Origin of the sequence: Olivibacter sp. XZL3, assembly GCF_004368405.1 — a bacterium.
In the GTDB taxonomy this organism is placed as follows: Bacteria; Bacteroidota; Bacteroidia; order Sphingobacteriales; family Sphingobacteriaceae; genus Olivibacter.
The window spans coordinates 57,672-114,208 of the sequence record NZ_SBJH01000008.1; the positions used below are offsets into that span (position 1 = coordinate 57,672).

Annotated in this window: 56 protein-coding genes, 1 other RNA gene and 1 pseudogene (2 of these 58 cut by a window edge); 25 read left to right on the plus strand and 33 right to left on the minus strand. The window is 42.8% G+C overall.

Annotation, left to right across the window (positions count from 1 at the left end):
* The 3 genes from EPX21_RS02645 to trxB all read left to right on the plus strand — a co-directional run.
* Positions 1–412: the 3' portion of an HAD family hydrolase gene (locus tag EPX21_RS02645; protein WP_134088137.1), read on the plus strand. The gene continues 209 nt to the left of window position 1, outside the view; the window shows 412 of its 621 coding nt (coding positions 210–621); its start codon lies beyond the left edge, outside the window; the stop codon is at positions 410–412.
* Between the two features lie 92 nt (positions 413–504).
* Positions 505–1,542 carry a LacI family DNA-binding transcriptional regulator gene (locus tag EPX21_RS02650; RefSeq protein WP_134088138.1) on the plus strand — a complete coding sequence of 346 codons (1,038 nt, stop codon included), beginning with the start codon at positions 505–507 and terminating at the stop codon, positions 1,540–1,542.
* Positions 1,543–1,668: 126 nt separating this feature from the next.
* A complete protein-coding gene (gene trxB / locus EPX21_RS02655; protein ID WP_134088139.1) occupies positions 1,669–2,634 on the plus strand; it encodes a thioredoxin-disulfide reductase in 966 nt (321 codons plus the stop codon).
* A 105-nt stretch (positions 2,635–2,739) separates the two neighbouring features.
* Here trxB and EPX21_RS02660 read toward each other — a convergent pair whose 3' ends face one another.
* Both EPX21_RS02660 and EPX21_RS02665 read right to left on the minus strand, forming a co-directional pair.
* Positions 2,740–3,372 (minus strand): carbohydrate-binding family 9-like protein, encoded by a 633-nt coding sequence (locus EPX21_RS02660; protein WP_134088140.1) that lies wholly within the window; start codon positions 3,370–3,372, stop codon positions 2,740–2,742.
* A gap of 14 nt (positions 3,373–3,386) precedes the next feature.
* A complete protein-coding gene (locus tag EPX21_RS02665; RefSeq protein WP_134088141.1) occupies positions 3,387–4,517 on the minus strand; it encodes a phosphotransferase enzyme family protein in 1,131 nt (376 codons plus the stop codon).
* A gap of 227 nt (positions 4,518–4,744) precedes the next feature.
* Between EPX21_RS02665 and EPX21_RS02670 the strand changes: the two genes are divergently transcribed.
* From EPX21_RS02670 to EPX21_RS02680, 3 genes are all read left to right on the plus strand, one after another.
* Complete coding sequence (locus tag EPX21_RS02670; RefSeq protein WP_134088142.1) at positions 4,745–6,094, plus strand: Gfo/Idh/MocA family protein; 1,350 nt, start codon at positions 4,745–4,747, stop codon at positions 6,092–6,094.
* A 125-nt stretch (positions 6,095–6,219) separates the two neighbouring features.
* Complete coding sequence (locus tag EPX21_RS02675; RefSeq protein WP_134088143.1) at positions 6,220–6,843, plus strand: 7-carboxy-7-deazaguanine synthase QueE; 624 nt, start codon at positions 6,220–6,222, stop codon at positions 6,841–6,843.
* An 89-nt stretch (positions 6,844–6,932) separates the two neighbouring features.
* Complete coding sequence (locus tag EPX21_RS02680; protein WP_134088144.1) at positions 6,933–7,250, plus strand: multidrug efflux SMR transporter; 318 nt, start codon at positions 6,933–6,935, stop codon at positions 7,248–7,250.
* Positions 7,251–7,342: 92 nt separating this feature from the next.
* Here EPX21_RS02680 and rnhA read toward each other — a convergent pair whose 3' ends face one another.
* The 3 genes from rnhA to EPX21_RS02695 form a co-directional block, all read right to left on the minus strand.
* A complete protein-coding gene (gene rnhA, locus EPX21_RS02685) occupies positions 7,343–7,807 on the minus strand; it encodes a ribonuclease HI (protein ID WP_134088145.1) in 465 nt (154 codons plus the stop codon).
* A 292-nt stretch (positions 7,808–8,099) separates the two neighbouring features.
* Positions 8,100–8,696, minus strand: coding sequence for a hypothetical protein (locus EPX21_RS02690; RefSeq protein WP_134088146.1), 597 nt, complete (start codon positions 8,694–8,696; stop codon positions 8,100–8,102).
* Positions 8,683–9,180, minus strand: a complete 498-nt coding sequence (locus EPX21_RS02695) for an RNA polymerase sigma factor (protein ID WP_134088147.1) — start codon at positions 9,178–9,180, stop codon at positions 8,683–8,685. The genes EPX21_RS02690 and EPX21_RS02695 overlap by 14 nt, the downstream gene beginning before the upstream one ends.
* A gap of 175 nt (positions 9,181–9,355) precedes the next feature.
* Between EPX21_RS02695 and EPX21_RS02700 the strand changes: the two genes are divergently transcribed.
* The 5 genes from EPX21_RS02700 (at position 9,356) to asnB (ending at position 14,301) form a co-directional block, all read left to right on the plus strand.
* Positions 9,356–10,777 carry a dicarboxylate/amino acid:cation symporter gene (locus tag EPX21_RS02700; protein ID WP_134088148.1) on the plus strand — a complete coding sequence of 474 codons (1,422 nt, stop codon included), beginning with the start codon at positions 9,356–9,358 and terminating at the stop codon, positions 10,775–10,777.
* Between the two features lie 41 nt (positions 10,778–10,818).
* The gene (locus tag EPX21_RS02705; RefSeq protein WP_206105986.1) at positions 10,819–11,322 is read left to right on the plus strand and encodes a hypothetical protein; all 504 of its coding nucleotides are present in this window, start codon (positions 10,819–10,821) and stop codon (positions 11,320–11,322) included.
* A gap of 148 nt (positions 11,323–11,470) precedes the next feature.
* Positions 11,471–11,782, plus strand: coding sequence for a 50S ribosomal protein L21 (rplU, locus tag EPX21_RS02710; protein WP_134088149.1), 312 nt, complete (start codon positions 11,471–11,473; stop codon positions 11,780–11,782).
* A gap of 46 nt (positions 11,783–11,828) precedes the next feature.
* Entirely contained in the window at positions 11,829–12,101 is a 273-nt protein-coding gene (rpmA, locus tag EPX21_RS02715) for a 50S ribosomal protein L27 (RefSeq protein ID WP_134088150.1), read from the plus strand.
* Positions 12,102–12,615: 514 nt separating this feature from the next.
* The gene (gene asnB / locus EPX21_RS02720; protein ID WP_134088151.1) at positions 12,616–14,301 is read left to right on the plus strand and encodes an asparagine synthase B; all 1,686 of its coding nucleotides are present in this window, start codon (positions 12,616–12,618) and stop codon (positions 14,299–14,301) included.
* A gap of 135 nt (positions 14,302–14,436) precedes the next feature.
* Here asnB and EPX21_RS02725 read toward each other — a convergent pair whose 3' ends face one another.
* Positions 14,437–16,347: a long-chain fatty acid--CoA ligase gene (locus EPX21_RS02725; protein ID WP_134088152.1), complete on the minus strand. Its 1,911-nt coding sequence runs from the start codon at positions 16,345–16,347 to the stop codon at positions 14,437–14,439.
* A gap of 152 nt (positions 16,348–16,499) precedes the next feature.
* Positions 16,500–17,018: a hypothetical protein gene (locus EPX21_RS02730; RefSeq protein ID WP_134088153.1), complete on the minus strand. Its 519-nt coding sequence runs from the start codon at positions 17,016–17,018 to the stop codon at positions 16,500–16,502.
* Between the two features lie 105 nt (positions 17,019–17,123).
* Between EPX21_RS02730 and EPX21_RS02735 the strand changes: the two genes are divergently transcribed.
* Positions 17,124–17,987, plus strand: a complete 864-nt coding sequence (locus EPX21_RS02735) for an alpha/beta fold hydrolase (RefSeq protein ID WP_134088154.1) — start codon at positions 17,124–17,126, stop codon at positions 17,985–17,987.
* Here EPX21_RS02735 and EPX21_RS02740 read toward each other — a convergent pair.
* Positions 17,982–19,469: a PLP-dependent aminotransferase family protein gene (locus tag EPX21_RS02740; RefSeq protein ID WP_134088155.1), complete on the minus strand. Its 1,488-nt coding sequence runs from the start codon at positions 19,467–19,469 to the stop codon at positions 17,982–17,984. The genes EPX21_RS02735 and EPX21_RS02740 overlap by 6 nt on opposite strands.
* Positions 19,470–19,606: 137 nt before the next feature.
* Between EPX21_RS02740 and bioB the strand changes: the two genes are divergently transcribed.
* From bioB to EPX21_RS23015, 4 genes and pseudogenes are all read left to right on the plus strand, one after another.
* Positions 19,607–20,602 (plus strand): biotin synthase BioB, encoded by a 996-nt coding sequence (bioB, locus tag EPX21_RS02745; RefSeq protein ID WP_134088156.1) that lies wholly within the window; start codon positions 19,607–19,609, stop codon positions 20,600–20,602.
* A gap of 164 nt (positions 20,603–20,766) precedes the next feature.
* Positions 20,767–21,330, plus strand: coding sequence for an AraC family transcriptional regulator (locus tag EPX21_RS02750; protein ID WP_134088157.1), 564 nt, complete (start codon positions 20,767–20,769; stop codon positions 21,328–21,330).
* Between the two features lie 88 nt (positions 21,331–21,418).
* On the plus strand, positions 21,419–23,677 hold the full coding sequence (locus tag EPX21_RS02755) for a cation-translocating P-type ATPase (RefSeq protein WP_134088158.1): 2,259 nt from the start codon (positions 21,419–21,421) through the stop codon (positions 23,675–23,677).
* A 34-nt stretch (positions 23,678–23,711) separates the two neighbouring features.
* Positions 23,712–23,849, plus strand: a pseudogene (locus tag EPX21_RS23015) (heavy-metal-associated domain-containing protein); the annotation flags it as partial.
* A 56-nt stretch (positions 23,850–23,905) separates the two neighbouring features.
* Here EPX21_RS23015 and EPX21_RS23020 read toward each other — a convergent pair.
* Positions 23,906–24,169: a hypothetical protein gene (locus EPX21_RS23020; RefSeq protein WP_240768501.1), complete on the minus strand. Its 264-nt coding sequence runs from the start codon at positions 24,167–24,169 to the stop codon at positions 23,906–23,908.
* A 119-nt stretch (positions 24,170–24,288) separates the two neighbouring features.
* Between EPX21_RS23020 and EPX21_RS02765 the strand changes: the two genes are divergently transcribed.
* A complete protein-coding gene (locus tag EPX21_RS02765) occupies positions 24,289–25,050 on the plus strand; it encodes an EcsC family protein (RefSeq protein WP_240768490.1) in 762 nt (253 codons plus the stop codon).
* Here EPX21_RS02765 and EPX21_RS02770 read toward each other — a convergent pair.
* Both EPX21_RS02770 and surE read right to left on the minus strand, forming a co-directional pair.
* Entirely contained in the window at positions 25,047–25,253 is a 207-nt protein-coding gene (locus tag EPX21_RS02770) for a hypothetical protein (protein WP_134088160.1), read from the minus strand. The genes EPX21_RS02765 and EPX21_RS02770 overlap by 4 nt on opposite strands.
* A gap of 56 nt (positions 25,254–25,309) precedes the next feature.
* Complete coding sequence (surE, locus tag EPX21_RS02775; RefSeq protein ID WP_134088161.1) at positions 25,310–26,062, minus strand: 5'/3'-nucleotidase SurE; 753 nt, start codon at positions 26,060–26,062, stop codon at positions 25,310–25,312.
* 85 nt (positions 26,063–26,147) lie between these two features.
* Here surE and EPX21_RS02780 point away from each other — a divergent pair, with 85 nt between their 5' ends.
* Positions 26,148–27,041, plus strand: coding sequence for a diacylglycerol kinase family protein (locus tag EPX21_RS02780; RefSeq protein ID WP_134088162.1), 894 nt, complete (start codon positions 26,148–26,150; stop codon positions 27,039–27,041).
* Positions 27,042–27,080: 39 nt separating this feature from the next.
* Here the strand turns inward: EPX21_RS02780 and EPX21_RS02785 are convergent, their stop codons facing one another.
* The 4 genes from EPX21_RS02785 to EPX21_RS02800 form a co-directional block, all read right to left on the minus strand.
* The gene (locus EPX21_RS02785) at positions 27,081–28,208 is read right to left on the minus strand and encodes a peptidoglycan bridge formation glycyltransferase FemA/FemB family protein (protein ID WP_134088163.1); all 1,128 of its coding nucleotides are present in this window, start codon (positions 28,206–28,208) and stop codon (positions 27,081–27,083) included.
* Complete coding sequence (locus tag EPX21_RS02790) at positions 28,208–29,047, minus strand: S1 RNA-binding domain-containing protein (protein ID WP_134088164.1); 840 nt, start codon at positions 29,045–29,047, stop codon at positions 28,208–28,210. Before EPX21_RS02790 ends, EPX21_RS02785 begins: the two co-directional genes overlap by 1 nt.
* A gap of 125 nt (positions 29,048–29,172) precedes the next feature.
* Positions 29,173–29,997 (minus strand): SMP-30/gluconolactonase/LRE family protein, encoded by an 825-nt coding sequence (locus EPX21_RS02795; RefSeq protein WP_134088165.1) that lies wholly within the window; start codon positions 29,995–29,997, stop codon positions 29,173–29,175.
* Positions 29,998–30,102: 105 nt separating this feature from the next.
* Complete coding sequence (locus tag EPX21_RS02800) at positions 30,103–30,378, minus strand: SelT/SelW/SelH family protein (protein WP_134088166.1); 276 nt, start codon at positions 30,376–30,378, stop codon at positions 30,103–30,105.
* A gap of 341 nt (positions 30,379–30,719) precedes the next feature.
* On the opposite strand from EPX21_RS02800, the gene EPX21_RS02805 reads away from it, so the two are divergent.
* From EPX21_RS02805 to EPX21_RS02815, 3 genes are read left to right on the plus strand one after another with little or no spacing between them, the layout of a single operon-like run.
* Positions 30,720–31,211, plus strand: coding sequence for a glucosaminidase domain-containing protein (locus EPX21_RS02805; protein ID WP_134088167.1), 492 nt, complete (start codon positions 30,720–30,722; stop codon positions 31,209–31,211).
* 16 nt (positions 31,212–31,227) lie between these two features.
* Positions 31,228–32,691 carry a hypothetical protein gene (locus tag EPX21_RS02810; protein ID WP_134088168.1) on the plus strand — a complete coding sequence of 488 codons (1,464 nt, stop codon included), beginning with the start codon at positions 31,228–31,230 and terminating at the stop codon, positions 32,689–32,691.
* A 1-nt stretch (position 32,692) separates the two neighbouring features.
* Positions 32,693–34,351 carry an MBOAT family protein gene (locus tag EPX21_RS02815; protein WP_134088169.1) on the plus strand — a complete coding sequence of 553 codons (1,659 nt, stop codon included), beginning with the start codon at positions 32,693–32,695 and terminating at the stop codon, positions 34,349–34,351.
* On the opposite strand, the gene EPX21_RS02820 is transcribed toward EPX21_RS02815, so the two are convergent.
* Complete coding sequence (locus EPX21_RS02820; protein ID WP_134088170.1) at positions 34,332–35,639, minus strand: GDSL-type esterase/lipase family protein; 1,308 nt, start codon at positions 35,637–35,639, stop codon at positions 34,332–34,334. The genes EPX21_RS02815 and EPX21_RS02820 overlap by 20 nt on opposite strands.
* A 234-nt stretch (positions 35,640–35,873) precedes the next feature.
* Between EPX21_RS02820 and EPX21_RS02825 the strand changes: the two genes are divergently transcribed.
* Together EPX21_RS02825 and EPX21_RS02830 are read left to right on the plus strand one after the other, a co-directional pair.
* Positions 35,874–36,704, plus strand: a complete 831-nt coding sequence (locus EPX21_RS02825) for an energy transducer TonB (protein WP_134088171.1) — start codon at positions 35,874–35,876, stop codon at positions 36,702–36,704.
* Positions 36,705–36,880: 176 nt separating this feature from the next.
* Positions 36,881–37,897, plus strand: coding sequence for an alpha/beta fold hydrolase (locus EPX21_RS02830; protein ID WP_206105987.1), 1,017 nt, complete (start codon positions 36,881–36,883; stop codon positions 37,895–37,897).
* Between the two features lie 21 nt (positions 37,898–37,918).
* On the opposite strand, the gene EPX21_RS02835 is transcribed toward EPX21_RS02830, so the two are convergent.
* From EPX21_RS02835 to pdxH, 6 genes are all read right to left on the minus strand, one after another.
* Positions 37,919–38,539 (minus strand): L-threonylcarbamoyladenylate synthase, encoded by a 621-nt coding sequence (locus tag EPX21_RS02835; protein WP_134088172.1) that lies wholly within the window; start codon positions 38,537–38,539, stop codon positions 37,919–37,921.
* Between the two features lie 285 nt (positions 38,540–38,824).
* Positions 38,825–40,270, minus strand: coding sequence for an asparagine--tRNA ligase (gene asnS, locus EPX21_RS02840; RefSeq protein ID WP_134088173.1), 1,446 nt, complete (start codon positions 40,268–40,270; stop codon positions 38,825–38,827).
* A 101-nt stretch (positions 40,271–40,371) separates the two neighbouring features.
* Entirely contained in the window at positions 40,372–41,562 is a 1,191-nt protein-coding gene (sucC, locus tag EPX21_RS02845) for an ADP-forming succinate--CoA ligase subunit beta (protein ID WP_134088174.1), read from the minus strand.
* Positions 41,563–41,641: 79 nt separating this feature from the next.
* On the minus strand, positions 41,642–42,790 hold the full coding sequence (locus EPX21_RS02850; protein WP_134088175.1) for an NADH-quinone oxidoreductase subunit D: 1,149 nt from the start codon (positions 42,788–42,790) through the stop codon (positions 41,642–41,644).
* Between the two features lie 81 nt (positions 42,791–42,871).
* Positions 42,872–43,366, minus strand: a complete 495-nt coding sequence (locus tag EPX21_RS02855; protein ID WP_134088176.1) for an NADH-quinone oxidoreductase subunit C — start codon at positions 43,364–43,366, stop codon at positions 42,872–42,874.
* Between the two features lie 2 nt (positions 43,367–43,368).
* Entirely contained in the window at positions 43,369–44,022 is a 654-nt protein-coding gene (gene pdxH, locus EPX21_RS02860; protein ID WP_134088177.1) for a pyridoxamine 5'-phosphate oxidase, read from the minus strand.
* 149 nt (positions 44,023–44,171) lie between these two features.
* Between pdxH and EPX21_RS02865 the strand changes: the two genes are divergently transcribed.
* Positions 44,172–44,738 (plus strand): YqgE/AlgH family protein, encoded by a 567-nt coding sequence (locus tag EPX21_RS02865; protein WP_134088178.1) that lies wholly within the window; start codon positions 44,172–44,174, stop codon positions 44,736–44,738.
* A 120-nt stretch (positions 44,739–44,858) separates the two neighbouring features.
* Here the strand turns inward: EPX21_RS02865 and EPX21_RS02870 are convergent, their stop codons facing one another.
* From EPX21_RS02870 to EPX21_RS02900, 7 genes are all read right to left on the minus strand, one after another.
* Positions 44,859–46,304, minus strand: a complete 1,446-nt coding sequence (locus tag EPX21_RS02870) for a sigma-54 dependent transcriptional regulator (RefSeq protein WP_134088179.1) — start codon at positions 46,302–46,304, stop codon at positions 44,859–44,861.
* Positions 46,305–46,349: 45 nt separating this feature from the next.
* An RNA gene (gene rnpB, locus EPX21_RS02875) (RNase P RNA component class A) lies at positions 46,350–46,725 on the minus strand.
* 104 nt (positions 46,726–46,829) lie between these two features.
* The gene (locus tag EPX21_RS02880; RefSeq protein ID WP_134088180.1) at positions 46,830–47,288 is read right to left on the minus strand and encodes a cytochrome c; all 459 of its coding nucleotides are present in this window, start codon (positions 47,286–47,288) and stop codon (positions 46,830–46,832) included.
* Positions 47,275–47,919 (minus strand): SCO family protein, encoded by a 645-nt coding sequence (locus tag EPX21_RS02885; RefSeq protein WP_134088181.1) that lies wholly within the window; start codon positions 47,917–47,919, stop codon positions 47,275–47,277. Before EPX21_RS02885 ends, EPX21_RS02880 begins: the two co-directional genes overlap by 14 nt.
* 22 nt (positions 47,920–47,941) lie before the next feature.
* Complete coding sequence (locus EPX21_RS02890; RefSeq protein ID WP_134088182.1) at positions 47,942–48,379, minus strand: hypothetical protein; 438 nt, start codon at positions 48,377–48,379, stop codon at positions 47,942–47,944.
* A 68-nt stretch (positions 48,380–48,447) separates the two neighbouring features.
* A complete protein-coding gene (locus EPX21_RS02895) occupies positions 48,448–49,077 on the minus strand; it encodes a helix-turn-helix domain-containing protein (protein ID WP_134088183.1) in 630 nt (209 codons plus the stop codon).
* A gap of 76 nt (positions 49,078–49,153) precedes the next feature.
* Positions 49,154–49,645 (minus strand): DUF4442 domain-containing protein, encoded by a 492-nt coding sequence (locus EPX21_RS02900; RefSeq protein ID WP_134088184.1) that lies wholly within the window; start codon positions 49,643–49,645, stop codon positions 49,154–49,156.
* A gap of 224 nt (positions 49,646–49,869) precedes the next feature.
* Here EPX21_RS02900 and EPX21_RS02905 point away from each other — a divergent pair, with 224 nt between their 5' ends.
* Entirely contained in the window at positions 49,870–51,102 is a 1,233-nt protein-coding gene (locus tag EPX21_RS02905) for an MFS transporter (RefSeq protein WP_134088185.1), read from the plus strand.
* 71 nt (positions 51,103–51,173) lie between these two features.
* Here EPX21_RS02905 and EPX21_RS02910 read toward each other — a convergent pair whose 3' ends face one another.
* The 4 genes from EPX21_RS02910 to EPX21_RS02925 all read right to left on the minus strand — a co-directional run.
* Entirely contained in the window at positions 51,174–54,341 is a 3,168-nt protein-coding gene (locus EPX21_RS02910; protein ID WP_134088186.1) for an efflux RND transporter permease subunit, read from the minus strand.
* Positions 54,334–54,657, minus strand: a complete 324-nt coding sequence (locus EPX21_RS02915; protein WP_134088187.1) for a DUF190 domain-containing protein — start codon at positions 54,655–54,657, stop codon at positions 54,334–54,336. The genes EPX21_RS02910 and EPX21_RS02915 overlap by 8 nt, the downstream gene beginning before the upstream one ends.
* Before the next feature lie 147 nt (positions 54,658–54,804).
* Positions 54,805–55,812, minus strand: coding sequence for an efflux RND transporter periplasmic adaptor subunit (locus EPX21_RS02920; protein ID WP_134088188.1), 1,008 nt, complete (start codon positions 55,810–55,812; stop codon positions 54,805–54,807).
* Positions 55,813–55,854: 42 nt separating this feature from the next.
* Positions 55,855–56,537 carry the 3' portion of a TolC family protein gene (locus EPX21_RS02925; protein ID WP_134088189.1) on the minus strand. Its footprint extends 568 nt past the window's final position, so the window shows 683 of its 1,251 coding nt (coding positions 569–1,251); its start codon lies off the right edge, out of view; it ends in the stop codon at positions 55,855–55,857.

Here is a 56,537-nt window from a genome sequence, read left to right on the forward strand (position 1 = left end):
GCGAGCGGCCGCCGTTTTTGGGATCGACGGTAAGTATCTGGAGAATTTCAAAAGAATGCACGTGAATGCTCAGCTACCATTAAAATTGTTGCTGTTCGAAGAAATAAAGGAAATGCTGCAGGATATCGTTGCCGACGGAAAGCAAATTTTAGTGCTTACGAAGGGGAATCCCTTAATGCAGTTGAATAAATTGAAGCAGATTGAGTGGGGTGCTTTACGCGAACACGTGAAAATGTATTTTTATGATGAACTCGTATTGCAAGGGGAAGTCAATCCGCTTGGCTATCTGTTAGCAGACAATCAACTCAGCCAAGGGGAGGTGCTTCTCGTCGGTCGACAGACGGTATGGAGCGAAGGGACGTTAGAAAACGATGTCGATTACCTTCCGGTCGAATTGCTGTTGAAAGGGTGAAGAATATGAATCATCAAAACATTTTGTATCTTGCAACTAGTTACTTCTCATTATTAATCTGCCTGCAAGAAAGGCTTTAATTCTAGCGTTTTATGAATAAAAGCAAACAACCAACGATTAAAGAAATCGCTAAGCGGCTAAAGATATCTACGTCAACCGTTTCCCGTGCGCTTAACGATCATCCGAGTATTGGTTTAGTGACGACGATGCGGGTTAAGAAACTGGCGGACGAATTAAACTATGAACCAAACCGGACTGCCATTTTTTTTAAACAGAGGAAAACATTTACCATAGGTGTCATCTTGCCTAGTTTGTCGGAAGCCTTCTTTTCTGCGGCGATAAGTGAAATTGAGAATTTTGCAAACAGTAAGAACTATACAGTTATTCTCGGCCAGTCCTTAGATGATCCGGAACGTGAATTGCGGATCATCAATACCATGAAAGGGCATCGGGTAGACGGAATTATCCTTTCTTCTGCGAAAAACACTCGCGAATTTGAGTATATCGAAATACTGAGGAAGGCCGGCATTCCGATTGTTTTCTTCGATTGTGTACCTGACCTTCCCGAGATTAATGCCATTGTGAGTAATCTAAAGACCGGAATGAAAGAGGCTATTGATACATTTGTTTCCTGCGGTCACCGGAACATAGCTTTTATTAACGGCCCGGCGCACCTGCCCGCAAGTAAGGAAAGAGAGGAAGCTTTTACAGAAGCATTAGTAAGCAACAAGGTTCCTTTGAATCGTGATTTCGTCGTATATACCGACTTATCTGAAAAAGGAAACGCCGATGCTATTTTACAGCTGATTAATTTAAGTCAAAGACCATCTGCCGTTGTTTCATTCAACGACTATGTTACCTTAGACGCCATGAATGCCGTCCGTAGCAAAGGGTTAACGGTGAACCAGGATATTTTTTTTATCAGTTATGCGAATTATCCGATATGGAAATATATGGAGAATCCACCCATGGCTTCCATTGAACAATTGCCCGGAAAACAGGGCGCCCTAGCTGCCGAAATGTTATTTGATCTGATCGATCGGAATGTGGATTTGAATACGGACGATCCCATTGCTACAGAGGGGCAAAAAATCGTTTTGGAATCCAAATTGGTCAATCAACACGTATAGCAGGAGCGAAGGCGGCATAAGGTCGCACGAACCGGTCCAGCGGGCGATTGCCCTTAAGAAATTTACAAAACGTAAACGTAATGCTTTACAGGAATCAGTATCTTTGTTTTTAAAAATAGAATTTACATGACTGAAGAAATAGAACACGTTAAGTGCTTAATAATAGGTTCCGGACCGGCAGGATATACCGCTGCTATTTATGCGGCGCGTGCCGATTTGAAACCTGTTATGTATACAGGTATTGTACCTGGTGGACAATTAACACAGACAACCGATGTCGAAAACTTTCCGGGTTATCCAACGGGCGTCATGGGGCCTGAGATGATGGAGGATTTCCGGAAGCAGGCGGAGCGATTCGGTACTGATATCCGTTTCGGATATGCCACAGGAGTTGACTTTTCCGGTCCCGTCCATAAGGTCATTATTGATGAAGTCAAAACCATAACGGCTGATACAGTGATTATCGCGACCGGCGCTACGGCGAAGTGGTTGGGATTGGATAGCGAGCAAAAGTATAACGGGTTTGGCGTCTCAGCCTGCGCAGTATGTGACGGATTTTTCTTTAAGGGGCAGGACGTGGCTATTGTTGGAGCGGGGGATACCGCGGCAGAAGAGGCAACTTATCTGGCTAAATTGTGTAACAAGGTGCATATGTTGGTGAGGAGAGAAGAGTTCAGAGCCTCTAAAGCCATGCAACATCGGGTATTTAATACGCCGAATATTGAAATACATTATAATACGGAAGCCGAAGAAATCTTAGGCGACGGCAAAACGGTCAACGGTTTGCGGGTGGTAAATAATCAAACTAAAGAACACCAGGTATTGGATATTACCGGCTTTTTTGTCGCTATAGGTCATAAACCAAACACCGATATTTTTAAAGGATGGCTGGATATGGACGCGTCAGGGTACTTGCTGACCAAAGCCGACAGTACGCAAACGAATGTTGAAGGAGTTTTTGCTGCCGGTGATGTACAAGACCATATTTATAGGCAAGCGGTAACGGCTGCGGGTAGCGGCTGTATGGCTGCACTAGAGGCCGAGCGGTATTTGGCTGCAAAGGAACACACCGTTATTGAGACTGCGAATTAAAAATTTGCTTAGATACTAACAACAGAAGGCGCCTTAGCGCCTTTTGTTGTTTAAAATATCTTCCGCTTAAGTATGTCCAGACAGGGCAGCGTTTCGTTTCCAAAATTATAGAAAGCGAAGCGTGCCAAAAAAAGCAGGCAAATGGAAATTTGGCTTCGGGTGGTTAATGGCGGTCCACGATAAAAAGTGCGGGATGGGCAGGTCATCTCCACATTTATAGAAGTTTGCGCTGCATTCCTTTCCTTTAAGTGATTGGACATCATCCTCTTTAAAGATTTTGAAAGGAATGTTTGCCGTTAAGTTCCATGTCACCCCATCAGGTGCCGAACAAATGTTCGTGTCTCTATAAATATTGCTTATTTCGTCGGGAGATGCGAGTTTTCTTTGGTCGACCTGCTCATTTCCGTATGCCAACAACATCGTTCCTATGCAATTGAACTCAAAGTTATAATAGTTGCTGCCATCAAAAGAGATAAAAAATTCGACACAGCTGTCCCGGTACACCGGCTCATTGCTATGAAGATAGGCAGCACGTATATGCTTTTCAGACACTTCATAGTATAGCAAAATGCTCTCGTCGGTATAAGCGATTTTAAAGCCCACCTTAGGTACATAATAATACTCCTTCCAATTAACCATTGCAAGCGGTTGCAAGGATATGGTCGAAAGGGCGGAGCGTATTTCACTTCCGGTACTCGCACTAGTCAGCGATGGCAAATAAGGAACTTTTAAACCCATTTTTAAATAGAAAACTAGCTAAGGTACAGGTTCGCGGCCTTCTTTACAATATCGCGAAGCAATTGTTCATGTTTTTCTATCTCGATAACCAACCTCATTTGGGCCTTGGTACGTTGCAAATTATGTGTTGGATGACTTACCTTATAATAGGTATCCCCGTTTAGATAATCCGTTAGAAAGCGGATCATTTGCATGTATGGAAGTAGCAATACGCCGTCTACAAGCGAATTAATCTCCATCGGATACAAAAATTGGTGCGCTGTCTCCAAATAGCCAACGGTATAAGCTTCAAACAAAGGGATGTTCAGTTTGATTTTATCTAAATCTGCCTCGTCTTCAGCGGCCGAATTAATGATCGTCCGGATTGCGTCGCCAAAATCGTAGGCAACGTAACCCGGCATCACCGTATCCAGGTCCACTACACATTGCGCTCTGTCTTCTTTATTCAAAAGCACATTATTGAATTTCGTATCGTTATGAGTGATGCGAAGTGGGATCTGAGATTTTGAGGCCATATTCAAAATCGTGTTCATCTTATTCTCCCGATGCTGTATGAAATCGATCTCGTGCACAACTTCAGCCATTCTTTTCGCCGCATTTTTATTGGCTGCATCTTTAAAATCTCTCAGCCTGCTGGCTATGTTCAGAAAATTTGGTATGACCTCGTATACGTCATGAGGATTCAGATCCGCGAGCATAGCCTGAAACTTACCGAATGCCCTTCCACCTTCTCCAGCCTGTTGTGCTGTTTCCACAATATCATAGGTCTTCGTATTTTCTATGAGAATAAAAATACGCCAGTAATTATTCTTTGCATCGTTAAAAAAGAGTTTTCCTTCTTTGGTTGGGATCGGGGTAAGCGTTTTTTCCTGGATATTTGTTTCGCCTGAAACAATCAACTTCTTTTTGATATGATTGCATACCAGTTCAATATTATGCATCAAGTGTTCGACATTTTTAAACACATGATTGTTGATGCGCTGCAACATATAATTAGGGCCGCCTTTCGATTCCGTGCGGACCTTATAAGTGTCATTGATATGGCCCGAGCCGAAGGGCGCTATATCGACGGCTTTACCCTTAATCGCGAAAAAATCTACAATGGACAAGAGCTCCGTCGCCTTACTATTAGGTGTCTCAATCATTAAATGTACTTAATTAGTATCGCCTTGAAAGCGACAATTTGCCGCAATATGCGAAAATGAAAAATAATTTCACACATAATTAAAAACACAACCGATTGCACAACATTTTTGAAAATAGAGCAATCGGTTGCATACGATTTTATTAGAATTGTTTTTTTATGTTTGTTAACAAACGTGTTCTATAAGATGAACATTTGCATAGTATCCTAACACTCAAAAAACACCTAATGGATAGAAGAAATTTCATAAAATCGGGTTCCATCGCTGCGGCTGCAACAAGCATACTGCCTAACACCAAGAGTTTTGCTCAAGATAAGAAAAAAATACGGCTGGCGTTTATAGGTGTAGGATTGCGTGGCAGAAACCACGTTGCATTGGCCCTAAGAAGAGACGATATCGATGTTACGGCCATATGCGATATCCAGGAAGATTCTTTAGCAAACTGTCGGAAACAATTCCAAAAAGCAAATAAAAAATTACCGAAGGAATACACCGGAGGCTTAGATGCTTATAAAAAGCTATTAGAGAAAGAAAAGCTAGATGCCGTTGTCATCGCGACACCTTGGCAATTCCATAAAGAGCAGGCCGTGGACGCTATGAAGGCGGGTTTATATGTGGGGTGTGAGGTAATTGCAGGTCTAACGGTTGATGATCATTGGGAGATCGTTAAAACGTCTGAACAAACGGGAAAACCGTACATGACGCTGGAAAATGTCTGCTACCGTCGGGATGTTATGGCCGTATTGAATATGGTCAGGAAAAATCTTTTTGGTGAATTGATCCATTTAGAAGGCGGTTATCAGCACGATCTGCGGGAGGTGCTCTTTAACAATGGCAAACAACCCTACGGGGGCGGTGTCGAGTACGGTCCAGAAGCAATGAGTGAAGCCCAATGGCGTACACAGTTCAACATCGACCAAGATGGCGATCTGTATCCTACGCATGGCTTAGGTCCATTGATGCATTACGCTAATATCAACCATGGTAACCGGATGACGAATATGGTGTCTTTTTCCAGTAAGGCAAGAGGGTTGGCAGACTATGTCCAGCAGACCGCACCTGGGCATCCCAACGCAAAAATCGATTACAAAAATGGGGATGTTACAACCACATTGATTAACTGTGCCAACGGCGAAACCCTGTTGTTATCGCATGATGTGCATTTACCAAGGCCGTATTCAATAGGCTTTCGGGTGCAAGGCACCGAAGGTCTGTGGATGGATTTAAACAACGGTATTTACATAGAAGGAAAATCGGCAAAAGGCCACGCTTGGGATGTTGCTGATGAGTGGTTGAAAAAATACGATCATCCATTATGGGCAAAGTATGCAAATGATGCCGCCGGTGCCGGCCACGGTGGAATGGACTGGTTTGTTTTCAATGCCTTCATTGAATCGGTAAAACAAAATAGGCAAACGCCAATCGACGTTTACGATTCTGTGAGTATGAGCGTAATCACGCCTTTATCCACGCTTTCCTTGGCTGAAGGTAATAAGTCTGTTGAGATCCCGGATTTTACGAATGGAAAATGGAAAGAACGCAAAGCTGTGTTCGCCCTCGATGATAGTGGCTTTTAGCCCGTGTTTGGATAATTGCTTGGCCGTAGGGAAAACTCTACGGCCTTTTTTATGGAAATCCATGTCTATATAGATTACTGACGACTGACAAGCAGAAATGAAAAAATAACTACCTTTGCAGCATTATGTCAAAAAGGGTTCCAGAAGACGGTACGCTTCTTCCTCTTATGGAAGAATTCTATACTATTCAAGGCGAAGGGTATCATACCGGAAAGGCCGCCTATTTTATACGATTAGGGGGGTGCGATGTCGGCTGCCATTGGTGTGATGTCAAAGAAAGTTGGGATGCCGATTTACATCCTTTAACCAAAGCCGACGACATTATTAAAAACGCATCACAATACCCGGCGAAAACCGTCGTGATTACCGGTGGTGAGCCTTTAATCTATAATCTAGATTATTTAACAAAGGGCTTACAGAATGCAGGCATCAAGACCTTCATTGAAACTTCCGGTGCCTATCCTTTGAGTGGCCATTGGGATTGGGTTTGCCTATCTCCAAAGAAATTTAAGTCGCCCTTACCGGACGTGATTGAAGCCGCAGGCGAGTTGAAAGTCATCGTTTTTAACAAAAGTGATTTTGAATGGGCCGAGAAATACGCCCTTCAAGTTCCCGCCGGAAGAAAATTGTACTTACAACCGGAATGGTCTAAAGCAGAGCAGATGACGCCGCTTATCATTGATTATGTAAAGGAAAACCCAAAATGGGAAATCTCGCTGCAAACACATAAATATCTCAATATTCCATAACATTTAAGCGTTTATTTTAGCTATTTTTTAGCCGATGTAAAAGAGGGTGTTTCTTCTGATACCTTTGCACGCACAGAAAAAAAACAATTATGGCTTGGGTTTATCTTATTATTGCCGGCTTGTTTGAAGTAGGCTTCACATCCTGCTTAAAACTGTCGAACAATTTTAGCAACGTTAAATGGTCTGTCGGATTTTTTATTTGTATTTCGCTCAGCTTTTTACTTCTCAATAAGGCGATACAACAGATTCCGATCGGCACAGGTTATGCAGTGTGGACAGGCATCGGAGCTGTAGGAACCGTGATTATGGGCATCATCCTATATAAGGAGCCCTCGGATTTTTGGCGACTGTTTTTTATATTCACCTTGATTGCTTCTATAGTTGGCCTGAAAGTCGTTTCAAAGTAAGCTTAGCAATAATTTTAACGCCGTGCTTCATTTCCTTTTGTTGATTTCTGTAGGCTCGGCAGAGAATACGACTCCCATTAACTACCGACTCACTAAGCAGTGCTGTTTTCCATTTCGAAAACACGGTCGATTTTGTGGTTCTGTTTATCTTTACCTGCTTGGACGGCAAGTTGATCACAACGTTCGTTTTCCGGATGCCCTGCATGTCCCTTTACCCATACGAATTTAACCTGATGCAGCTTGTAAACCTGTAAGAATCGCAACCATAAATCCATATTTTTCTTGCCGGCAAATCCCTTTTTTAGCCAGCCAAAAACCCATTTTTTCTCGACTGCGTCAATCACATATTTTGAATCTGAATAGATAACAACCTCGTTTCCCGGTTTCTTTAGCGCTTCCAGACCGACAATAACTGCTAATAACTCCATTCTGTTGTTCGTGGTTTTTCTAAATCCCTCCGATATCTCCTTGTAGTATTGTCCCGCTCGAAGAATCACGCCGTAGCCTCCAGGACCGGGGTTGCCGCTCGACGCTCCATCTGTATATATTTCAATCATTGAGACAAAGATAAGGGATAGAATCGAGTATGTTCAGTAAAAACGCCTAAAGACGGTAGGTGTCTCAGTGTCTGTTTTTTATGCATACATATGCAAAGTGGCGAGCCCTATACCTCTCTTTTAGGCTATTTACCAGGTGTGGTTCGAAATTTACGAGGCCAGGTTCTGGAAAATAGCAGTGAGTGGTTTTACACATAGCGCTTTTTTGTTATGGCAATAAGTTTCATCGAGCTACGCACTACAGGCCCGTTTTGTTTGGGCAACAACAAGAAAGCGTAAAATATCGCCTACATTAATTCCTGAACTGGTCTTCCAATTTCTTGAGCTTGTTGATCATCTCCTCCAGTCGCTCGCTTTCCTTTTTTATATAAACCTTCATTAACACAAAATAACAGATCAAAAACCACACAACGGTTGCAACAATAAATAAGGCCAATGCAAATGTAGAGACATAGAAGGACATTTCAATCAGGTATAAGCCCAATGCGATCGATAGGCAGATGGTATAAATGGTGTAGTTTCTGGTATTTAATCTATAGCGATGCTGTTTATACGCCTGCAAATAGGCTATATATGCTTCCGGCTTGTTCAGCAAGCGTTCGCTGTTGTTTATCGACCTATAGTCTTTTACTTGTATTAGCATATAATATACCAAGCAGGTGATTACGATAAACATTGATAACAAGGTGGTCCAAGTATGAAACCGGAAAGATATAAATATATAAAGCGTTATCAAGACAATTACAGCAATGCTGATAACGTGACTTAGAAGTTTGGTTGTGTATTTGTTCTTTGTCTGTTTAACAGTAGTTAAGATAGCATCATAGCTAACGCCTTCATGTTCCTGCTGCACGTGCCAAAGCTGTTTTAATTCATTAAAATCTTTCATGGCGATTATAAATTTCTGTTAGCTTACTTTTAATGCGATGTATTTTGACGCGGAGATTTCCCTCCGATATGCCTGATATTTCTGCAATTTCCTGGTAGGGAATTTCGTCTAATACCATTGTTATGATAATTCTTTCATTTTCTTCGAGTTGTGCTATGCATTTGTATAATTGATTTACCTGTTCCTGTTTGTCTGAAGTTTCTTCAGCCTTTGTTTCAATAATTCTGTCGTTGATTTCGTCGGTTGCCTTTCTCTTTTCAACCCGAAGAAAAGAAAGGCATGTATTGACGGCGATACGGTAAATCCAGGTTGAAATTTGGGATTGGTTTCTGAATCGATCAAGGTTTTGCCAAACTTTGATAAAAGTTTCTTGCATAAGATCATTTGCAGCCTCACTATCTCCGGTATATCCATAACAGAGGTGGTATACCTTTCTGTTATTTTTATCAAAAATATCCTTAAACAGGGCCTCTTTTCGCTTCATTTTCTTAGCAACTTAGGTTTAGACTAATGGAATTAGCTTGTGTTACATTTTTTAATATTTTTCGCTTCAGTTTAGAAGGCGAAATGGTTTTGTCTTTGGTAAAATTACATCTATTTGTTGGAAGCTTAGTCTAAATAGTTATTTTTGTGGAATTGCGAACCGCTTAAAATTTTATATGAAGTCAAAATCTGCTGTATTTTTCACCCTAATAACCGTAAGTATTGCCGCTTTGTTATATGCCGTTGATTTTATTTTTAATGCCGTCCCCTCACAGGTCCTTTTCGTGTTTAGGTGGTTGGCTGTAATCGGTTTAATACTTTATGGATTTAGGAAAAGGACGCTGACAACGTGGATCTTGATTTCACTGGTGATAGGAGCGAGTGTGGGGCATGATTGGCCTCAGGCCGGGATAAGTCTTCAAGTGGCAAGTAAAGCATTTCTTAAGCTAATCAAAACGATCGTGTCTCCGCTTATCTTCGCAACCTTGGTTTACGGTATTGCAGGGCATTCCGATATCAAACAAGTAGGGAGGATGGGATGGAAGTCGCTGCTCTATTTCGAAGTAGTTACCACCATTGCGCTGTTTATTGGTTTAGCGGCAATTAATATCAGCAAGGCCGGCATGGGAATTATTCCTCCAGCTAATCAACATGAAGAGCTACCGGATGTTAAACCACAAACAGTCAGTGATATAATCCTTCATATCTTTCCGGAAAACATCGCGAAATCGGTGGCTGAGGGCGAAGTTTTACAAGTCGTCATTTTCAGTGTAATATTCGGCTTAGCGTTGATTATGGTGCCTGAGAAAAAGCGTGCGCCCATGGTGAATTTCACGGAAAGCTTGTCGGAAGTGATGTTCAAATTCACCAATATTGTGATGTATTTCGCACCTATCGGTGTAGGTGCCGCAATGGCCTATACTGTCGGCCATATGGGGCTGGGCGTTTTGGTGAATCTCTTCCAGCTCTTGGCGACATTGTATGTTTCACTTCTCGCTTTTATTTTATTGGTGTTGCTGCCTATCGGCTTAATCATTGGTTTACCTATTAAACGTTTCGTGAAAGCGGTCGGTGAACCGGTATCCATCGCCTTCGCAACAACGAGTTCGGAAGCCGCTCTGCCCCGGGCAATGGAAGCGATGGAGAGTATTGGCGTGCCACGGAAAATAGTGGCTTTTGTAATGCCTACTGGTTATAGTTTTAATCTGGATGGCACAACGCTTTACCTTTCCTTGGCTAGCGTATTCGTTGCGCAAGCGGCGGGTATCGACTTGTCGTTCGGTGAGCAGCTCTTAATGGTTTTTACCTTAATGATCACAAGTAAAGGGGTCGCAGGTATTCCACGCGCTTCCTTGGTCATTTTGATGGGTACCGCAGCTTCCTTTGGTTTACCGGTTTGGCCCATTTTTATTATTCTCGGTATTGACGAGCTAATGGACATGGCCAGAACTTCAGTCAACGTGTTGGGGAACTGCTTGGCTGCGGTGGTGGTGGCGAAGTGGGAAAACGAATTTAACCCCCATGCGGTAAATGAAGAGATAATGGATACTGAAATCGAGCCTGCGCATACTGACCGCTCTAAAGCTGTCGAATCTTAATCTGCCTACAAAAAGAATACGCTTTTCAAAAACTATATATTATGAGTGAACGCTCTAAAAAAATCTTTCTTTATATCTGTATTATTGTGCCTTTTTTAGGCTACTGCATCTTTTACTATAGTAATATGATAAAAAATGCGCCTTTTCGATTTTCCGATTTCGAATCGATAGAATTCAGCTACGGCTCCCCCGACAATATGCTGAATAGCTATAATTCTAAAACGCAAGCCTATCAATTTGTAAATAGGAGAGACTCTATCATTAAAAGCACCTTAAAGTTACGGAAGGATGATCTGCTGTATCTTCATCGGAAGGCCACTGAATATGGTTTTTGGAATTTTCCGGAGGACATGACCGGCAAAGTGGCGACTGCCGACACAGCGAAGCAAGTGGTACGTTTTTTCCTTAAACTAAACTACAAAGAAAAAAGTAAGCAGGTACTTTTTGATTCCAACTATCAAGGTGACCCTAAGCTTATCGATGCAGCGAAAACAATGGTCGGTGAAGTACAGCGCGTTTTAGACGATGCGGAAGATAGAAATTGAGCTTAGGCCGAAGGACGGGTGCAAATGTTATAGGGTTAGCAAACAATCAATCGCTAAAAACGAATAGTTCTTGCGAGTTTAAAATATAAAGTGTATCTTTGCGCTTCGAATTTCAAAACAAATAAAATTATTATCTAAACAATTAACAATGTACGCAATAGTAAATATAGCCGGACAGCAATTCAAGGTTGCAAAAGACCAGCATCTTTTTGTGCACCGTTTACAGGGAGATGAGGGCGCTAGTATTGAATTTGACAATGTATTGTTAGCAGAAGATGGTGGCAAGTTTACAGTTGGGACTCCAAGTGTAGCTGGTGCTAAAGTTTCGGCTAAAATTTTGTCACATTTAAAGGGAGATAAAGTGATTGTTTTCAAAAAGAAACGCCGTAAGGGTTACAAAAAGAAAAACGGACATCGTCAACAATTCACTAAAATTCAGATTACAGATATTACTCTATAATTGTTTTTTAAATAGACAGCTTAGCTGTCATAAATAAAAATAAGATATGGCTCATAAAAAAGGTGCGGGTAGTTCGAAGAACGGTCGCGAATCTCATAGCAAAAGATTAGGTGTTAAAATTTTTGGCGGTCAAGCTGCTATTGCAGGAAATATTATTGTACGTCAAAGAGGAACTAAACACCATCCAGATAAAAATGTAGGAATAGGTAAAGATCATACATTGTTTGCATTAGTTGATGGTAAAGTTGTGTTTACCAAGAAAGCAAATAATAAGTCTTACGTATCGGTTGTTCCAGCTGAAGCTAAAGCAGAAGCTTAAGACCGAAAGAAATCATATTAGAAAGAAACCGCAAGCATTTTGTTTGCGGTTTCTTTAGTTTTAGACGGTAGACTCAGGCTTGGTTCTGAGGTTTAAGTTATACCTGCCCGAGACAGGCTGGCATATAGGCTGTAGGCGTTGCTTCGCCTTGAAGTATGTCTGTTCCGAGCTAGAAACTAAGCCCTATTGACAGCTCGCTGCCAATTATTAGCTGCTTTCCCTTGTAAAAATTTTGTTATTTACTGCGTGCTGAAAAATTTCGTGCTTTTTCCAGACCAATTCATGGCGGCCATGGACGGGAAAACGCCGGAAACCTCGTTTTGTTAGTTGTTGGTATACAGGGATTTATGTTTTTTCATTTCGATTTCTTATGATTGATTTGTGTTAATTTTCAATGAAATGTAAAATACGTTAATAAAATTATCAGAAAAGATCTAAAATGTTGCGAATATTGAATAGTTTTTCGTTAATTTGTATACATTTATAATAAATAAGCTAAGTAAAAAATAAATTTATGTGTGGAATTATTGGTGCATTTGATCTAAAAGTTAAGTCGCAAGACTTGCGTGCCCAAGTGTTGGAAATGTCGAAGAAAATTCGCCATCGGGGGCCTGATTGGTCGGGAATATTCAGCTCAGATAAGGCGATACTAGCGCATGAGCGATTAGCGATCGTAGACCCAAAATCAGGAACGCAACCTTTGTATAGTGAAGACGGAGCGATTGTTCTCGCCGTTAATGGTGAAATATATAATCACCGTTTACTGCGTGATCAGCTTCCAAATTACAATTTTTCCACAAATTCTGACTGCGAAGTTATCTTAGCGCTCTATAAAGAAAAAGGTGCTGACTTCTTGGAAGACCTGAATGGTATTTTTGCATTTGCTCTGTACGATACGGAGAAAGACGTTTATTTAATAGCAAGAGACCATATGGGGATTATCCCATTTTATATGGGATGGGACAAAAGCGGTAATTTTTATGTGTCTTCTGAATTGAAAGCGCTGGAAGGCATTTGTAACCGTATTCAAGAGTTTAAGCCTGGTCATTATATCTACAGTGCGCAGGGACAGGAATTGCAGCGCTGGTACAGAAGAGATTGGGAAAGCTATGAGAACATAGCCGATAATGAATCGGATATAGCGGTTTTACGGAAGGGATTAGAGGATGCTGTACATCGGCAGATGATGTCTGACGTACCTTACGGCGTCTTACTCTCAGGTGGTTTAGATTCGTCTATTATTGCTGCCATTACTAAAAAGTTTGCATCCAAACGGATTGAATCTGACGATACAGAAAACGCTTGGTATCCTTCGCTACATTCTTTTGCTGTAGGGTTAAAGGGATCTCCGGACCTGGTAGCAGCGCAGAAGGCCGCTGAACATATCGGTACCATCCATCACGAGATCCATTTTACCATTCAGGAAGGGCTGGATGCAGTGAGGGATGTAATCTATCATTTGGAGACCTATGACGTTACTACCATTCGTGCGTCTACACCTATGTATTTATTGGCGCGCGTTATTAAATCTATGGGTATAAAAATGGTGTTAAGTGGCGAAGGATCTGACGAACTCTTTGGCGGTTACTTGTATTTCCACAAAGCGCCGAATCCGAAAGAGTTTCACGAAGAAACGGTCCGTAAATTAGGTAAACTTCATTTATACGACTGTCTTCGCGCTAATAAATCGCTAGCGGCCTGGGGAATTGAAGGACGTGTGCCGTTTTTGGATAAGGAATTTATGGATATCGCCATGCGCTTAAATCCTGCGGATAAAATGGCCGGCAATGGCAAAATGGAGAAATGGATTTTACGGAAGGCTTTTGAAGATTATTTGCCAGACAGTATTGCATGGAGACAGAAGGAGCAGTTCTCTGATGGAGTTGGTTATAACTGGATCGATACGCTAAAGGAACAGGCGATGAATGCTGTATCTGATGAAGAGCTTGCAAACGCAAAATACCGTTTCCCTATAAATCCGCCGATGTCGAAAGAAGAATACTTCTACAGAAGTATTTTCAGCGAGCATTTCCCTTCGGATTCAGCTGCAGCCTGTGTGCCATCTGTTAAATCAGTAGCTTGCAGTACACCAGAAGCATTAGCTTGGGATGCTTCTTTTCAACATCTCAATGATCCTTCGGGCAGAGCAGTAGCAAGCGTCCATAACGAAAGTTACAGTAAAGAGAAAGCTGCAGTTTAGTTATTGAGCGGTGGCTATCTTTAAAAAAGTAGTAATAGTCCTCTATTACTACTTTTTTAATTTTTATACGCATGCGTTAAAACGTGGTATGAATGTCAAAGGGCGAAAGTTGATGGAGTAATTTGCCTGTGCGGGCTAATCTGTTTGAGCTGTTTCGTATAGATCATCGATGCTTTTTGCATACATCTTTTCGATCACTTTACGTTTGGCTTTTAGCGTTGGCGTGAGCTCTCCCGCATCAATACTAAAAGGTTTCCTTTTTACTTTAAAAGCGCGGATACGCTCAAATTTAGCAAGCTCGTTCGACAAGCGCTTGATGTCCTGTTCTATCCAGTCGATAATAGCAATATCCTGTATAAAGGGATCTTCTCGGTTAAAGAAACTTTCCCGCAGATTGAAGGTCTCTTTGAGCAACTCTTGGTTCGGGACGATCAGCGCGGTAAGGTATTCCCTGTTGTCGCCCACAAGAAAAATCTGCTCAATACGCTTGCTTTTCAAATAGGTGTTTTCTACCGGCGTCGGATATACGTTTTTCCCAAAGGCATTCACGATCATGTTTTTTAGCCTGTCGGTGATTTTTAAATTTCCCTTATAAAACTTGCCGATGTCTCCTGTGTGAAACCATCCGTCGCTATCTATAACCTGCTTAGTTTCCTCCGGTTTTTTCCAATATCCTTTCATAATGCAATGCCCGCGGATGATGATTTCCCCCTCGGCTGTTTCGAGTGTGGGGTCAAAGCTTTCGTGGCTTTGTATTGTATGTATATTGAGGGTTTCCAGATCCTGAATGGCTATTTCTATTCCTGGAAGTACGCGTCCAACTGTACCGTAAACCTGTCTGTAAAATTCGGTGACGGCAACAACCGGAGAAGTTTCGGTAAGGCCGTAACCTTCCAAAATTTTAATACCGATATTGCCGAAGAATTCGCCTACATTTTGGGGTAATGCCCCGCCTCCGGAAATCATAAATTTAAGGCGTCCACCGGTCTTTTCGTTTATTTTACTAAAGACCAGTTTTTCCGCGATCCTATGTTGTGCGGCTAACATTGACCCCGGCCTTTTGCCAGCTTCTTTTCGCTCCCGATATCGTTTACCAACGCGTATAGCCCAGTTAAAGATAGTGGCTTTAATGCCTCCGGCTTCCGTGCCGTTTTTGATGGCTTTGTCGTGTATCTTTTCCAACAGTCTGGGCACGGCACACATTACCGTCGGCTTCACTTGATACATGTTTTTTGCCAACAGCTCAATACTTTGGGCATAGGCAATTTTTGCGCCAAGTGCTAAGCAGACATGATAAGTCGCCGTGCGTTCGAAAACATGCGATAAAGGGAGAAATGAAAGGAAAAGCTCGTTTTGGTCTACCTCCAAAATTTGATCTAAGCAAGCTCTAACGTTATTAGTAAGATTCGCATGTGTTAGCATGACGCCTTTCGGTATACCGGTTGTACCGCTGGTATAGATCAGGGTGGAAATGTCGGACATCAGAATTCCCTTCCGGGCGCTTGCAATCTCGTTCTTGTAGTTGGCCTGTAAACGCGCGCCTTCCTTGAGTAGCTTTCCAAAGGGAATGACGCCTGCATGTAATGTTAAATGCTGGGTATACTTTTCATATCCGTCGAATGTTGGTATAATCCGGATCAGGTCTTCACAGTGGTTAGCGATCTTAAGTACCTTTCGTAGAAGGAAAGGCGTATTGACGATGATGACGCGCGCTCCGGAATCATTCAAAATGTATTCGGTGTCTGACTCAGGGAGCGTAGGGTATATGGATACATTGACGACACCGATTTGTTGGATCCCCTGATCAAAATAGACGTAATCCGGGCCATTTTCGAGTAACAGCGCCGCGCGATCGCCCTTGTTCAATCCGATAGACAATAAATAAGCCGACACGGCATGGATATTATCTAATGCCGTTCGGTAGGATATCTCTTTCCACTGGTTGTCTTCATGGTGGATAAGGAATGTGTGCGTTTCAGGATGTATATTCTCAACTACGTTCCGAAGCAAATCCGGAACAGTCATATCTTTGGTAATGGGATTCATTTATTCTCGTGAATAATGTTTTACTAAACAGCAAAAGTATAAGTTTATAATAAGACGCAAATGTAGCGAAACATTCATTTTTCAAAGAATAAATTACATGGCAACATCAAGTCATGGAACAATCAGTCATGGAAGAACGGAATTGCTAGCTCTTATAACGGCCTGGGTTCTGATTGACTTCGACTGACCTCGCAGTCTATTTTTTTATAAGAAATGGAGAACGTAGATTCGTTATCTGTGAATTGTCGCCCGGTTTGCGCGTCAATACGAAAAGGCTTTTGCCTCAACTGATCGCCCTGTAAAAGAAACACGGTATGCAGCGTGTCTTGCATCCCCTCTTGGGTAAAGTGCCAAACAACATCTATGGTGTCGCCTCGTTTTATACCGCTAAGGCGACCTGTTCTCCGATCTTTTTCAAAAGGTATCCAATTGTATTTTCCCGTTACCGTATCATTTACAATAGACAAGGTGACAAAGGTAGAATCTTGGGACGACGGTCCTTCTAATCGTAGATAACAAGTTTCATGCGGGTTAGTCGGCGTGTCTTCGATTGCGTCGGCTTGAGAGCGACTTTCTGTAGACTTTTTGTCCGGAGACCCCTGACGGCAAGCAGATAAAAAGCCAACCGCAATAAGAGAAAGCAGAGAGGTCTTTATAATTGATGCGTTCATAAAATTGAAGATGCTTTTGATAATTACACACATAAGGCTGTTTTGTTTGACATCCTGATTACACGGGCTAATAGGTAAAGCTTATCTTTGTTTGACAAACAAACTATGAGGAAAATTAGACAGATAACCTTAGAAATACAAGGCTTGATAGAAAAACAAGCACTTGAGGAGCTTAGGCTACGCATATTTGATTACTTGTTCTACTCGCCAAAATTTCCACTGCGATCGAAGCAACAGGATTTATTGGCGCGCGCGGAGCGGGCGGAGTTTTCTGTTTTCGATCCGTATTTTACCAACAAAAACCTGTCCGTGAAGGGATTCTCTTGGGGGGCTGGCGAGGATCTTATACTACTTACCCATGGTTGGGCATCTAAAGCAGCCGACTTCGATTGCCTTATTGAACGGTTTTTATTGAACCCACGCTATAGGGTAGTAGCATTTGACGCTCCAGGCAACGGTGCGTCAGAAGGCCGTTTGACCAATTTGGCGCTGTACGTGGAAAGCATCCACCAAATGGCAAAGCTTTTGGGCTCGCCAAAAGTGTTAATCGGTCATTCGTTGGGTGCTACGGCTAATGTGATGGCATATAAAGAATTGCCCAAGAAGCCGGCTGTGATGGTCAGCCTGTCTCCCCTGGTAGATCTTGAAAACTATTTTGTAAGCCAAATGACAGCCGTGGGCATTTCCGAAGCGCTACAGGAACGGTTTTTTCAAGATTTTAAGGAGGCTTTTAACATCGAAGTGAATTATTTCAATTTGCACAAACTGTACGATTACTCGGACGTCAATCATTTGCTGTTCTACGATCGCTACGATGAGATTTCGCCGTTCCGCTTCATGAATGATTTTCTAGAAAAACACACAGACATTCAACAGCGCACCTATGACGGGATCGGTCACCACGATATAATTAAGAATGGATCCGTTATCAGTGAGTTATTTACAGAGGTAGATCACAACGTGTTATAAAGATTCATCCAGCGACTGTTTCAGTATTTGAACGGCTTCGGTGAGCTCTTCTGTATTCAGGTTGCCAAAGCCCAACCGCATGGCCGTCGTTAACTCATTTTGGTACAACAGCGTTTGTGGTAGATGCAGGCCATGCTTTAGACAATTTTTGCTGATTCGCATTAAATTTAATTCCCTGTTCCATAAAGACCAAAGTGCCAACCCTCCGGGTGGTGACTTGAAAGAAGCATAACCGCTTAGGTTGCTTTGCAACAAATCGGAAAAATGGGCACATCGCTGCTGATAAACTTTGATGGCCTTTTTTAAATGTCTGTGGACTTCTCCTTCTGTTAGCAGTTCGCCTAAGGCTTGCTCCATCAACATATCACTTTGTCTATCTACAATGCGTCGAAAACGACCGATTTCCTGAATTAAGTCTCGGGGAGCGACGATGTAACCCGTTCTTAACCCTGGCGCAAGTGTTTTGCAGAAAGAACCGATGTATACGACCATACCATGACTATCAGCGCTGGCTAACGGTAAAACCGGACTGCTGTTATAGTGAAAATCGTAATCGTAATCGTCCTCCAAAATGATAAACCCGTATTTATTCGCTAGGTTGAGCAGCTCAATACGTCGCTCCGTACTCATGGTTACTGTGGTAGGGTAGTGGTGGTGGGGTGTAATATACACCATACGTATGCGGTCCTTTTCACAGAGCTCCCGAATGGCTTCTACCGATATACCGTGGCTATCCACCGGCACTTTGTGCATGGCAGCTCCCATCTGCTGGAAAATCATATTGGCAATATAATAGCTGAGATCTCCGACCACAATCCGGTCACCAGGATTTATGAGGACACTCGATGCTAAATAGATTCCCATTTGTATTCCGCGGGTGGTCAGTATATTTTCCTTGGTGATAGGCAAGCCACGCGAATTGTTCAGGTAAAATGCCAAGCTCTCGCGGTAATATTCGTTGCCTTCTACATGCGAATAGCCCAGGTGTCGCACGCTTGTCTTTCTTCTTAAGACACCACCATAGATTTTGGCCAAGCGATCCAAGGGAGCAATCCGCGTGTCGGGTAAGCCATCGCTAAAGGAAAGATGAGCGGGAGAAAGTGCCACCGGATGGTCTAGCAATATTTGTTGCTTGAAATGAAAACCCGTCGTTTTAGGATAGCTGACTAAATAATTACGATCGTACTTTATAGGATCGGGTTTATCATTGCCGAGGCGTTTGCTGATGTAGGTACCTTTATTAGGGACGGTGTGTGTCCACCCTTGCGTATATAGTTCGTCATAAGCGGCAATGATTGTTTTTCTATGTACGCCCAGATCCTCGCTGAGCGACCGGCTACCGGGTAGCCGTGTGTCCGTCACTAAAACGCCTCGCTGAATAGCGTTAATAAGTTGACGTGCAATTTGGAGATATAAGGGCGTACTGGCCTGCTTATTTAATGTGATTAAACTTTTGAAAGGAAGGTTAACCGGACTACTCATGAAGTTGAAACTGGACTATATGTATCGTCCGGCAAGATACTACTTTTGACGGAAATAACAGCGAAGAAGATTTTGTTCTCGTATAAGGAACAAGCGGTAATAATTATCAACATTGAGAAATAATAAGATAAATTAAAATGAGTCAAAAACACACGATTCGTAATGATTGGTCAATTGACGAAGTACGGAAAATTTATAATATGGGATTACTGGCACTAACCCATGAAGCTGCTGATGTTCATCGAACATGGCATGATCCAGCTGCCGTTCAATTGTGCACCTTATTGTCGATAAAAACAGGTGGTTGTCCCGAGGATTGCGCTTATTGCGGTCAAGCTGCAAGGTATCATACTGATATTGAAGTTAAATCGCTTATGCCCGTAGAGGAGGTTTTAGCTTGTGCAAAAAGGGCGAGAGAGGCTGGGTCTACGCGGTTTTGTATGGCAGCAGCATGGCGGGAAGTTAGAGATAACCGCGACTTTGAAAGGGTATTGGAAATGGTTAAAGGGGTAAATGACTTGGGTATGGAGGTTTGCTGCACTTTGGGGATGCTGAGCGCGGAGCAGGCAAAGCGTTTGCGAGAGGCGGGTTTGTCGGCTTATAACCATAATCTCGATTCTTCAAAAGACTATTATCAAAACGTCATAAGTACTCGGACTTTTGATGACCGGCTGCTTACGCTCCAACACGTTCGGCAAGCAGGTATCTCGGTTTGCTGTGGTGGAATTATTGGTCTCGGTGAATCAGAGGACGACCGAATTGCGATGCTCCATAAACTGGCAACCCTGCCTAGTCACCCTGAGTCGGTACCAATCAATGCACTGGCCCGAGTGAATGGAACACCACTCGCAAATTTACCAAAGGTACAGGTATGGGAAATGATACGCATGATTGCTACCGCTCGTATTCTAATGCCGACAACAATGATACGATTGAGCGCAGGTCGGTCTGAGATGTCAACAATAGAGCAGGCATGGTGTTTTATGGCAGGAGCCAATTCGATTTTCACAAGTGAGCAGAGGGAACTGCTCGTTACGCCTAATCCAGACTTGGTAGAAGACAAAGCGATGTTTAGGTTGTTAGGCCTTCGTCCCTTGACCGCCTATTGCATAAAAGATGAGGATATTGATTAATTCACGATGTGATAAGCAATTGTGCACAGAGCTGCGCTATGGGATGCCATAGCGTTTTTTGTTAAATAGTTCTATAAGATATTTAGGGAATTATATAAGGTTTCTTCCTCTTCTTTGTAGAGCTTTGTCTATCAAGATCGCTAAATAAAGAGATATTATTGGACATGATATTATTCGTAAAAAACATGGTATGCAACCGCTGCTTAATGGTAGTGAGGCAAATTCTGGAAGAGCTGAACATCCAGCCATTGTCTGTCTGTTTGGGCGAGGTGGAGCTTGATAAGGAGTTGGATAAGGTACAGTTCCAAAGCCTGAAAGACCGTTTGATAGCCGTTGGCTTTGAACTGTTAGATGACAAAAAGCACAAATTGGTTGAGCGAGCCAAAACCTTATTGATTGAACGAATACACCATGTGGACGAAGTCAATATGAAGGTGAACTTTTCGGTCTTTCTTCAACAAGAGCTTGCTATCGATTACAATTATCTCAGTACACTATTCTCGCAAACAGAAGGAGTTACGATTGAACAATTCATTATTTTACAACGCATTGAGCGCGCTAAGGAGCTGCTCGTATACAACGAGCTTACTCTGAGTGAAATAGCTTATAAGTTGGGTTATAGCAGTGTACAGCATTTATCTATGCAGTTTAAGAAAATTACGGGGCTGACACCCTCTCATTTCAAACAGGTTAAAGAACGGAAACGAAAGCCCTTAGACAACTTGTAGGACAGAAGATTATATACAAGATGTCGACAATTGTATAAGGAACCAAGGGGAGCGGTGGAGTACTTTTGTATTATAAAATGAAAGTACCATGGAGTCGATCCCGTTAAACGCAGACTTTTCGCCAGAAGCTGCGAAAGATAGAAAAATTAAACGTTCTTTTCCCGTATTGGGCATGACCTGTACCGCTTGCTCGGCCAGTGTCGAATCCATATTGAAGCGCGTGAAAGGTGTACATGACGTATCGGTAAATTATGCAAATCAATCCGCCACCATAAGGTACGATGCAGTCCTGCCAGCGGAAGAACTACAGCAGACAGTTCGTTCCATTGGTTATGATTTGATTATAGAAGAGGAGCAAGCCTTTGAAGAACAGCACCTCGAGCAAAAAAAATACTATAAGGCCTTAAAAAACAGGGCTGTCGCGGCAGTGATTTTGTCAATTCCCGTCGTAATCATTGGCATGTTCTTTATGGATATGCCGTACGCCAATTGGATTATGTTGATCCTTTCAACACCCGTCGTATTTTTTATAGGTAAAGGTTTTTTTATCCAAGCCTTTAAACAAGCAATGCATAGAAAGGCCTCGATGGATACCTTGGTAGCTTTAAGTACGGGGGTTGCCTTTTTATTTAGTTTGTTCAACACGGCCTTTCCTTTTTTCTGGCATAGGCAGGGTTTGCCTGCACATGTATACTATGAAGCTGCAACAGTTATTATCGCGTTTATTCTCTTAGGTAAGTTGTTGGAAGAACGAGCTAAATCCAGCACCTCCTTCGCTCTTAAAAAATTGATAGGAATGCAACCCAGGATTGTGCGGGTTTTGAAGGAGGGCATTGAGCAGAATATTCCTGTGGGGAACTTGGTGACCGGTGATGTGGTTGTCGTGAGACCAGGTGAACGTATACCGGTTGATGGGACCTTGCTTAGTGGCAGCTCCTTCGTTGACGAAAGCACGATAAGTGGAGAGCCCGTTCCACTGGAAAAGCGCGAAGGCGACGCCTTATTTGCCGGTACGATTAATCAAAAAGGGAGCTTCCATTTTTTGGCTGAAAAGGTAGGTGATGATACGGTGCTTGCGCATATTATACGAGTCGTAAAAGAAGCGCAGGAAAGTAAGGCGCCCGTGCAAAAGTTAGTCGATAAAATCGCGGGCGTATTCGTTCCCATCGTCTTAGTCATTGCTTTGTTAACATTTGTTAGCTGGCTGGTATTGGATGGGCGGAACGCTTTAACACACGCGTTACTGACAACGATAACCGTACTGGTTATTGCCTGTCCCTGCGCGCTGGGTCTGGCTATACCAACCGCTGTTGTGGTGAGCGTAGGAAAAGGGGCCGAAAATAATATATTAATCAAGGATGCAGACAGCTTGGAGTGCCTCGCAAAGGTGGATGTTATGGTGCTTGATAAAACAGGAACGATTACAAAAGGACAAGCCATTGTAATGGACTTTGAATGGTTCGTGCCTGAAGAGGATATGTCTTATCTCGCCACTATATTGAACCAAATGGAGAGTCAATCAGAACATCCCTTGGCAGCCGCCGTACAGGATGCGCTGCAAAAATATGCTCACCCCATTCATTTAGATTCCTTTAAAAGTATTCCAGGTAGAGGTGTTGTGGCGACCTTTGAAGATAGAACCTACCTAATAGGCAATGAGCGTTTACTTGAAGAATACGATACACCCTTAACCGGAAAGGCTTTGAGCATTGCCGATCAATTACACGAAAAGGCTAAAACGTGGGTGTTTTTTGCGCGGCCTGGCGAAATACTGGCAAGGATCGCTATTGTGGACGAAGTAAGGAATCAGGCAGCAAATGCAATCGAAGCAATAAAAAAGCGGGGGATAATAACTTATATGCTTACGGGCGACAACGAACCTACGGCTGCTGCCGTGGCGAATCAGGTCGGACTGCATGCATTTAAAGCCTCGATGTTACCTGCGGATAAGGCCGCATTTGTAAAGAACTTACAAGAGCATGGACATGTGGTCGCCATGGTAGGCGACGGTGTGAATGATAGCGAAGCCTTGGCGCTTGCGGACGTCGGTATTGCGATGGGCAAAGGCGCTGATATTACTATGGACGTAGCAAAAATAGTCTTAACAACATCTGAGTTAGACGCGTTACCTAAGGCTGTTAAGCTAGCTAAACATGCTGCAGGTATCATTAGGCAGAACCTCTTTTGGGCTTTTTTTTACAACTTGATTGGTATACCGGTCGCTGCCGGGCTCTTGTATCCCTTGAACGGCTTCTTATTAGATCCGATGATCGCAGGCGCGGCGATGGCATTAAGCTCTGTTTCGGTTGTATCAAACAGCCTGCGATTGAAATGGACGAGACTTTGATGAGCGAAGATGACAATGTATTCTTAATAAATTTATGAAAACTTTAACATTCAAAACAAACATTAAATGTGCTGGCTGTATAGAAAAGATAAAACCTGCGTTGGATCAACTAATAGGCGTTACCCATTGGGATGTAGATTTAGAGAAAGCAGATAAAGTGCTCACTGTTCGTGAAACACAACAAATCGTCGGTGCACAGCAAATAATAGACGTCTTGGAAAAGTTGGGCTATAACGCAGACGATAAGTCTTCATCCGGCAATACAACAATTCCCTCGAGCGTAAATTCGTCTTCATGCAATAGCAATTCCTCTATTGCCAAAACGTTGTCCTCGTGTAAAGGGGCCTCTTGTGCATTGCCTTTTAATTCCTCTATGGGGTAGTTTGAAATAGCAAAAACCGGGATGTTATTCCGCTTAGCCTTTGGAATTAACGCGGTATACCCATTGAGCTTGAGCCTCCTGAGCAAGTCTATGCTAAGTGATTGTTCCATATGTGGTTTTTTCTGAAAACGTCTATATTCAATGACCATCAAAAACTTTCATGGGTCTTTATTGCTCTTGCCAAAAGATTCATGAAGGTTTTTACTATATTAACCGTGGAAAAAGTAAAATGTTTGGTTCAATACGCGAAGAGATGAATGCTTATGAGGAAAAGGCCCATGGCGAGATGGACGCCTGGAAGCGCAGTATGATGAAGAATCCTTCTATTGGCGGCTCGCTGGCAAAGGGAGTACAAACGAAGTTGAATGGGTTCATTCCCGAGAAAGTCCACCGTGTAATCACTTTAACCATAGAGAAGATGGTGAAAGCGGTGCTGTTCGGATCTACATATGTAAGCAGTGCCCAAAAGAGAGAAGGCTCATTACAGCTACGGGAGGCCTATGTAAAGCGAGTGAGCAGGCATTATCAGCAGGTGGCAACGCTAGAGGGAGCGGTAACGGGAGCTGGAGGTATATTGATGGGCTTCGCCGATTTCCCGGCCTTTTTAGCCATAAAGATAAAGCTGTTATTTGAGATAGCTGCGATTTACGGCTACGATGTACGAGACTATAAAGAACGACTTTTTATTTTATATGTTTTTAAAATAGCTTTCTGTAGTCAGCAAAAACGGAAAGACGTTTTAGCCCATATGGAAAACTGGTCGCAATTTATTCAAACGCTCCCTGAAGATGTAGATCATTTTGATTGGCGGGACTTTCAGCAAGAGTACCGCGATTATATCGATTTGGCAAAGATGGCGCAATTGCTTCCCGTTATCGGTGCAGTCGTCGGAGCGGTTGCGAACCATAAACTCACTGCTCAGCTAAGACTAATGGCAATGAATAGTTATCGTTTACGCTATTTTAACCATAAGATGGATGCAAAGCGTTAGCGTTTGCTGCTTACTAAATAGGTGAGCAGCCCAATGATTACAACACCCAAAGCCGATTCAGCCGAATGGAAGAACATCAGATATAACAAAAGGGTAATTACAAGGAGGAAGCACATAAAAAGCGTCCCCCGCTTTAAGCCCATACCTATCGCCACAATAAAAGCCAAGAAATAAATGGGTAAAGCAATCCAAAAAACAATCATGAACTAAAAATAAATAGTCAATGTAACGACTACATTAACTACGTATTAAGAGATATTCAGGACGGCGTTGGTACTTCCCATGGGCACGTTTCTTGCATCTGCGTTAGCTTGGCTTCGTCCGTTAAATCAAGTCGCAAAGGCGTAACGGAAGTATAGTCGTTTTCCACCGCCCAACGATCCGTTCCTTTTTCAGCAGGTTCTAAAGGCGTGACAGTGAACCAATAGTGTTTCCTTCCCATTGGGTCGGTGCCCGGAATAATCGTCCCGTCGTAAAGTCGCACCGATTGTTTTGTCCATGCGATGCCCCGAGGATTGCTCGGGAAGTTTACATTATAAAGACTTAAGCTAGTCTGTTTTAGTAACTGCTCGAGCACTTGATGTACATGCGGCGCTAATAGCTCAAAGTCTGGCTCAGATTTCCCTACAGGAGTACTCAGCGCAATTCCTTTGACTCCCAATAAAACAGCTTGTTTAGCAGCTGCTAAGGTGCCGGAATGCCACATAGAGTTCCCCAAGTTAGGCCCCATATTGATTCCAGATAAAACGACGTCAATATGGTGGTATAGGTGAGTTCCGAGGGCAACGCAGTCCGCTGGGGTACCATTAACTCGATACGCGTTCATGCCTGGAAATTCAATAGGCGATTTCCTATAAGATAGTGGTCTTGAATGTGTCACGGCGTGTCCCATAGATGATTGTTCTACATCCGGTGCTACTACTGTTACTTCTCCAAAGTCTGACGCGATTTTGGCTAATGCTGCAATACCTGGGCTATAGATCCCATCGTCGTTCGTTACTAAAATTCTCATAGTTAAATTCTCTTGTGTTCTTATTAGCAAACATCTAACGCTCTTTAATGTTTTCAGAATGTGCGCTTGATGCACTTGCGACTGTATGAAGGAAACGATATTGATTCTGCATAATCCCAAAGCGGGAGATAAAGACCATCAGAAAAACGAGTTAGTTAATACTGTAAAGAAAGCCGGATATTCGTGTATTTACAGTTCGATCAGACAAAGAAAGTGGCAAATTGATCCGTCGGTTGATATGATCCTAATTGCAGGAGGAGATGGCACAGTGCGAAAGGTAGTGAACGTATTGCTAAAAAGAACCCTATTGGATAAAAAGCTATTGGTAAGCGTTCTGCCAATGGGGACTGCCAACAACATAGCGTTAACCCTAAGAAGTCCGGATAACTTAAAAGATTTGCTGAGCCGTTTGAAGCGTAAAAAGGTAAAAAAGGTAGACGTCGGATCCGTGCGCATCGGGTCGGATGGTAATTTCTTTTTGGAGAGTTTGGGTGTGGGATTGCTGCCTAAACTTATGAAGGAAATGGGGAAGATAAAAACAGACAACCTGCAGGGCAGGGGCGAGGAAATCCGTTTAGCTTTACATACGCTATTGGCGGTCAGCCTTAATTACGACGCGAGGCAGGCCTGCATTATAGTCGATAATAAGAAAATAGAAGGCAAGTTTCTTTTTATCGAAGTGCTCAATATCTGTTCAATAGGGCCCAATTTGAAGCTTGCTCCTGACGCAGACATAACTGACGGGATTTTCGAAGTAGCATTGTTGAGAGAAGACCAAAGAGAGCTGTTTATCGAATATGTGAAGAATCTCGCCTTTGGAAAAGAGGGGGAGGGGCCTTGGCAAATACTGCAAGGGAGGGAGATTCAGATACAATGGGATGGCAGTGCGGTGCATGTAGATGATGAAACGATCCTTTTGAAAGACAAAACGAACCTCTCCATAGAGGTTCGTTCCCAGACCATAGATTTTGTGGTGTGAAGGCTATGTAGCGGATCGATGCGGCCTAAGACACTTGCCTTAGAGATGATAACCTTGGCTGTTCATTTCTGAAGCTTTGAACAAGGTGTATCTTTCTTGCTCCAGGGGGTAGTCCCAGCAGCCCATACGATGGTGCAATTCACCGCCGAAACCGGATTTAAACTTAAATAAGCCGTACATCGGGTGCGAGTGGTCCGGACGCGGTGATACACCAAAAAAGTCGTATTCTTCGCAACCTCTATTTCGTGCAATTTGCATTGCTTTCCATTGTAAAGAATAAGTGGCCATGTAATTGCGTTTTACCGAGGAGGAGGCGCCGTATAAATAGGTGCCCCGCTTATTGCTTATTACTAAAAACATCGCCGCTAAAGGGGTGTTATCGGCTTCAGCAATGAGCAATTTTACTTCGGCCGGCGATGCGCTGTCTTCAGCTTTTGCTCTTAATACCGAACGGAAATATTCAATGCTATTTAAATGGATATTATTTCTAACAGCCGTTTCGCAATAGAGCATATACCAAATATGCAGTTCTTCGAGCCCTACCTCACGTACGCGAACCCCTTTTCTCATTGATAAGTTAATGTTGTAACGCGTTTTAGGTTTCATTGCGCTCAATAATGAGCTCGGTTCCTTTCGGAGATTAAGAAAGATTGTATTCGAAGGCAAAATGTCGGAGTTAGCCTTTTTGAGGTTCCAATGTTTTGTACTTATATTCAGCCTAAATTCCTGATATTTCTTTTCCGGAGGGCCATTCCAGTTACCCAGCTTGTCAAAACGCGTCGGATCGGTAGCCCATTGTGATTCCCAAGCGAGATCATAACGAATCATAATACATTTTTTCGGTAGAAGAGGCCGTAATGACTCGGAAAATTCTTCCAAAAATTTACCTTGATTTTCTTCATCTGGTTCTATTTCCGGTCCATACGGAATATAGGCGATTGTATGTTCTCGGTCTATTGGCTGTAGTAAAATAAGAACATCGCTTTCTATGTAACTTGACTTCCCAAGGGTTGAATTATTAAAAACGGAAGGCTTCCTTACTTTGAAGTTAATCGCTAGACTATCTATTCCTTGTTGTTGTTTGACTTCCGACCAAAAAGCTGTTTGTTGAACGATAGAGGTTTTAAATACGTGTTTGATGTCTTTCTTTTCCAGTTCAAATACCATTACTTTTTAATTTCTTTTATCTCATGATCGCCAATTTCGACAAGCCTTTCTTTATAAAGGGCACCTATTGCTTTCTTAAAAGCCTTTTTGCTCATCTTCAGCGCTTTATAAACTTCGTCCGGAGAGCTTTTGTCCCCCAACTTAAGTTTGCCATTTTGCTTTTTCAGTAAATCGAGAATTACCTCTTTGCTATCAAGGATATGGCTATATCCGGCCGGCTGTAAGGACAAATCTATTTTTCCGTCGGGATATACTTTTTTAACCCAGCCTTTCTGCTTATTTCCAATGCGCAAATTTTCGAATATCTCATTGGTGTATAGTAGCCCTATGTGGCGATTATTGATAATGGCGTTGTATCCTAGATCGGTCTCTTCGGCAATAATCAAATCGACTTCATCACCTGCCTCCACGCTTATTTCTTCCCGGTCCACGTGTTTATTAAGTTTTGAGGAGCCCACCATATGGTTGTTTACAGGATCCAGATAAATGTAAACAAGGTAACTCTTTCCCTTAACCATTGGCCATCTTTGCTCTTTTTTCGGAACAAAAAGATCCTTTTCAATTCCTAAATCCATAAAAACGCCGTTACCCGCCTCTGCTACCACTTTTAATAAAGCATAGTCGCCAACCGTGGCATAGGGCTTCTTCGTGGTTGCGGTTAATACTCCCTGCTTATTGGTATAGACGAATACGGTTACTTCTTCTGCATCTTTGGGAAGGGGCGATGAAATGTTCGTATGCGGCAAAGCGACAGTGGTCGACTCGTTATCCGAAAGGGTATATTGTAAATGATCAGAATGTATAATCTTAAGGGTATTTAGTTTTCCAACGTTTATCATAGTGACGAAATTTTAAGTCTGGATCGGCAAAGGTACTAATTTTAGATTTAGGACTGTCGTTTACTATCTCCATACCCTTAAGCCATTTATTCGTCGGAACAGGTGGCCCTTACTATATACCCGATTTATTGAAGCTTGTAGGCTATTATTTGATTCTTAAAAAACGTGGGAAGATATAGCAAGCGAGATTCGCTGTCGAAAGCGAAGTCTGCCGTATTCATTTTTTCGGCTTTACTATCAAGAAGTGTAGTAACCTTTCCATCCTTCGTAACATAATAGAGGACGCCGCCCCAGGCGCTCACTATAAAATTGTCGCCGTCTTTTTGTAGCCCGTCTGTCGACTTGTCCATGTCCTCCGCAATTTTGCTGACCTTTTTTTTGTTATCGAGAAGGAAAAGTGAGCCGCTGTCTAAAAAATATAAACCGTTTTTTTCGGCCAATAGCCCGTTTGGATTTATTAAATCGCCTAGGAAGACAGTTAAATTTCCGTTTATATAGCTATAGATCTTTCCTCCTTTGGAATCGGATACGTAGACGTTTCCCTTATGGTCGATAGTTACATCGTTTAGCATGCCTACCGCGGGAACCGAGATTTTTTTTAGTATTTTTTTGTTCGGTACATCGATGATTACCAATTCTTTTAGGTCGGCAACATAAAGTGTGTCTTTATATATTCCGATACCTTTCGGTGCGTTTAATCCGCTTATCCATTGCTTATCAAGGATCTTGCCTTGCTTATTAAGCAACGCGATAGATCCGTTGCCATCAATACTTGTATGGTCGCCCGGGCCGATCAAACTCGTATATAATATACCGCTTCCCTTTGTTATCAAGACAGACTCAGGGACATCTAAATGTTCCGTGCGCCATTGCTCCGTTAAACGAGGTTGGGCAAATAAGTAGGGACTGACGAGCAAAAAACAGATAAGGCTAAAGGACGTTTTTATCATAACAATTGTCTCTATTGGTAAGCGCTTAACAAACTTAATGATTTTTTGTAATAGATGCAATCAGCATCCTGTTTCAGCAATTGGTTAGCCGCTTAGTTGATAAATTTAACGATCCGAATGACCGAGATCTTTTTCTGGGTTTACATGGTCTCTGATGATTTGCTTCAGCGTTTTTATCTCTGGAAACCCACCGGCGCGTTTCCTGTCGAAAATCTCTTTATCGTTAATTCGTATTGTATATCTTCCGTTAGTCTCGCTCGGCTGAAGCAGCACACCAGCCACCTCTCCGGTAAAAGTTGTAAGGATTTCCTGCGCCATATAAGCGGCTCTCAACAGCCATCCGCATTTGGGGCAATATTCAATGGTTATCGTGGGTTTCATGTCGTCCGTTTTTCAGGCAATTTACGTAAACGCCAGGAGCGCGGTTTTAACCTTCGACGCTCAGGTTTAACAAAAAAATTGGACGAATATACTAAAATCAGAAAAAAAGAGTTAAATCTATATGAATATTTAATAGGCGGATTTTGTTTTTTTATGAGCTTATAGTCAGCCTGTTAGTTGTTTGGTGTTTTAAAAGAAAAATTAAACACCTATTTTCGCACAATCTCTGAGAAAGGTAACTGAATTTGGAGTGGAATGTTCTTACTAGCGGGGGAGAATGCTGTGCTAAATAGTCGCATTGTAACTGTAAAGAACGATTGTGTATTCTTATAAATAGAAATATGATAGGAAAAAACATTCGAACAATACGTTCAGTCGGATCTAGCGTTTTATTTCTGACACTTTTGTACTTAGGTTGTGTAAATACAGGTTTTGCGCAAACGAAATATATAAACAATCATAAATCAATAGCAGATTCCCTTTCAAAGGCTTACGGAATACCGTCGTCAGTAATTTTAGGTATAGCTATTTTAGAGTCGGGAAACGGACAAAGTAGAAATTCAAAGTTATTGCATAATCATTTTGGAATCGTTGGCTCAAACAAGTTAAAGCAGACCCACGGTATCAAAAGTCGATATAAGCAATATAATTCAACGATGGGATCGTTTGCACATTTCTGCAAACTGATTTCCAGTAAGTACTTTTACGCGCGTTTGAAGGGAACGGACGATGCCGGCAAATGGGTTGACGCTATAAGTAAATCGGGGTATTCCACTCATCCAGAAACTTGGAAATCACGCATTTTAAAGACCATCTCAAGATATAATTTATGATATATTAGATGTCTTTATGAACGCTAATAAACGTGTATTTCTGTTTATTTTTTTCAGCTTACTTCTTTATCTCGCATTTTCATATCTAAATATAGCCTATCGGAAGAGCTGGGAGCCATTTGACCGCATTAACTTAATTTCGGACGTGGTGATCACGCCGCAAGAGGAGAAACCGATTGATACAAATGGAGTTGGGCAGCTAGAAGAAGGCGTTGCACAGGAAGATGAGGAGCACTCTACAGGCGATTCGTTTGCTGCAAGTTCGGCACCTGAGAAATTGCCTACGCCCGCGGGTGATAGTTCCAACACAAAAACACCCGTTTCAAAGACAGCACTTCCGCTGCATATTGGCCAATCGGACATCGTTCTGTTTGATGCAGACTCGGAACGTGTGGCCTTATCGAAATTTATAAAAAAGCTGATTGCCCTAAAGAGTGGTAAAAAAGTCAAAGTCAGGGTCGCTTATTTGGGTGACAGCATGATTGAAGGCGATCTCTTATCTCAAACGTTGAGGAGCTTGTTACAACAAGTTTATGGCGGAAACGGTGTGGGCTTCGTACCCATCGCATCGCAGGTTGCTCAATTTAGACGGACCGCCTTGGCTTCAGCGTCGCCCGACTGGAAAGATTTTAACTTTAAAAATACAAAAAATCGGGATCTCTTTATTTCGGGTCATGTGTTCTTTTCGTCGGGAAGCGACTGGGTAAAAATTAAGGATAATACAAGTAAGGATACCTCTATTGTCTTAGGTAAATATCTTTTGCACGGACCGGCAACAGACAGCTCATCGGTAATTGTAAATAAAAAAGCGGTCGTGCTGGAAGACAAGTTGCCTTTCAACAGAAGGTTAGTTAGCCGTAATAATGCCAAATCAATTTCCATTTTGACCGAAGACAAGGCTTTGCCGTTATTCGGCTTGAGCTTTGAGTCGGATTATGGCGTGATGGTCGACAATTTTTCATTCAGAGGGATTTCTGGACTCGAGCTGGGTCGGATAAATGCAGATTTGCTCAAAGAAATAAACGAGCAAAACACCTATGACCTGATTATTTTTCAGTATGGCGTAAACGTTTTGTACAAGCCGGATGATACCGATTTTAGGTGGTATAAGCGCGCGGCAATTCCGGTAATCAATAAAATCAAAGCATGTTTTTCGAAAGCAGACGTACTTATTGTCGGAACCGGAGATCGCGCGTTTAGATATCCGGAGGGCTACCAGTCGGCAATTGGCATTGAAGCGCTTATCCGGGAGCAGGCCGCTATGGCGGCGCAGACGGACTGTGCGTTTTTCAGTCTTTACGCCGCTATGGGCGGCAAAAATTCGATGGTACATTGGGCGCAACAAAATCCGAGCTTGGCGAATAAAGATTATGTTCATCCCAACGCGTTAGGAGCAAAGTTATTGGCAAAGCACCTTTTTGAAGCGATTAATAAGCAAGTGGAAAAATCGGAAAGCACAAACCTAGTTGAAAAAGAGTAGTATGGATTGGAAATTACCCGCTATTAAAATCGATTTTACGGCACTCGCTAAGTCATTTCTCTATGACCCTAACCATCCATTGCTGTTTAACAATGGATTCTTTGTTTTCTTTTTTGCGCTGTTCATTATACTTTACTACATTTTTCGAAATCACTATGCAGCTCGCCGATATATCTTTTGTGGCTTCTCGCTTTATTTTTTTTATAAAGCGAGTGGTTACTTTGTTAGCCTCGTCATCGTTTCGGCTGTTGTGAATTATTGGATATCGCATGCGATTTACAAGCGCGGAACGCGCCAACATCGCATTGGCCTACTTATTGGTTGCGTTGTTTTCAACTTGGGTCTGCTCTTTTACTTTAAATATACCAATTTCTTTTTATCAATTAGTAATCAGTTCCTACACACCGATTTTAACGCGTTGAACATCTTATTACCCATTGGCATTTCTTTTTATACTTTTGAAAACCTCAGCTATAACATTGACGTATATCGACGGGACTTTAAACCGGCAAAGAAGTTTAGTGAGTATTTACTATTTTTATCCTTTTTCCCGAAGCTGATGATGGGCCCTATTGTAAGGGCACACGATTTTGTTCCACAGATAAATAGGCCTTACTTCTTGCGTGATGAAGATTTTGCCAAGGGCTTTTACCTTATTATTTCCGGATTAATAAAGAAGCTGATCATTTCGGACTATATCACGCTGAATTTTGTTGATTATGTTTTTGATGATCCCTCGCGTTATACCGGTATAGAAAACCTTTTCGCCGTTTATGGATATGCGATTGTTATCTATTGCGACTTTAGTGGATACAGTGATATAGCAATCGGGATAGCTAAATGGTTGGGATTTAGTATTCCGCCCAATTTTTTATCACCTTATCAAAGTAAAGATATAACGGAATTTTGGAGGAGGTGGCATATTTCCCTTTCCTCTTGGTTGCGCGATTATCTGTACATTCCATTAGGCGGTAATCGAAACAGTACGCTAGGTTCTGTTCTGTTTTGTTTGCTGTTTTTTACAGCCGTTTTCTTTGGTAGTAAACATTTGTTGGGCTTGGATAGCCAGTATGCTGCCGGGCTGTGTGCCGGTATATTGGTTGTTTTGGTGGTTCCCGGATTAATCAAAGGGAAAATGGCTGGCGTGGCGGCTAATATGAATCTATTGACGACCATGCTCCTGGGCGGCTTTTGGCATGGCGCTAGCTTTAACTTCCTAATTTGGGGAGGCTTACACGGATTGGCGCTCGCCTTACACAAAATTTGGATGTTGCTGACCGGTAGATGGATGGACGGATTAAAAAATACTTGGTTTTATCAAGCAATGGCCGTCTTAATTACTTTTCATCTGGTTTGCTTTTGTTGGATTTTCTTTAAGGCGCCTGATTATGAAACGGCTGTAGTTATGATCTCGAAAATTACCAATGAGCTTAGTTTAGACGTATGGCAAGGGTTCTATTCGAACTACAAGACCGTTTTGGGAATGATGATCCTCGGCTTAAGCATCCATTTTATTCCCGATACTTTTGCTGACGAGGTAATAGAGGGGATTGGTCCCATATCGCTTGTAACCTATATCATTGTGTTCTTCTGCTTTTTGATCTTGTATGGTGTTTTCAAATCAGCAGAACCGGTCATGCCTATTTACCTGCAGTTTTAGTCTCCAAGGCAAGTGAAAGCGTATTGTTGGCAAGGTACGTATTATAACCTTTTGCCAATGCATCGTATAACAAAGCCCCTTGCATGCTGTAGGCCCGTTGCTGATAGTGCACCTTGTCGGCCTGCAGCAAATTGTTTTTAAGCCAAGCCGCTGATGAGCCTGAGCCGCCTGTAATATCAAAAAGGTCCCAAATAGGGATTCCCATCTTGTTACAGTAGAACTTCAAAGCCAAGTTCAGTCGTTCAATCATCGGATTTCGGCGGCCGTTCTTAAACGATTCGGCTGTCGTCGTGATAAGGATGGAAGCGCTTGCATCAATAGTCTGTATTTTCGCAACGGTTTCCGCAACCTGGTTAATATAAATTTCTTCTGTCATTCCATTATAAAAGGCTTCATTGGTTCCCATCGACAAAATATATAGATCGGCCTGTAGCGCTGGGAGCTGCTGCCAAAACTGGGGCTGGCGATTATATTGCTCATAACGCGCGCCGTTTACACCAATTGTATGGAATAGTACGCCCGGACTGTTGTGTTTCTCGAGAGAGGCGCCAAAGAACAGAGGCGTTGCTGCTAAAGGCGTTATATTGAATCCAGTGGCAAAATCGTTGAGCAAGATCTCCTTTGTTTCAAAATTCTGGATGCTGGACTGGTTTATTCTATAGGTCTTCAAATCATTGCCAATAGCACTTACGCTCCATGCTCCGGGGCCAACGAACAATTTAATGACGTCAAACGACTGCTGTTTAGCGGAAATATCGGGTTTTAACGATAGCTTGATCTTACCCTGTCCGTTTACTTTGCTTAGTCCAAAACCCGATACCCCACTTGCAACGCGACTTCGTTGCTGACTTATTCTACTGTGCGCCCACGGGGTAGACGTTGAACTGCTAATGTCGAGAGGGCCATTGGTTCGCGCTACCTGATAAGGGAATACCAAGCCGCGTCCGGCGTCACCAAAGAAATCCTGTAGCCCTAAACGGACTTCCCTAGATATTAAATCAGGTTGGATATGCGAATCACCAATTTGTACAATGCTAACGCGCTGCCTTTTTCCCGCTTTTAGTTCTATCAGCTTTTGATAAAATGCTGATAAGCCGTGTACATTGCCGATGGTGTCTTTCGAGGGATTAATAAAGTCAAAAGATTCATTGTATCGCTGTGTTGGTATCCTCCTTAAAAGTAAATCAGGAGTTGAGGCCGTTGATGCTTTACTTGTTTTGGGCTTGTTTACTGTTTCTATTGCTCCTGCCGAAATGGATAGAAGATATAAAAGTAATATATAGTTCATTATGCTACTTTTTGCCTTTCGTTATACCATAAACGTTGTTATAGTTCTTTTGGTATGTAGGCTAAGCAAACGTGAAAGACTTGTGTAAATTTTTGATAAAGATACAAAAAAAGAGCTATATAATAGATTGATAGTCAGTGAAGAATGCTTTTGTCGATTGCGGGCTTTATGGAAAATAGCCGCTATCGCAATCATAGCTATAAATCAATATGGTTGAATTTAACACACCAAACTATGCTAAATCCTAAATTAAGTATCCTGACAACTTCTTGGTTAAATATTGTTTTCGAAGGAAGAAACAAGCTTTATGGCGCTTATGTGATCCGCCAACAAGCTAATCGCGACCTATCAAAGGCCTTGTTATTTGGTGCCCTTTGTTTTCTGCTACCAATCGGCATCATAATGACAGCCGTTCGTATTGAGAAGGCTACGCGTACTGAACTGGTTTTTGAAGATCGCGAGATAACCTTACAGGAGTTAGCTCTCGAAAAGTATGTGGCGCCAATTCCCATGCTATCGAAGGAATCGCAACAGCGGTCACGCCTGGATCAGGTAAAAATGTTGGCGCCCAAAGTGGTACCACATACACAAGCTACTGAAGAGCCTCCGACGGCAGACGTGCTGAAGAAAGCGAATCCAGGGCCCGCGACAATTGCTGGCGATCCTACAGCGCCCATAGCAATTGATATGAAAGTTGGTGCTGTTGACGAACTTACCGCTATTACGGAAGGAGGGGAGGCGCAGGAGGTTTTTGCGAATGTGGAGGTAAATCCAACTTTTCCGGGTGGATTAAAGGCGTTTATGGAATTTGTTGCAAAGAACTATAAGTTTCCTGAACAGGCAAAGGCACATGGCATCAGGGGAAAGTTGTTCATTAGTTTCATTGTTGAGAAAGATGGATCATTAACCGAGATTGAAGTAGGTAAGGACCTTGGCTTCGGCACTGGACAGGAGGCAGTTAGACTTTTGCAGCGAGCGCCAAAATGGAAGCCCGGGATACAGAACGGTCGTCCCGTACGCGTTCGTTTCCAATTGCCTATTGCTTTATACTTGCAGGAGCAGTAAAAATAGTAATAGCAGGGAGCAAAAATGATTGTTTAACATCAATACTAGTTTGCAAACAACAAGGTGGATTGCTGGTTAATAAAAAGATTTTGACTAGGTTTGTGATATCAAGGTAAGCAAGCCTTATCAATGATGATCAGTCTTTTTTTGTATGCCAAAATAAAAAATTAGGTAAAATGACGGTTAAGCATGTCTTTCGTATTACGTTTCTTTTTCTAATGATAGGTACCCTTTCTGTCTTTGCCCAAAATAAACAGGATGGGGTGGGAATTAATTTAGAAGGTGTTCACTATCCTTTTACCGAGCACTATATTTCACTAACCAATCAGGGTGAGCAGCTACGCATGGAGTATATGGATGTCCAAGCCGCTCAACCCAATGGTAAGGTGGTCGTGTTACTACACGGTAAGAACTTTAATGGCGCATATTGGGAACGAACTGCTAAACAGCTTTCACACGAAGGCTACCGCGTGGTAATCCCCGATCAGATTGGCTTTGGCAAGTCCTCAAAACCTCAGCAGATACAATATAGCTTTCAACTTTTAGCGAGAAACACCAAGGCTGTTTTAGACAGTCTTGGTATCGATAAAATTTATTTATTGGGACATTCTATGGGAGGCATGCTTGCAAGTAGGTTTACCTTAATGTACCCTGATGTCGTCGAAAAGCTCGTCTTAGAAAATCCGATTGGTCTAGAAGACTGGAAGACAGTTGTTCCCTATATCAGCATAGAAGAATGGCATCAAGAGGAGTTGAAACAAAATTACCAAAGTATTAAAGCGTACCAGTTACAATTTTATTACGATAATAAATGGAAAAAGGAATATGAACCGTGGGTTAACATGCTTGCCGGTGTTACGTCAAATATCGATTACCCCCGTTTAGCATGGAATTCGGCTTTGCTGTACGATATGATTTTCACACAGCCGGTGTGTTATGAGTTTAACAATATACAGGCGCCGACCCTTTTGATTATTGGGCAGCGCGATCGTACCGCGTTAGGCAAGGCAAGAGCGCCAAAAGAAGTGCAGCAAAGCTTGGGAAATTATCCTGAATTAGGTAAAAAAACGCAAAAAGCCATTAAAAACGCAAACTTAGTTGAACTGGACGGAATAGGACATTTGCCCCATATCGAAGCGTATGACCAGTTTATTGGTCCACTGATCGATTTCTTGGCGGCCAGCGGCTTATAGCGTATTCTCTATAGCTCAACGTTATAAATAAAGACTCAAGTCGCCTTTCCCTTGCCGTAGAACTTCAAACTCGCCGGAAGTACAATCTACAACCGTTGAAGCTTCGTTACCTCCATAGCCGCCGTCAATTACGAGATCCACCAAGTTTTCGAATTTTTCATGTATAAGCTCGGGGTCGGTTGAATATTCCAAAATTTCATCTTCATCATGTATGGATGCGGAAACGATTGGATTACCGAGTAGCTTTACGATCTCCCTCGCAATGTTGTTATCGGGAACCCGTATACCGACGGTCTTTTTGTTTGAGCTCATCAATTTAGGCACCTGATTACTGGCGTTGAAGATATAGGTGAAGGGGCCGGGCAATGATTTTTTAAGTAACCTGAAAGTCGCCGTGTCAATAGGCTTGGTATATTGAGCAATATCTGTTAAATCATAACACACAAAAGAAAGGTTCGCCTTTTCGGGTTTCAGTCCTCTAATTCGGCAGACCTTTTCAATTGCTTTCTGATTCGTAATATCGCATCCGATTCCGTAGACGGTGTCGGTTGGATAAATAATGACGCCGCCCTTTTTTAATACATTAACGACTTGTTCTACGGCACGTTCATTAGGATTCTCCGGGTATATTTTTAAAAGCATAGCAGAAAACAGTATTATTGTACGAATATATTGTCAGTTCAGCTGAGGTAATATACTCTTATAACCTTAATGTTGTGAAAAAAGTTTTTAACGTTAGCTATTGCAAGAGTTCAGGGATTGTTCAAAAGGTCTGCTTCATCATTTGACCCTGCGTCCTCGGGAAGAAACTATGCAAAGGAAATCCATTATAGACATATCGACCTTACCCCGAAGTCTCGGGGTAAGATCGATATGACAAGGAAACAAACTTAATTCTCCTTAGAAGTCTCAACGCCTAGACGTTAATTAAAACGCAGCATTTTTTGGCGTTCTCGGGAAGGGGATGACATCGCGGATATTGGTCATCCCTGTTACAAACAGTACGAGTCTTTCGAAGCCTAAACCAAAGCCGGAATGGGGTACCGAACCGAAGCGGCGAGTATCCAGAAACCAACTCATTTCTTCGGACGGAATGTGCATTTCTTCCATTCTGTTGACCAACAAATCATATCGCTCTTCGCGTTGCGACCCGCCCACAATTTCACCAATTCCAGGGAACAGGATGTCCATAGCCCTCACGGTCTTCCGTCCGTGCTCATCGGGTTCATTCATGCGCATATAAAAAGCTTTGATAGCTGCCGGGTAATCTGTAAGAATCACCGGCTTTTTGAAGTGTTTCTCCACTAAATAACGTTCATGCTCAGACTGAAGATCCGCGCCCCATTCTTCGATTAAATATTTAAACTGCTTTTTCTGATTGGGTTTCGATCGCTTCAATATATCGATTGCTTCCGTATAGGTGAGCCGTTCGAAATCATTCTCTAAGCAAAAGTTCAACTTGGCGAGCAAGTCTAGCTCCGAACGCTCCGCCTGAGGTTTTGATTTTTCTTCTTCCAGTAAACGGTTTTTTAAAAATTCGAGCTCCTCACTGCAGTTGTCCAAAGCATAGCGAATTACGTATTTCAACAACTCCTCTGCTAAATCCATATTATCGGCGAGTTCGTAGAAAGCCATCTCCGGCTCGATCATCCAAAACTCAGCTAAATGTCTTGTTGTATTGGAGTTTTCCGCCCGGAAAGTCGGACCGAACGTATAGATATTTCCGAAAGCCAGTGCTGCGAGCTCTCCTTCCAATTGACCTGAAACGGTAAGATTGGTGGATTTACCGAAAAAATCCTCCTTGTAATTAATCGATCCATCCTCGTTACGCGGTGGATTATCGAGGTCTAAAGTCGTCACTTTGAACATTTCTCCCGCGCCCTCTGCATCTGAGCCCGTAATGATAGGGGTATGGATATAGACGAAGCCTCTTTCGTAAAAAAAGCGATGTACCGCAAAGGACAGTGCATTTCTCACCTTAAAAACAGCATTAAATGTATTGGTTCTGAAACGGAGGTGAGCAATTTCCCGGAGGAATTCCAAGCTGTGTTTTTTAGGCTGCAAAGGAAACTTTTCCGGATCGCTATCGCCCAAGATGACTACTTGGTTCGCCTTCACTTCTACGCGTTGCCCTTTGCCGAGAGATTCAACTAAGGTGCCTTCTACGGATACAGCTGCTCCTGTCGTCAATCGTTTTAAGGTAGGCTCATCGACGTTTTCGTAGTCGACGACTACCTGTATATTACCCAAACAAGATCCGTCATTAATAGCCAAGAACTGATTGTTTCTGAAAGTTTTAATCCAGCCTTTTACGGTAACCGCTTTACCAAACTCTGTGCTGTTTAAAAGTTCTTTTATCCTGGTGTGTGTCATTTTTTTATTTTCAAAATAATATTACTTCAACCTACTTTAACAATAAACCTCCGAAATCACTTCCGGAGGTTTACTATATGAAATACGTTGGTAATAAAGTGCTAAGAAAGTACTTTAGTTACTAGATCGGCTGCTTCTTTTAACTGAATAGCCGAAAACACTTCCAGCCCTGATTCGTCGATAAGTTTTTTCGCTTCTTCTGCGTTGGTACCTTGCAAACGAACAATAATTGGAACAGGAATGTTGCCAATTTCCTGGTAGGCGTCGATAACCCCTTGCGCTACACGGTCGCAACGCACGATACCACCAAAAATATTGATTAAAATAGCTTTTACGTTCGGATCTTTCAAAATAATGTTGAATCCAGCTTTCACTGTTTCTGCATTAGCAGTACCGCCAACGTCTAAGAAATTGGCAGGTTCTCCACCGGCTATTTTGATGATGTCCATAGTAGCCATCGCCAAACCAGCACCGTTTACCATACAACCCACATTTCCGTCTAGCTTTACGTAATTTAAGTTAGAGCGTCCGGCTTCCACCTCTGTAGGATCTTCTTCCGATAAATCGCGAAGCTCTGCGTAATCAAGATGACGGTATAATGCATTATCATCCAAATTGACTTTGGCGTCAACAGCTAAAATTTTGTCATCAGAAGTCTTTAATACCGGATTGATCTCAAACTGTGAGGAATCGGTTGCTTCGTAAGCCTTGTAAAGAGCCGTTACAAATTTGGTCATGTCTTTAAAGGCAGCTCCACTTAACCCTAAATTAAAAGCAATTTTTCTTGCTTGAAATCCTTGAAGTCCTATTGATGGGTCAATTTCTTCTTTTTGTATGAGATGAGGCGTTTTCTCAGCTACTTCTTCGATGTCCATACCACCTTCTGTAGAATACATAATGATATTACGACCGCGTGATCTATCCAATAAAACACTCATGTAAAATTCCTTGGTTTCGCTAGCTCCTGGATAGTAAACGTCTTGTGCGATGAGTACCTTGTTTACTTTTTTTCCAGCAGGACCGGTCTGAGGAGTTACTAACTGCATACCAATGATTTCTTTAGATTTCTCTCTAACCTCATCAATATTCTTTGCAAGTTTTACACCGCCGCCTTTTCCACGGCCTCCTGCATGGATTTGCGCTTTTACCACAACCCAGTCGGAGTTATAATCTTGTTTTAATTTTTTCGCAGCTTCTACCGCTTGTTCAGGATTATCGGCAACAATACCTTCCTGAATGCGAACTCCGAAACTCTTCAGTATAGCTTTACCTTGATATTCGTGAATGTTCATTTTTAAAGAATTTTGGCGTAAAAATAGTATTTTATATTGTATATCACAATGGAATAAAGGGCTAAAATTGAATTGGCTTTTACCGGTCCACTTCGCCTAGCACAATATCGATAGAGCCCAATATAGCAATTAGGTCGGCGATAAGAATGTTTTTAGACAGCTCCGGTAAAACGGAAAGATTATTAAAGCTCGGGCCTCTTGCCTTTACGCGTCGAGGAATGTCTGATCGACCGTCGGTTATAAAATAGAAGCCCAGTTCTCCTTTGGGGTTTTCGGCCCTTATATAATAATCTTGTGCTTTCGGCGATACTTTTTTTGGTACTAAACCACGCGGATCAAAGTCGGGCGTCCGTTTTAGGTCTTTTTGTAGCCTTTCCAAACATTGCTCGATAATCTTAACCGATTCGACGATCTCGTCAACCCGTACTTTGTAGCGATCCCAGCAATCTCCTTTTTTTCCCATTTCTCCCTTGCCGATGGGAATCTCAAAGTCTATTTCCGGATATACAGAATATTCGTCTACTCGTCTCAGATCCCATTTTAGGCCCGAGGCGCGTAACATGGGGCCCGAACACCCATAGTTGATGGCTACTTCTAACGGCAGCTCGCCGACGTTGGCCGTACGCGAAATGAAAATCTGATTGTTGGTTAAGAGCTCGTCCAGTTCAACCAATTTTGGTTTGAAATATGCCACGAATTCTTCACATCTGTCTTCGAAACCAACCGGTAAATCGTAAAACAAACCGCCGACCCAGATATAATTGTAAAGCATCCGGGAGCCAGAGGCCCATTCCAACATATTCATGATGTGTTCCCGGTCTCTAAAACACCACATAAAAGGCGTGAATGCGCCGATATCGATGCCGTAGGTGCCAATAGCTATCAAATGTGAGGCGATCCTGTTTAACTCACAGACTAAGACTCTTATATATTCTATTCTTTTGGGAATCTCTTTCTCAAGGCCGAGCATACGTTCAACTCCCATTACAAAGGCGTGGCTGTTGTTCATGGAAGCGAGGTAGTCCATGCGATCGGTAAAGGGGATCGTTTTTCCGTAACTCAGAGATTCGGCATGCTTCTCAAAACAGCGATGCAAATATCCCATATGAGGAATGACTTCTTTGACAATCTCTCCGTCAGAAATAACTTCCAAACGAAGAACGCCATGTGTCGAAGGGTGCTGAGGACCGATGTTGATTATCATTTCCTCGGGAGCTAGTTCCGACATCCTCTTTTCATATGCTTTTAAAGCAGCTTGTGTATCCGTAGTAGTCACCAATATTATCTTTTCCTAAGGTGGTGTGTTGAATTAGTTTATTGGAATGCCATGATAGCTTTCAGCGTCTTGATAGTCCCTTCTTAAAGGATACCCTTTCCAGTCATCAGGCAGCAAAATGCGTCTTAGATCAGGGTGACCATTAAAGAAAACACCCACTAAATCGTAGGCTTCGCGCTCGTGCCAATCCGCAGTGCGCCATACCGAGCTGACGCTATCAATAGACGGCAGGATCGATTCATCGCGTAGGTCGTCAAGTTTTACCTTTAGCGTTAGTTGCGTTTTATGTGGAATAGACGCCAAATGATAAACGACCCCAAAACCTTCGTTAGGACCGTAATCAATCGCTGAAATACACGATAGAAAGTCGAACCAGGTTTCCTTATTTTGCCGTAGCTCCTTGCAGATGTCTAACAGGAAATCAGCATGGACGATTAAAGCAGGCTGTAGTCCTTGAAGCTCTTCATCCACTATGCAAGTGTCGCCGAAGCGCTTCGTTAGTATATTTTTTATTTTTGTAAGGTCCATCTTTAAGGTGCTAAGCGATCAATTGTCCACACATTATTTGTTACATCCCTCGTATACAGAATCCGGTCATGCAACCTATTTTGCCTGCCCTGCCAAAATTCGATAGCAGAAGGCACGACTTTATAACCGCCCCAATGTGGAGGTTTGGGTACATTTTGGTCCTTGTATTTTTCGAAAACCCGTTTGAGGTTTTCTTCCAGTACCGTTCGGTTAGCTATAACATCACTCTGTGGAGATGCCCAGGCTCCGAGTTGACTTCCGATCGGTCTGCTATGGAAATAAGCTTCTGAACTATATTCATCCACTTTTTCTATCGCTCCCCGAACACGAATCTGCCTTTGTAAAGCCGGCCAAAAAAACACGAGACAAGCTCGATGATTGGCCTCGATCTCCCGCGCTTTTTGACTGTTGTAATTCGTATAGAACACGAAGGCGCCGTTTTCGATATCTTTCAGTAACACAATACGCGCATCTGGCGAACCGTCAGCGTCGGTGGTAGCCAAGGTCATCGCGTTAACTTCCACCACCCCTGCATCGATAGCTTCTGCAAACCATCGCTCGAATTGACTAATCGGATCGCTCTCCAGTTGGTTTTCGTTCAATTCTCCCAATCTATAATCTGTTCTAATATCTTCAATATGTAATTCCTTGTTCATAGCTAGCTCTTCTTCTACAAACTTAAAAAAACGTAGCCATTTATTCGTTTAAATATTGTAAATTGAGGGTAAATTCACGTACTACCAACAAAAATTTCGGCCCTATATTTGTTAGACTTATAGCGTTTTACGAATAGAAATTTATTCTCATGCTTAGTAATTTTAACCCGCAACAAGGCAGTTTATTACTTTCGGAACCTTTCATGCTCGACCCTAATTTCCAACGTTCGGTTGTACTTTTATGTGAACATAACGAAGAGGAAGGCTCTGTGGGGCTCGTGCTAAACCAGCCCAGTTCTCTTCTGCTAAAGGATGTTATGTCGGATATGCCCAATGCTGAATACCAGTTGTTTGTAGGAGGACCGGTAGGGCAGGACAGCGTACAATTTGTTCACAAATGCTATGATCGTTTGAATAGTGGAATCGAAATAAGAGAGAACTTGTTTTGGGGCGGCAATTTCGAGGCATTAAAACTACTGATAAACGACCAAGCGATAGGGCTTGACGAGATTAAGTTTTTTATTGGCTACTCCGGTTGGTCCGGCGGTCAGCTAACCAAAGAAATCAAGGAGAATACCTGGATGATAGGCAACAGCTTTAATCCAGACATCGTGTTTGTTAATGACGAAGAGAACTTGTGGAAGGAAGCTGTGGTGAGCTTAGGCCCAAGGTACGCGCACGTGGCAGGGTTTCCGCAGAATCCGATGTGGAATTGATTTTATTAGACATAAAGACACAGGTAGCAGGACATATGACCAGTTTGCAAGACCATCAAGCATAAGCTGCTGAGACGATCCCTGATATTTGATGCCTTAGTCCTGATACCTTTGTTGCTATTAGTTTTCCCGCTTCAGCCCGTATTTTTCTATCTTGCTATAGAGGTGGCTTCGTTGAATTTCGATATCATCAGCCGTTTTTGATACGTTCCAAGCGTTATTTTCCAACTTGTATTTTATATATTCTCTTTCAGCGAAATCCTTGTACTCTTGGAAAGAAGAGAACTGATCAAAGTGGTTCAATCCATTGATACTACCATGATGAGCAGGTTCTGACGCTGAGAAAGAGGTGCCGTTTGCGCCGCCGCCTATGCTTGTTGCACTTTCAGTCATTTCGGTTACTGGCCCGCCCGGATTAGCATACGCGTATACATCCTTATCGGTGATGGACTTATCACTTAAAATGATGAGACGTTCTACCATGTTTCTCAACTCGCGAATATTACCCGTCCAAGGAAGCGATTTTAGTGCTTCAATGGCGCTGCTGGTTATTTTTTTGATGGGCATTCCATAGTCTGTGCAAATTTCTTCACAAAACTGCTCCGCTATAATAGGGATATCGGATCTTCTTTCGGAAAGAGGCGGCACGTGTATAAGGATCACGCTCAGGCGATGATAAAGGTCCATCCGGAAATTGCCTAGTTCGATCTCCTTCAACAGATCTTTGTTGGTTGCCGCTATGACGCGAACGTTTACTTCAATTTCCTTATCGCCTCCTACACGGGTTATCTTATTTTCCTGCAATGCCCGGAGTACTTTTGCCTGGGCAGAAAGACTCATGTCACCTATTTCGTCTAAAAACAAGGTGCCTCGATCGGCCTGCTCAAATTTACCTATGCGTTGTTTGACTGCCGATGTAAAGGATCCTTTTTCATGGCCGAACAACTCACTTTCAATCAGCTCCGAGGGTATCGCGGCACAATTCACTTCAATCAACGGTGAGTTAGCCCGATTTGATTTCTCGTGGAGCCACCTAGCTACCAATTCTTTACCACTACCGTTCGCTCCGGTTATCAAAACGCGGGCGTCGGTGGGTGCTACGCGATCTATTGTTTCCTTAATTTTAGATATAGCCTCGGATTCGCCGAGTATTTCTCTCGTTTTGCTGACGCGACGTTTTAAAACTTTTGTTTCCGTAACTAATGTGCCGCGTTCAAGCGCATTTCTTACCGTAATAAGTAATCGATTTAAATCCGGCGGTTTAGAGATAAAGTCGTATGCTCCTTTTTTGCTTGCTTCAACGGCCGTTTCAACCGTACCGTGCCCAGATATCATTATGAAAGGAAGATCCGGTTTAATGGCCTGCGCTTCGGTAAGCACTTCCATCCCGTCCATTCTGCCCATCTTTATATCGCACAATACCAAGTTGATGTTATCTCTTTTGATAATTTCAAGCCCCTCCAAACCATTATCAACGTCAACAACCTGATAATCCTCGTATTCCAGAATTTCCCTTAACGTGCTTCTAATCGCCCGTTCATCATCAATGATTAATATTTTAGTCATAATTGTTTATTGCGTTAAAAACCGCAATCTTTATGCTGTTTAAGTTAAAAAAGCAAGCCTATAAGCCGGGTTCTGTCCCCACCCAAAGGTGAGCTTCTATCATTTATCTAGCCTTACAATCACTTGTAAGGTCTAACGACCTACCCATTCTGAATCCGCCAAAGGCGGAGAGAGCGAGCAACCCTACATTCAGAACCTATTTGGTCTTTCAATTCCCGGGGTTTACCGCAATGTATGTCACCATACAAGGCCGTGAGCTCTTACCTCACGTTTTCACCCTTATCTCATTTTATTGAGACGGTTTGTTTTCTGTGGCACTTTCCGTTCCCGGTTAACCGGGACCTTCCCGTTAGGAAGCGAGATGCTCTGTATTGCCCGGACTTTCCTCCTCACAACGTGCGGCGATAGAACGGCTTGCATCATGCAAACCTACTACAAAAATATCAAAATAAGAAATGGATTGACTAGTATTTAGTACAAATTAGCTAGGTGACGCGCTATGGAATCCATTTAACCTAATCTGCTCTATCTATCAATAGAGCGGGCGCTATTCTTTGCGGCACAATTCTTTAAGTGGACTGAAACCTCCTCCGTATCGATCAGCCCGAGTTCGTTTCCGAAGGCATTCCCGACATAGGTCAGGATATAAGCAATTTCCTGGTCTGTTAATGCCGGGTTAGCCGGCATTTCGGTATCGAAGGTGCGGTTGTCTACGATTAATTCCTTATGTAAGCCATGCTTTACAATACAAGCTAGCTCATGCCGTATAGAGCGCACAAAGGCCGTATCCGTTAGCGGAGGATAGAGGTTGCCTAGGCCTTCGCCTTTGGCGCCGTGACAATTTTCGCATTTAGCGCTATACAATGATTGCCCATTCGTGAAAAATTGCGCCTTTTTTATTTCTTGTTGACCCTGACATCCATTGATAACACAGGTAATAACCGCTAGAAAGAAACAGACCAATATCAGACTATTTTTTGTCATTGCTATATTCGCTCAACAGTATATCCATATCACGCATGAGTTGCGCCACTTGATCGTCATTTGTTCCGTCATACGCACCGCGGATTCGCTTCTCTTTGTCTATTAAAATAAACCAACCCTGATGCTCAAAACCTCCTGGAGCCTCTGCATCTTCTTTAGCGTAGACCATATATTTGTCGGCCATCGTATAGATATCTTGTTGGGAGCCATGGACAAATTGCCATTGATTGCCCTCCACGCCTAACTTGTCTGCATATCTTTTTAGTACCCAAGGGGTGTCGTACTTCGAGTCGATACTATGCGAAAGGATTTTCACTTCACTGTTTCCCTGATATTTGTTCAGAACCTTTAATAAATTTTTGCTCATAGTCGGGCAAATGCTTGGGCAGGAGGTAAAAAAGAAATCCGCTACGTATATACTGTTGTCAAAATCCTTACTTGTTACCGCCATACTATCCTGATTAATAAAAGTGAAGGAGGGAATGGTCTGGTATATGGTATCTGTAATTGATTTACCGTTTACTTCCTTGGTTACCGCTTCACGTTCACCAAGTATGGGCAGTCTTTTTTGTTCTTCTTGTGCACATGCCCACAGCATTAAGCTTATGGCAAAGCTAACATATTTCTTCATTTGCGGTTTTTTGTTTAATAAACTATTTGTATTTTGAAAGAACCCGTTGGCTTTCCTCCTCGGCTTCATTAAATTTCTCTTTAAGTGCCTTGATTTTCGTCAGCTCGTTTTTGAAATAGGCCTCAATTTCTTCTGGCTTTTTGTCTTCCTGCGCGGGTTCAAAGTTATGCATCCAGTCAGTCATTTCCTCATTGACCTCGGTAAGTTTTGATTGCAGTTTAGTTAACTGCGCTTTCTCTTGCGCGGTGTCGAGTGAGGGATTTGCCTGTTTCAGGCTATCCATCTTTGTAAGTAGAATACCCACTTTCAGATTGTCACGTACGAATGTGCCCATTTTTGGCATAATAGAATCATGAACAGCAATGACTTCCTGCTGCAACACTACATGATGATTTGCAGTATTGTCGCAGGCGGCGATACTCAGAGCCATGGCTAGGGACAAGAAAATGTATTTCTTCATTGTTATGTATTGTTGTTTAATTGAAATATTCTTATTTATATAGGATGTATGGTTCGTTTACCAGTCGACTAGATGGCGGCTGGCATATAAAACTCGGCTTCCTTCGTTGTGCTAACTTTTACAATTCCAGCGAGTATCATGTTCACTAACAAACGCTGTGTTTTCCTTCTCGATAGCTTTAAATGCTTGCAGATGTCGATCAATAAAGCTCTATCGTTTTCGTGTAAAAAGGTAAGCAATTGCTTTTCCTTATCTGTATAGGTGATCAGTACGCCTTCGGTATCGGTATGCCGTTTAAGCACATCAACCACCACCTTGCCTGCTAAAATACTTTTGTCTTTCACTCGTATATAAACCCACCACTTACCGTCTTCGCCCAAAGCGTAATGCGGTTTTAAGTCGCTCTCTGGTATTTCTGCAATAAGCACCAGTTTGTCGTCCACAAAAGTCTCGTCAAATCTGATCTCAATCGCCGGTTTGCAATACCGATAAGCCGCACGCTCAAGAATATATCGTTCTTCATCTTCATTTTTTACTCCGATAATATGGCCATCATCGGCAACTCCGATAAGGAGTTTCCCGCCTTTGTTGTTAGCAAAGGCAACCAATGTTTTCGCGATCTTATTTTCATTGCTGATTTTATTTTTAAAATCGATTTGTTCGCCTTCGCCCTGTAGTATCGTTGCTTTTAACCTCATCTTGTTAGCGTATTGTTTTAAGAAAACAGAAGGAGATGCTTCTGCTGATTTATCCTAAAATAAAGGTTCCGTTCCGTTATCGATGAACAACGGTGGCTTGATCCTTATTATGTTTTAGGTTCCTCACGTACACCTCATTAATTACTTTCGCGCATACCTCTCCATTTTTATCCACAATATCCATCATGAACTTTTGTACAAATTTACCGGTTGTATCTAAGAGACGCTGTGCCTCTTCGATGTCCACATCACTTAAGCCGATGTGGAAATAAAGGGTACTCCGACCGGGTTTGATGTAATCAATCGAAGCGCTCTTTAGCCAAATCCGCATTTTATAGCCTTTTCTTCGAAAGATCTGATCAAACAGCAAAGCATAAAAAGGATCTGCCGCAGCATAAATCGTACCTCCAAATGTAGAGGAATTATAATTTCTGTTCAATAAGCTATATATAATCTTTACATCAACGCCCTTAAAGCCCTTATGAAATCGCTGAACCCAAATTCGTTGAAAAAGTAGGGGAGGATATAAACGCATTACCCATTTTAGTGTACGCTCTGAAACCTTCATGTATTTGTTAAATGCGTGTTCAACAATGTTTGCGGAAATTGCTCTAGCTAAGGTAGCAAGAATTTTATATTAGCCATAATTTTAAATGAACTATCTAAGGCGCGCTGCCATTACAAAAGTATAGGTTCAACGGGTAATCTTAAATCCTGGTGCAATAAAGTATAAACCGATTTAAATTCGATAAAATTTATATTTTAGCCGCCAGATTTCAATGGGCCTTTTTCATGACAGAACAGAATAGGAAGCAGCAGGCGGCTAAAGTTTGGCTGTTGGTTTTGGTAGCATCTTTAGGCTACTTTGTGGACATTTATGATTTGGTGATCTTTTCGATTGTCCGTGTGCAAAGCTTTAAAGATATTGGCGTGTCGCCGGAAAGCATGCGGACCGACGGCGAATATGTCTTAAATATGCAGATGATCGGTTTGCTGTTGGGTGGCTTGCTGTGGGGGATAATCGGTGATAAGTTTGGAAGGGTACGGGTCTTGTTCGGCTCCATTTTACTTTACTCGCTCGCTAACATGGCGAATAGTTTTGTACACGACGTGGATAGTTATGCCTGGATTCGCTTTATTGCCGGTATTGGTTTGGCCGGCGAGTTAGGTGCAGGGGTAACGTTGGTAAGCGAAAGCATGCCGCGCGAAAAACGTGGCTATGGAACCATGCTCATTGCAGGTATAGGCGTTATAGGCGCCATTGCTGCCTTTTATACGGCCGAACACTTCGCCTGGAGAAATGCCTATTTGGTGGGTGGTGGGATGGGATTATTACTGCTATTTATGCGTCTGGGAACGTTTGAATCGGGGCTTTTTACCGATACCGCTCAAAAAGACGTTTTGAAAGGCCGGTTTTTTATGCTATTTCAAACAAAAGAGCGGTTTTTGAGATACCTCTACTGTATGCTAATTGGACTGCCGATTTGGTTTATCGTGGGTATTTTGATCACACAAGCTCCTGAATTCGGCATAGCTTTAGGTGCTGCGGAAGCGCTCAGTGCCGGGAAGGGAATTATGTACGCGTACATCGGTATATCCCTGGGCGATATTTTTGCAGGCCTGTATGCCCAAGTAACGAAGTCGCGCAAGAAGGCCGTATTTTTCTTTCAATTACTTATTATCGTTAGCTCTTTATGGTATTTAGGGAGCGATGGTATTACCGCCGAAAAGTTTAGCTGGTTAGCGTTTTTTATGGGCTTTTCGGTCGGGTATTGGGCTACATTCGTGACTATCGCTTCTGAGCAGTTCGGCACCAATTTGAGAGCTACGGTCGCAACCACGGCACCTAATTTTGTCCGTGGTGCGCTTGTTCCGAGCACCTTTTTATTTGAGTGGCTCGTTGATCGATTCGATATTATTCATGCGGCTATGATGATGGTCATTTTTCTAAGTGCCGTAGCGATGTTTGCGCTCAGTCAGCTAAAAGAAAGTTTTGATAAGGATTTGAATTACATCGAAGAATAGCTGTAAATCAGGCGTAGGCTTTATGCAGGCTTTAGGGCTGCATCCGCTATATATCGCATTGCCTGGTTCACTTACTTCTCTGTTATTTGACTGTTTCCTGCTTCCGGCTCCGACTTCCTGCGACTTGTCCACCAAAATAAGGGGGGGATCAAGATTGGCGCAAACAATAAAGTACTTGTTAAGCCGCCAATGATCACTGTCGCCAAAGGGCGCTGTACGTCCGACCCGATGCCACTGGAGGTAGCCGCAGGGAACAAGCCAATAATCGCTACCACCAAAATAGTCAACACGGCGCGCAATTGGCCTTTTGAGGTGGCAAGTATGACGGCTTTCTGTTCTTCATCTTGTAAAGTGTGAACAGAAAGCTTGCTGAAGTTTCTGTTGAGTGCCGATACGATGAGTACACCGGCCATTACCGAAATTCCAAAAATACTAACAAATCCAACCCCTGCCGATACATTAAAGTAGTATCCTCTTATTAATAAGGCCAAGATGCCCCCAGCTAAAGCAAATAAAATGCAGCTCATTGTCAGGAGCGTATCCTTGAAATTGCGGTACAGCAGATATAAGAAAGCGAACACCAAGCCGATGGTTAAGGGAATAGTGAACAGCAGTTGGTTACCGGCTCTTTCGAGGTTCTCATATTGTCCACCGTAAATAATGTCATATCCTTTTGGGATATGTACCTCCGCATCTATTTTTCGCTGTAATTCTTTGACGAAGCTTACTTGATCGCGCCCTTCTATGTTGGTTCGGACGGTGATCATGCGTTTGCTGGCATAATGATAAATGTTGGTTTGTCCTTCAATGAATTCGATATCCGCCAGTTGATTCATCGGAATGAGGTTGCCTGTTGCGGAGCTTACCAGCAGACTCTTAAGCGCATTGATGTCATTTCTGTATTCGGGCAGGTAACGAAGGACTATATCATATCGTTTTGTGCCATCATATATTTCCGAAATTATTTTCCCGCCAATAGCACTTTCAATCATATTTTGAATGTCGGAGATATTTATACCGAACCGGGCGGCGTTCTCGCGGTTTATATTGACCGCGATTTGTTCTTGCGGACCTTCCTGCTCGATGTTAACGGATTCGCTTCCTTGCATATTGCCAACAATATGGGTGATACTATCTGCTTTTTGACGCATGAGGTGTAAATCTTCACCAATGATTGATACCGCCAGATCGGCGGCTGAACCGGTCACAATCTCCATCACCTGATCGATAATAGGCTGGCCACTGGAGAAGCTAACGCTTGGTAGCGCTTTTGACAAGTCGGTCTTCAGGTTATTAACTAAAGTCGATTTAGCGATGGTGTCGCTCCAGAGTTTATAATCCTTAAGTCCCACCAAAATTTCATTTCTATTGGCCGGAAATGGATCGGTGCCGTCGTCGTTCCGCCCGGTTTGCGTAATGACAAAAGCAACCTGAGGGTATTTAGCAATTACTTTTCTGATAAGGGGAGCATATTTTGCATTTTCCTGGATGGTGATTCCCGAGGGAAAGTTGCCTCGTAAAAAGATAGAGCCTTCATCCAAGGAGGGCAAAAATTCCGATCCTAATTTAACACCTGCAAGTATACCGATGGCAACCACGAAAAAGCCAATGATAACCGTGCGTTTATGTTGTGCAATAAATCTTTTGAGGAGCTTGCCATATAAGTTTTCCAGAAAATCCAATACTTTGTTACGCTGCTCTTTCAAAGGTGCTCCCTGTTTGTCAAGTGCCTTGCGGTAGACGAAGGAGATCAACACCGGTATGATGGTGAGCGCTGCCAACATGGAGCCTATTACTGCAAACGCTAAGGTTAAAGCCATCGGCGAAAACAATTTTCCTTCAACTCGGGTCATCAATAGAATAGGCATGTAGGCCAAGATGATAATGGTAACCGAAAAGAAGATCTCTCTACCGACCTCCTGTGCCGATAAAAGAGTAATCTTGATGATACCCTGTTTCTTTTCCTCTGTGGTAGCTGTTCGGTACTTTCGGATCAGGTGTTCTACCATTACACAGGCTCCATCTACGATGATGCCAAAGTCAATCGCTCCGAGCGAAAGTAAGTTCGCAGGGATGCCGGTGAGGCGCATGAGGATGAAAGCAAAAAGAAGTGAAAATGGAATTGTTAATGATACGACCAGCGCACTGCGTACACTTCCAAGAAAAAATATAAGGAGAATCACTACTATGCTGATTCCTTCAAAAAGCGTATGGGCGACCGCTTCTAATGAGTGGTCTATGAGAAAGCTACGGTCGTAAAGCGGCCTGATGCGTATGCCCTCGGGCAGGTCATGCACCTCTATATCGGCTATTTTTTGTTTCAGTAAGGCCAATGCGTCGCTCGGATTTTCATAGCGGCGTAAGAGCACAATGCCTTCTACGCCATTAGCTACATCTAAACTGTCGGCTGTAACGGTATAGCCTAAAACGCCATTAGGCGGAGGAGGGCCCACTTCGACATTGCCAACATCACGTACAAATATAGGCATGCCGTTTTCCGACTTCAACACGATATTCAAAATGTCATTTTCCGATTTGATTGCCCCTAGACCTCTGACAGCGAAACCCTGGCCGCCTCGGTTTATAATATTACCACCAGTGTTTTGATTGTTGTTATCGACAGCTGTTTCGATCTCGCCTATGCTCAGGCCGTATTTACGTAACTTTTCGGGTGATAAAAAGATATGGAACTGCTTCATCGGTCCACCAAAGGTCGTTACATCGGCAATGCCGGGCACTTGTAGCAGGGCTGGTTTGATAACCCAGTCCTGCAGATCGCGCAGTTGTGTAGGCGTAAAGCTTGCTGGTGCTTCGACGACATAACGCATGATTTCGCCAACAGCGGTTGAAAGCGGTGCTAATTCCGGATTTACGCCGTCAGGCAGTTCCGCTGCAGCTAAACGCTCCATTACCTGTTGGCGCGCAAAATAATCGTCTGTGCCATCTTTAAATGTAAGCTGGACCACCGCTAAGCCAAATATGGTACGGCTCCTTCGATCCAGCACATTTGGTGTGTTTTGTAAAGCCCGTTCGATCGGAACGGTGACTTGCTGTTCTACTTCCTCTGCTGCTCTTCCCGGAAATGGCGCGACTACAATCACATTGGTATCCGCGATATCGGGATATGCTTCTATTTTAAGCTGAGTAAAGCAATAGTATCCCGCCGCCATGAGTACAATGCCGGTAGCAACGACGGTCCAACGGTTTTTTAATGAGAATATCAATAAATTCCTAATCATTTTCTTTCTTTTTTCCGGGCCATTCTTTCACTTCGTGAATTACTATGTATCCTGCCTTTGTTATGTTCCGTAGCGATTTCAGTACTGCGTTAACCTTGTCGTCTTCATCAATAAAGGTGATCAGTAAAGGAACTTCGTCAAAGCTGAAGAGATCGTTCGGGCGGTTTAGGTGACTGCCTCCTAAATAGCCGAGATCTCCATTAAAAGCCGTCGCGCTTTTCACTTGTTGTTCAATCAAAAATTGTATGATAAATTCATATAGTGGTTGACTTCCGAGGAACTCGTTTTTATTGATAAAAATCTGTACTTGTAACATGAGGTTCGTTGTTTGTTATTTGTTACTTGTTGTTTGTTATTCGAAGCCATCGCATACCTAACGAATATTCTCCGTTGCTTTTCTGGTGATCCCTGAGGTTACGAAGGCAGGTGCTGCTTCTTTTGCTATCAATTCAGGATTCAATTACTAATAGCCAAAAGAGAGTCCCTTAAGCTGAATAGCTCCTTTGGTAATTACTTCGTCGTCCTTTTTTAATCCTTCCAGCACGATGAGATGATCGCCTATTTGCTGTCCCGTTTTTATCGCCTTTCGCTCAAAGACACCGTTTCCCTTGTTTATAAAGACGTAGTCCTTACCATCCACGGTTACTAAAGATTTTTTGTTGATGGTTAGGCGGTCGCCTACGCTTTTTAAGTCGAATGTCACCTGGGCAAACATACCGGCCTTCAGGGAACTGCTATGATCCAATACGCTGACACGGAGTTTTACCATGCGTGTTACGTTATCGATAACATCGGCAATGTCTTCGACTTCTCCCTTAAAGGTTTTTTCGGGGAATGCCGAAAACAGCAGTTCGCAGGAAGCGCCTTCTTGTATCGCATTAATTTGATTTTCGGGTATATCACAAATCACGTAAGCTTTACCTACAGGTGCTTTTCTGAGCGCAGTGGGATCAAAGCCTCCCTGCTTTAGACTGGCTTCGTACTGTATAAGTGCTGCTTTTTCATTTGCAAGGTTACTTTTCTCAAGTGAAAGGGCGGTTTGCGCTTCCAGTACATCGCGTCCGGTGGCCGCCCCATGACTTAATAAATCGGAAGCGCGCTCCAACTCAATTTCCTTTTGCTTAATATTAATCTGCTGAATTTGATGGATATTGGTTTGATGCTGTGCCAAGGCGGTGTAACTGGCGGCTAAATCCGGATTGTCGAAAAGTACTACATTCTGCGAAGCGCCTGCAGCGGAGACAACCACTGTAGCAGCAATTTTACCCGGCGCTGTATAAGAAGCGGTCATCGAGCTGTCAAAGATTGGTGCCGACTCGAAGAAGTTCCTCATTGTGCTGTCTGTGAAGCTGACGTATTGGCCGTTATCGCTCACGGAAGGCGCTATTATGCGCTCAACCGGACTGTCTTGGCCGCGAGAGCAGGCTGTCCATAAAAGAACGGACGTTAACAAATATAAAATCGGTTTCATTTTAGTATGTGTATCTTTTTAATTGTTATTTCAATAACGCGTTCAATCGGCCAGTTGGCAAATTAAGCCGCTGGCATAAAGCAGTTGAATATAGCTTTGCTGGTAAAGTTGGAAGGCGTCGTAGTATTGCTGTTGCGTTTCGAGCCAACTACGCTGTGCCTCTAAAAAATCGATCAAGGTGGTTCCTCCGCGGAGATAGGCATATTTAACGTTTGCCAGTATGTGTTCCGACTGTCTAAGTAGGCTGTCGGTAAATTGATGTGTGTTCTGCCTTTGGGTTTGATAACTGGCGTAGGCGGTCGTTAGCTCTGCTTCAGCCTTATTCTTAACAGCCTCGTATTGTTGTTCGGATTGATCTTTTAAGATAAGTGCCTTTCTAATCTCGCCTTGGTTCCTTGAGAATACCGGCAGATCAAAAGTTAAGGTAAATCCAGCATAATTAATACGGTTTTGTGGGTTCCACATGACACCGAACTCCGGAACAGGCACTGCTAAGCTTTTTTGTAAAGCGATGTTTTGGTTGGAAACGTTCATGAGCGACTGCGCCGCTTTGATGTCCGATCGATTTAACAGCGCTTTTTGTAATAGAGAGTCGACTGCCAGGTTTCCCATTAGTGCAAACTGATCAGAGAGATCTATATCCCGAACGGGAGAACCTATTAAATATCCGAGCTCCACCAGTAGGTTGCTTAACTCGCGTGCTGCACTCTTTACCTTTAGCTCGT

Excerpts from the sequence above, each read along its gene's own strand:
- EPX21_RS02650 (WP_134088138.1), top strand. The coding sequence starts at position 505 with ATGAATAAAAGCAAACAACCAACGATTAAAGAAATCGCTAAGCGGCTA.
- trxB (WP_134088139.1), top strand. The coding sequence starts at position 1,669 with ATGACTGAAGAAATAGAACACGTTAAGTGCTTAATAATAGGTTCCGGA.
- EPX21_RS02660 (WP_134088140.1), bottom strand. The coding sequence starts at position 3,372 with ATGGGTTTAAAAGTTCCTTATTTGCCATCGCTGACTAGTGCGAGTACC.
- EPX21_RS02665 (WP_134088141.1), bottom strand. The coding sequence starts at position 4,517 with ATGATTGAGACACCTAATAGTAAGGCGACGGAGCTCTTGTCCATTGTA.
- EPX21_RS02670 (WP_134088142.1), top strand. The coding sequence starts at position 4,745 with ATGGATAGAAGAAATTTCATAAAATCGGGTTCCATCGCTGCGGCTGCA.
- EPX21_RS02675 (WP_134088143.1), top strand. The coding sequence starts at position 6,220 with ATGTCAAAAAGGGTTCCAGAAGACGGTACGCTTCTTCCTCTTATGGAA.
- EPX21_RS02680 (WP_134088144.1), top strand. The coding sequence starts at position 6,933 with ATGGCTTGGGTTTATCTTATTATTGCCGGCTTGTTTGAAGTAGGCTTC.
- rnhA (WP_134088145.1), bottom strand. The coding sequence starts at position 7,807 with ATGATTGAAATATATACAGATGGAGCGTCGAGCGGCAACCCCGGTCCT.
- EPX21_RS02690 (WP_134088146.1), bottom strand. The coding sequence starts at position 8,696 with ATGAAAGATTTTAATGAATTAAAACAGCTTTGGCACGTGCAGCAGGAA.
- EPX21_RS02695 (WP_134088147.1), bottom strand. The coding sequence starts at position 9,180 with ATGAAGCGAAAAGAGGCCCTGTTTAAGGATATTTTTGATAAAAATAAC.
- EPX21_RS02700 (WP_134088148.1), top strand. The coding sequence starts at position 9,356 with ATGAAGTCAAAATCTGCTGTATTTTTCACCCTAATAACCGTAAGTATT.
- EPX21_RS02705 (WP_206105986.1), top strand. The coding sequence starts at position 10,819 with ATGAGTGAACGCTCTAAAAAAATCTTTCTTTATATCTGTATTATTGTG.
- rplU (WP_134088149.1), top strand. The coding sequence starts at position 11,471 with ATGTACGCAATAGTAAATATAGCCGGACAGCAATTCAAGGTTGCAAAA.
- rpmA (WP_134088150.1), top strand. The coding sequence starts at position 11,829 with ATGGCTCATAAAAAAGGTGCGGGTAGTTCGAAGAACGGTCGCGAATCT.
- asnB (WP_134088151.1), top strand. The coding sequence starts at position 12,616 with ATGTGTGGAATTATTGGTGCATTTGATCTAAAAGTTAAGTCGCAAGAC.
- EPX21_RS02725 (WP_134088152.1), bottom strand. The coding sequence starts at position 16,347 with ATGAATCCCATTACCAAAGATATGACTGTTCCGGATTTGCTTCGGAAC.
- EPX21_RS02730 (WP_134088153.1), bottom strand. The coding sequence starts at position 17,018 with ATGAACGCATCAATTATAAAGACCTCTCTGCTTTCTCTTATTGCGGTT.
- EPX21_RS02735 (WP_134088154.1), top strand. The coding sequence starts at position 17,124 with ATGAGGAAAATTAGACAGATAACCTTAGAAATACAAGGCTTGATAGAA.
- EPX21_RS02740 (WP_134088155.1), bottom strand. The coding sequence starts at position 19,469 with ATGAGTAGTCCGGTTAACCTTCCTTTCAAAAGTTTAATCACATTAAAT.
- bioB (WP_134088156.1), top strand. The coding sequence starts at position 19,607 with ATGAGTCAAAAACACACGATTCGTAATGATTGGTCAATTGACGAAGTA.
- EPX21_RS02750 (WP_134088157.1), top strand. The coding sequence starts at position 20,767 with ATGATATTATTCGTAAAAAACATGGTATGCAACCGCTGCTTAATGGTA.
- EPX21_RS02755 (WP_134088158.1), top strand. The coding sequence starts at position 21,419 with ATGGAGTCGATCCCGTTAAACGCAGACTTTTCGCCAGAAGCTGCGAAA.
- EPX21_RS23020 (WP_240768501.1), bottom strand. The coding sequence starts at position 24,169 with ATGGAACAATCACTTAGCATAGACTTGCTCAGGAGGCTCAAGCTCAAT.
- EPX21_RS02765 (WP_240768490.1), top strand. The coding sequence starts at position 24,289 with ATGTTTGGTTCAATACGCGAAGAGATGAATGCTTATGAGGAAAAGGCC.
- EPX21_RS02770 (WP_134088160.1), bottom strand. The coding sequence starts at position 25,253 with ATGATTGTTTTTTGGATTGCTTTACCCATTTATTTCTTGGCTTTTATT.
- surE (WP_134088161.1), bottom strand. The coding sequence starts at position 26,062 with ATGAGAATTTTAGTAACGAACGACGATGGGATCTATAGCCCAGGTATT.
- EPX21_RS02780 (WP_134088162.1), top strand. The coding sequence starts at position 26,148 with ATGAAGGAAACGATATTGATTCTGCATAATCCCAAAGCGGGAGATAAA.
- EPX21_RS02785 (WP_134088163.1), bottom strand. The coding sequence starts at position 28,208 with ATGGTATTTGAACTGGAAAAGAAAGACATCAAACACGTATTTAAAACC.
- EPX21_RS02790 (WP_134088164.1), bottom strand. The coding sequence starts at position 29,047 with ATGATAAACGTTGGAAAACTAAATACCCTTAAGATTATACATTCTGAT.
- EPX21_RS02795 (WP_134088165.1), bottom strand. The coding sequence starts at position 29,997 with ATGATAAAAACGTCCTTTAGCCTTATCTGTTTTTTGCTCGTCAGTCCC.
- EPX21_RS02800 (WP_134088166.1), bottom strand. The coding sequence starts at position 30,378 with ATGAAACCCACGATAACCATTGAATATTGCCCCAAATGCGGATGGCTG.
- EPX21_RS02805 (WP_134088167.1), top strand. The coding sequence starts at position 30,720 with ATGATAGGAAAAAACATTCGAACAATACGTTCAGTCGGATCTAGCGTT.
- EPX21_RS02810 (WP_134088168.1), top strand. The coding sequence starts at position 31,228 with ATGAACGCTAATAAACGTGTATTTCTGTTTATTTTTTTCAGCTTACTT.
- EPX21_RS02815 (WP_134088169.1), top strand. The coding sequence starts at position 32,693 with ATGGATTGGAAATTACCCGCTATTAAAATCGATTTTACGGCACTCGCT.
- EPX21_RS02820 (WP_134088170.1), bottom strand. The coding sequence starts at position 35,639 with ATGAACTATATATTACTTTTATATCTTCTATCCATTTCGGCAGGAGCA.
- EPX21_RS02825 (WP_134088171.1), top strand. The coding sequence starts at position 35,874 with ATGCTAAATCCTAAATTAAGTATCCTGACAACTTCTTGGTTAAATATT.
- EPX21_RS02830 (WP_206105987.1), top strand. The coding sequence starts at position 36,881 with ATGACGGTTAAGCATGTCTTTCGTATTACGTTTCTTTTTCTAATGATA.
- EPX21_RS02835 (WP_134088172.1), bottom strand. The coding sequence starts at position 38,539 with ATGCTTTTAAAAATATACCCGGAGAATCCTAATGAACGTGCCGTAGAA.
- asnS (WP_134088173.1), bottom strand. The coding sequence starts at position 40,270 with ATGACACACACCAGGATAAAAGAACTTTTAAACAGCACAGAGTTTGGT.
- sucC (WP_134088174.1), bottom strand. The coding sequence starts at position 41,562 with ATGAACATTCACGAATATCAAGGTAAAGCTATACTGAAGAGTTTCGGA.
- EPX21_RS02850 (WP_134088175.1), bottom strand. The coding sequence starts at position 42,790 with ATGTCGGAACTAGCTCCCGAGGAAATGATAATCAACATCGGTCCTCAG.
- EPX21_RS02855 (WP_134088176.1), bottom strand. The coding sequence starts at position 43,366 with ATGGACCTTACAAAAATAAAAAATATACTAACGAAGCGCTTCGGCGAC.
- pdxH (WP_134088177.1), bottom strand. The coding sequence starts at position 44,022 with ATGAACAAGGAATTACATATTGAAGATATTAGAACAGATTATAGATTG.
- EPX21_RS02865 (WP_134088178.1), top strand. The coding sequence starts at position 44,172 with ATGCTTAGTAATTTTAACCCGCAACAAGGCAGTTTATTACTTTCGGAA.
- EPX21_RS02870 (WP_134088179.1), bottom strand. The coding sequence starts at position 46,304 with ATGACTAAAATATTAATCATTGATGATGAACGGGCGATTAGAAGCACG.
- EPX21_RS02880 (WP_134088180.1), bottom strand. The coding sequence starts at position 47,288 with ATGACAAAAAATAGTCTGATATTGGTCTGTTTCTTTCTAGCGGTTATT.
- EPX21_RS02885 (WP_134088181.1), bottom strand. The coding sequence starts at position 47,919 with ATGAAGAAATATGTTAGCTTTGCCATAAGCTTAATGCTGTGGGCATGT.
- EPX21_RS02890 (WP_134088182.1), bottom strand. The coding sequence starts at position 48,379 with ATGAAGAAATACATTTTCTTGTCCCTAGCCATGGCTCTGAGTATCGCC.
- EPX21_RS02895 (WP_134088183.1), bottom strand. The coding sequence starts at position 49,077 with ATGAGGTTAAAAGCAACGATACTACAGGGCGAAGGCGAACAAATCGAT.
- EPX21_RS02900 (WP_134088184.1), bottom strand. The coding sequence starts at position 49,645 with ATGAAGGTTTCAGAGCGTACACTAAAATGGGTAATGCGTTTATATCCT.
- EPX21_RS02905 (WP_134088185.1), top strand. The coding sequence starts at position 49,870 with ATGACAGAACAGAATAGGAAGCAGCAGGCGGCTAAAGTTTGGCTGTTG.
- EPX21_RS02910 (WP_134088186.1), bottom strand. The coding sequence starts at position 54,341 with ATGATTAGGAATTTATTGATATTCTCATTAAAAAACCGTTGGACCGTC.
- EPX21_RS02915 (WP_134088187.1), bottom strand. The coding sequence starts at position 54,657 with ATGTTACAAGTACAGATTTTTATCAATAAAAACGAGTTCCTCGGAAGT.
- EPX21_RS02920 (WP_134088188.1), bottom strand. The coding sequence starts at position 55,812 with ATGAAACCGATTTTATATTTGTTAACGTCCGTTCTTTTATGGACAGCC.